General features: G+C 67.5%; 30 protein-coding genes. 9 read left to right on the top strand and 21 right to left on the bottom strand.

Annotated elements, in window-relative coordinates:
- Window positions 1–140: 140 nt before the first annotated feature.
- The gene (locus BST40_RS14535) at window positions 141–575 is read right to left on the bottom strand and encodes a type II toxin-antitoxin system VapC family toxin (protein WP_075545393.1); all 435 of its coding nucleotides are present in this window, start codon (window positions 573–575) and stop codon (window positions 141–143) included.
- Window positions 559–792, bottom strand: a complete 234-nt coding sequence (locus BST40_RS14540; protein ID WP_116526581.1) for an AbrB/MazE/SpoVT family DNA-binding domain-containing protein — start codon at window positions 790–792, stop codon at window positions 559–561. The genes BST40_RS14535 and BST40_RS14540 overlap by 17 nt, the downstream gene beginning before the upstream one ends.
- Window positions 793–894: 102 nt before the next feature.
- Between BST40_RS14540 and wrbA the strand changes: the two genes are divergently transcribed.
- Together wrbA and BST40_RS14550 are read left to right on the top strand one after the other, a co-directional pair.
- The gene (gene wrbA, locus BST40_RS14545) at window positions 895–1,503 is read left to right on the top strand and encodes an NAD(P)H:quinone oxidoreductase (RefSeq protein WP_075545394.1); all 609 of its coding nucleotides are present in this window, start codon (window positions 895–897) and stop codon (window positions 1,501–1,503) included.
- 23 nt (window positions 1,504–1,526) lie between these two features.
- On the top strand, window positions 1,527–1,853 hold the full coding sequence (locus tag BST40_RS14550) for a hypothetical protein (protein WP_075545395.1): 327 nt from the start codon (window positions 1,527–1,529) through the stop codon (window positions 1,851–1,853).
- 210 nt (window positions 1,854–2,063) lie between these two features.
- Here the strand turns inward: BST40_RS14550 and BST40_RS14555 are convergent, their stop codons facing one another.
- The 7 genes from BST40_RS14555 to BST40_RS14585 form a co-directional block, all read right to left on the bottom strand.
- Complete coding sequence (locus BST40_RS14555; RefSeq protein ID WP_176357365.1) at window positions 2,064–2,465, bottom strand: hypothetical protein; 402 nt, start codon at window positions 2,463–2,465, stop codon at window positions 2,064–2,066.
- A gap of 281 nt (window positions 2,466–2,746) precedes the next feature.
- The gene (locus BST40_RS14560) at window positions 2,747–3,088 is read right to left on the bottom strand and encodes a type II toxin-antitoxin system PemK/MazF family toxin (protein WP_075545877.1); all 342 of its coding nucleotides are present in this window, start codon (window positions 3,086–3,088) and stop codon (window positions 2,747–2,749) included.
- Window positions 3,085–3,288: an antitoxin MazE-like protein gene (locus BST40_RS14565; RefSeq protein WP_142276734.1), complete on the bottom strand. Its 204-nt coding sequence runs from the start codon at window positions 3,286–3,288 to the stop codon at window positions 3,085–3,087. The genes BST40_RS14560 and BST40_RS14565 overlap by 4 nt, the downstream gene beginning before the upstream one ends.
- A 101-nt stretch (window positions 3,289–3,389) precedes the next feature.
- Complete coding sequence (locus tag BST40_RS14570; RefSeq protein ID WP_075545876.1) at window positions 3,390–3,620, bottom strand: hypothetical protein; 231 nt, start codon at window positions 3,618–3,620, stop codon at window positions 3,390–3,392.
- 634 nt (window positions 3,621–4,254) lie between these two features.
- Window positions 4,255–5,256, bottom strand: coding sequence for a ketol-acid reductoisomerase (ilvC, locus tag BST40_RS14575; protein WP_089025153.1), 1,002 nt, complete (start codon window positions 5,254–5,256; stop codon window positions 4,255–4,257).
- A 33-nt stretch (window positions 5,257–5,289) separates the two neighbouring features.
- On the bottom strand, window positions 5,290–5,805 hold the full coding sequence (gene ilvN / locus BST40_RS14580; RefSeq protein ID WP_075545874.1) for an acetolactate synthase small subunit: 516 nt from the start codon (window positions 5,803–5,805) through the stop codon (window positions 5,290–5,292).
- Window positions 5,805–7,649 (bottom strand): acetolactate synthase large subunit, encoded by a 1,845-nt coding sequence (locus tag BST40_RS14585; RefSeq protein WP_075545873.1) that lies wholly within the window; start codon window positions 7,647–7,649, stop codon window positions 5,805–5,807. The genes ilvN and BST40_RS14585 overlap by 1 nt, the downstream gene beginning before the upstream one ends.
- Before the next feature lie 301 nt (window positions 7,650–7,950).
- On the opposite strand from BST40_RS14585, the gene BST40_RS14590 reads away from it, so the two are divergent.
- On the top strand, window positions 7,951–8,328 hold the full coding sequence (locus BST40_RS14590; RefSeq protein ID WP_075545872.1) for a PH domain-containing protein: 378 nt from the start codon (window positions 7,951–7,953) through the stop codon (window positions 8,326–8,328).
- Window positions 8,329–8,334: 6 nt separating this feature from the next.
- On the opposite strand, the gene BST40_RS14595 is transcribed toward BST40_RS14590, so the two are convergent.
- Entirely contained in the window at window positions 8,335–9,180 is an 846-nt protein-coding gene (locus BST40_RS14595; protein WP_075545871.1) for a DoxX family protein, read from the bottom strand.
- A 198-nt stretch (window positions 9,181–9,378) separates the two neighbouring features.
- Between BST40_RS14595 and BST40_RS14600 the strand changes: the two genes are divergently transcribed.
- Window positions 9,379–10,500, top strand: a complete 1,122-nt coding sequence (locus BST40_RS14600; protein WP_082275273.1) for a PQQ-dependent sugar dehydrogenase — start codon at window positions 9,379–9,381, stop codon at window positions 10,498–10,500.
- A 159-nt stretch (window positions 10,501–10,659) separates the two neighbouring features.
- Here the strand turns inward: BST40_RS14600 and BST40_RS14605 are convergent, their stop codons facing one another.
- From BST40_RS14605 to gatC, 6 genes are all read right to left on the bottom strand, one after another.
- Window positions 10,660–11,256 (bottom strand): flavin reductase family protein, encoded by a 597-nt coding sequence (locus BST40_RS14605; protein ID WP_075545870.1) that lies wholly within the window; start codon window positions 11,254–11,256, stop codon window positions 10,660–10,662.
- A gap of 39 nt (window positions 11,257–11,295) precedes the next feature.
- Window positions 11,296–12,816, bottom strand: coding sequence for an Asp-tRNA(Asn)/Glu-tRNA(Gln) amidotransferase subunit GatB (gatB, locus tag BST40_RS14610; RefSeq protein ID WP_083154575.1), 1,521 nt, complete (start codon window positions 12,814–12,816; stop codon window positions 11,296–11,298).
- 51 nt (window positions 12,817–12,867) lie between these two features.
- Complete coding sequence (locus tag BST40_RS14615) at window positions 12,868–13,776, bottom strand: MinD/ParA family ATP-binding protein (RefSeq protein ID WP_240316608.1); 909 nt, start codon at window positions 13,774–13,776, stop codon at window positions 12,868–12,870.
- Window positions 13,777–14,178: 402 nt separating this feature from the next.
- Entirely contained in the window at window positions 14,179–15,210 is a 1,032-nt protein-coding gene (locus tag BST40_RS14620) for an ATP-dependent 6-phosphofructokinase (RefSeq protein WP_036411949.1), read from the bottom strand.
- Window positions 15,211–15,304: 94 nt separating this feature from the next.
- Window positions 15,305–16,786: an Asp-tRNA(Asn)/Glu-tRNA(Gln) amidotransferase subunit GatA gene (gatA, locus tag BST40_RS14625; RefSeq protein WP_083154578.1), complete on the bottom strand. Its 1,482-nt coding sequence runs from the start codon at window positions 16,784–16,786 to the stop codon at window positions 15,305–15,307.
- On the bottom strand, window positions 16,783–17,082 hold the full coding sequence (gene gatC / locus BST40_RS14630; RefSeq protein WP_075545866.1) for an Asp-tRNA(Asn)/Glu-tRNA(Gln) amidotransferase subunit GatC: 300 nt from the start codon (window positions 17,080–17,082) through the stop codon (window positions 16,783–16,785). Before gatC ends, gatA begins: the two co-directional genes overlap by 4 nt.
- Window positions 17,083–17,180: 98 nt before the next feature.
- Between gatC and BST40_RS14635 the strand changes: the two genes are divergently transcribed.
- A complete protein-coding gene (locus tag BST40_RS14635; RefSeq protein WP_089025155.1) occupies window positions 17,181–17,837 on the top strand; it encodes an ACT domain-containing protein in 657 nt (218 codons plus the stop codon).
- 14 nt (window positions 17,838–17,851) lie between these two features.
- On the opposite strand, the gene BST40_RS14640 is transcribed toward BST40_RS14635, so the two are convergent.
- The 3 genes from BST40_RS14640 to BST40_RS14650 all read right to left on the bottom strand — a co-directional run bounded on the left by BST40_RS14640 (window position 17,852) and on the right by BST40_RS14650 (window position 22,271).
- A complete protein-coding gene (locus BST40_RS14640; protein WP_083154580.1) occupies window positions 17,852–19,006 on the bottom strand; it encodes an LLM class flavin-dependent oxidoreductase in 1,155 nt (384 codons plus the stop codon).
- A 34-nt stretch (window positions 19,007–19,040) separates the two neighbouring features.
- Window positions 19,041–21,128 (bottom strand): NAD-dependent DNA ligase LigA, encoded by a 2,088-nt coding sequence (ligA, locus tag BST40_RS14645; protein ID WP_083154582.1) that lies wholly within the window; start codon window positions 21,126–21,128, stop codon window positions 19,041–19,043.
- A gap of 105 nt (window positions 21,129–21,233) precedes the next feature.
- Window positions 21,234–22,271: a uroporphyrinogen decarboxylase/cobalamine-independent methonine synthase family protein gene (locus BST40_RS14650; protein ID WP_075545862.1), complete on the bottom strand. Its 1,038-nt coding sequence runs from the start codon at window positions 22,269–22,271 to the stop codon at window positions 21,234–21,236.
- A gap of 71 nt (window positions 22,272–22,342) precedes the next feature.
- Between BST40_RS14650 and BST40_RS14655 the strand changes: the two genes are divergently transcribed.
- The 4 genes from BST40_RS14655 (at window position 22,343) to BST40_RS14675 (ending at window position 41,260) form a co-directional block, all read left to right on the top strand.
- Window positions 22,343–22,972 (top strand): sensor domain-containing protein, encoded by a 630-nt coding sequence (locus BST40_RS14655; RefSeq protein ID WP_075545861.1) that lies wholly within the window; start codon window positions 22,343–22,345, stop codon window positions 22,970–22,972.
- A 450-nt stretch (window positions 22,973–23,422) separates the two neighbouring features.
- Window positions 23,423–31,318, top strand: a complete 7,896-nt coding sequence (locus BST40_RS14665; protein ID WP_142276735.1) for a SpvB/TcaC N-terminal domain-containing protein — start codon at window positions 23,423–23,425, stop codon at window positions 31,316–31,318.
- A 16-nt stretch (window positions 31,319–31,334) separates the two neighbouring features.
- Window positions 31,335–40,919 carry a Tc toxin subunit A-related protein gene (locus BST40_RS14670; RefSeq protein WP_083154585.1) on the top strand — a complete coding sequence of 3,195 codons (9,585 nt, stop codon included), beginning with the start codon at window positions 31,335–31,337 and terminating at the stop codon, window positions 40,917–40,919.
- A complete protein-coding gene (locus BST40_RS14675; RefSeq protein ID WP_075545857.1) occupies window positions 40,916–41,260 on the top strand; it encodes a nucleotidyltransferase domain-containing protein in 345 nt (114 codons plus the stop codon). Before BST40_RS14670 ends, BST40_RS14675 begins: the two co-directional genes overlap by 4 nt.
- A gap of 208 nt (window positions 41,261–41,468) precedes the next feature.
- On the opposite strand, the gene mnmA is transcribed toward BST40_RS14675, so the two are convergent.
- Both mnmA and BST40_RS14685 read right to left on the bottom strand, forming a co-directional pair.
- The gene (mnmA, locus tag BST40_RS14680; protein WP_075545884.1) at window positions 41,469–42,563 is read right to left on the bottom strand and encodes a tRNA 2-thiouridine(34) synthase MnmA; all 1,095 of its coding nucleotides are present in this window, start codon (window positions 42,561–42,563) and stop codon (window positions 41,469–41,471) included.
- Window positions 42,560–43,711, bottom strand: a 1,152-nt coding sequence (locus BST40_RS14685; protein ID WP_083154587.1) for a cysteine desulfurase family protein, incomplete at its 5' end; no start/stop codon positions are given. The genes mnmA and BST40_RS14685, both read right to left, overlap by 4 nt.

Here is a 43,711-nt window from a genome sequence, read left to right on the forward strand (position 1 = left end):
TCAGACCCAAAACACCCAAAACCATCAAAACCCCACGTCAAAGCCCAAATCACCTATCCAGACGGTCGCAACTTCGGGCTAGGAACGCCGTGACTATCGCCGGCGCACCGCTTGCCGCTCGTCGACCGCCGGGTCAGGTGTCACCGCGAAATCGGTGACAACAGTTCATAGTTGACGCCCAGAACGCGATATGTCAGTTCGGCCCGGCGGTCGCAAGTTATCAGTGGCAGCTTGTGCTTGCGCGCGGCAGCGCCGACCAGACCGTCGTAAACCGCGCCGCCGGCCAAGCCCAGTTCGGCAAACTCTCGCAACAGGTCTTTTGTATCCGTCGCCGACAGGAAGCGGGACTCCGGAAAATTCGTCTCCGCTAGGCGCAGTGCCGCTGCAGATTTGAGGCGGTGTGGCGGCGGCAACCGGGTGAGGACCGATAGCAGCTCCACCGCGGCATGCCCCGACATTCCACGCCGACATGCCAGGAGCCGCGCTCGGGAGGCCAGATGAAACGGATTCTCACGCTGCGCCAGCGCAAGCGCTGCGCTGGTGTCGACCAGGACGTGTTCAGCGTTGGTCGGCAAGGCGCAACTTTCTGACCGCCTCGGCGTCGATCTCTGGCCCACCACTGGGCAGCAGCAGAAGTCCGTCCTCTTCGACGAGGTCGTCGGTCGCCACGCTTTCGATCCGGATCGCAGCACCGTCGACGAAAATTTCCACCTCACCAGAGGTAATGCCCGCCTGTTCACGAAGCGACTTCGGAATTACCAAGCGTCCGGCGTTATCGATGGTAGTACGCATCCCATTAGGATGCCATCATTTTGGTAGTGAAGCGATGCGTGGCCTCGATCGCCAAGTCATCGCGGCCGGCGGCGTTACCGTACGGGGACATACGCTGACCCCATGACGAAACTCGCAGTCATCTACTACTCAGCTACCGGCCATGGAACGACGATGGCCACACGGGTCGCCGCGGCGGGCGAGGCCTCCGGCGCCGAAGTCCGCATTCGCCACGTGACCGAGACCCGCGACCCTACCTCGTTTGCGCACAACCCGGCCTGGACGGCGAATTACGAAGCAACGAAAGGTCTTCCGGCCGCCACCGGTGACGACATCGTGTGGGCCGACGCGGTGATCTTCGGCTCCCCCACCCGCTTCGGTTCGGTCGCCTCCCAGCTGCGTGATTTCCTGGACGGACTCGGTGGTCTGTGGGCTGAGGGCAAGCTCGCCGACAAGGTGTATGCGGGCTTCACCTCGTCTAACACCCTGCACGGCGGTCAGGAGAGCACGCTGCTGACCCTGTATGTCACGCTGATGCATTTCGGCGGCATCATCGTGGCACCCGGATACACTCACCCGCTGAAGTTCGTCGACGGCAATCCCTATGGGGCAAGCCTGGTCTCGACTCACGACAATATCAACGAGTTCGACGGGGCGACCGGTGACGCGTTGGAGCACCTGGCGCGCCGGGTAGTCCAGGTCGCCGACCGGCTCACGTCGTTGGGCTCCTGATCATCGCCCCTCAGGAAGCAGTGATGCGCGAAAGCGAATTGATCGGCACAGCGCGGTTAATCGGATCCGTGCCGAACACCGTGGCACCGGTGTTCGGCACAGGCGACATTGAGCTGTACGAAGTGGACCCGCCGCTGTGCGGTTTCCGAGTAATCGCGGCCTCACAAACGCTTTGGGCGATCCGTATTCATACGCCGCCGACGCCACCCGAGGATCCGGTCTCGACGGCGCTGTACGGGGTGACCGGTGGCGAGGGCCTGAACATCCTCGCGGAGCAAAACCTACCGGGAAGTGCCGATGGCAGATCACCAGCCCGAGCTCTCGCCGGGATCGGATACCGGGTGTTGTGATCGCCGACTTACCGGACGTGGACTCAGGACGAAAGATGGGCCGCGCGAATTTGGTCTCGACCCACCAGACAGCAAGGAATTCGACAACGCGACCAGCGACCCACTTGTCCTGTCGTAAACATCGACCCACTCCGGCGCAGTGCCCGAATTCGGCGGCCCCATCCCGCCCACGCCGGCGCTGTAAGGCATATGGCGCTTATCGCCAGGTTTTCACTTAGTCTTAGTTGACGAATCTAACGGCGCCGCCGGCGGGGAGTCCTTGGCGCCACCCGCAAGTGCTTGGTACCCGGCCGCGGTTTGCCGCAAGGTCGCCGACGCAGCCCGGTACTGGGTCTCAGTCGTTTGCAGCTGGCCCTGCATCGCTGAAAGGTGTTGATCCATCGCCGCCATGATCAGATGCGCCCCCGCCGGTGAGCAGCCCAACGCCGCAGTCGAAGCCGCCACCGCGCGGGCCTGATCCCGGATCACCCCCGAAGCCAGCCGGCCCTGCGCGGCGGCTTCCCGCAGCTCCTCGTCCAGACCCGCAGCACCCGCACGGGCCTGCTGATACGAGCCCGCCGCCCTCGTCACACCCGCCTGCAACCCGCCGACAGCTTCAGGTGACCCCGGCACCGACCCACCACCCGAGGCCGGCAACGACTCACCCGCGCCACCAGCCGGATACAGCTCATGCGCACGCGACAAAATGCGGTCCACCCGCCACAAACGCCGCAATACTCACCCAATGAACTAACCCGACCAACCCAGGCCGGGCCACACCCAAAGCACGGTAAGGCGCCACCGGGTCGTCAGCGATGCCCCAGCTGGCCCAGGTCGTAGCGCAGCTCCTTGTCGCCGACCGATGACGACCAGCTCCGCTTGCGCGCCGGGGGCGTGGATGTAGCTCGCGAGCGTCATCCTCCGAAGCCAAGGTAGGCGGTGACGACTTCGCGTACTTTTGCGAGCACGGTTGGGGTTACGTATCCACATCGTTGTTGCAAATTGCGTCGGAGGACTGTGACGATCGTGTCTGCCTGGATCATGGACGGTTCGGTGAGTCCCGTCTGTTGGCTTGCCGGGATGGGGATGCGAGTAAATCCCTCGGTGTGGTCTGTCGTTATTAGCAGTACCGTCACGAAGTCGAAGTCGGAGAAGACGTCACTTGTGATAATGAGTGCGGGCCGCGGTTTGGTGGTCAGCTTGCCGCCGCCTCCGGCGAGCGTCCAGAGGTCACCCCGTTTTGGCTCGACCTTCATTGCTCGGTGATCCTCTCGGCTTGGATGTCGTCAAGGAACTTCGCCGCGTCTTCGCGCTGGTCGGCCTCATTTAGCGCCGCTGCCTCATTGTGAATTCGCTGGATGAATTCAGGGCTGGTGACATCCGGCACCCAGTACCGGACCTCCTTGTATCCGCGCTGCCTCATCCGCGCCCGGTGCTCTGCTACTCGGTTCCTCACACCACGATGTTACACGTAACACTACTGCGTTGCGCGTAACAACTGCGCACAGGAAGGCCGGCCGTCAGCCAAATCATCTGATGTCGAACGGGTTTCGCTCATTAATGGACTGGTAGCCTCAGCGGTGCCCGTATGCCGGCGACCCACGCGGCGTACACCACATTGAGAAGGTCGGCGCCGTGGCGCTCCCAGCACAGCAGCACCTCCAACTGCCGACACCCCACGAATTCCCTTGTGCAGCTGATCGTTTGGTTGGGATTCTCCGGCCCGCTCAACCCCGGCCGCTGACATGCCATCATCACCAGCGCGTCCTCGTGTTCCTCCCCGAGCACTGCCCACTCCTGGGCAGTCCGGCCAACGTTGGGCCACCAACGCCTGCGCAACCGACTGCACAGCCGGCGACAAACCCTTCCCCCGCAACGCCAAACGCCAACTGGCAGAACAACTCACGGCAGTAATCACGCACCACCGATTCATCCGATCCCACCAAATCTGAATACAGCGCCGCATCCACGGCCTGCAGACGGTGCGCCCGTGCCGTCGACAACGTCGCCGCCGCGTTATCAGGCCGTCATTCGGTTTCACACCGGTCGCTACTTCCGGCACCGGCTGCTCGGCTAAATACTCAGACGGCATCGGCCACGACGTCGCCACGGCGCTCACCGTATCCCCGAACTCCCGGGCCGCCCGCACCGCCTTAGCGGCCGGATTCACCCACCCGAACCAACGGGCATCAAACTCCTCACTATGCCCGCCAGCCACCGACATCGTCTTACGCAGAAACACCCCGGCGGAATGTAGGCAGCACCATCATTAGTCGCCACCCAATACGTTAATGCGGGGGCCGGCCGGGCCGCCTCCGGCGTTCGGGTGGTCCAGACCGCCGACCGCCTGCGCCGACACTGAACCTACGCACGCGACACGCCGACGCGCGTGTGCGCAGATTCAGTCTCGACGCGCCGAAAGCTACGCCGTCTCGGTGATCGGCCGGTCCACCCAGCTCATCAGGTCGCGCAGTTTTTTGCCGGTGACCTCGATGGGATGCTCAGCATTCTCCTTGCGCAGCTGCTCGAGCTCCTTGTTGCCGCCCTCGACGTTGGCGACCAGCTTCTTGACGAAGGTGCCGTCCTGGATCTCGCGCAGGATCTCGCGCATCCGCTCCTTGGTGCTCGCGTCGATGACGCGCGGGCCCGACAGGTAGCCGCCGAATTCCGCGGTGTCGGACACCGAGTAGTTCATCCGCGCGATCCCGCCTTCATACATCAGGTCGACGATCAGCTTGAGCTCGTGCAGCACCTCGAAGTACGCCATTTCCGGCGGGTAGCCCGCCTCGACCATCACGTCGAACCCGGCCTTCACCAATTCCTCAGTGCCGCCACACAATACGGCCTGTTCACCGAACAGGTCGGTCTCGGTCTCGTCCTTGAAGGTGGTCTTGATGACGCCGGCGCGGGTGCCGCCGATGGCCTTGGCGTAGGACAGCGCCAGCGCCTCACCGTTTCCGGTCGGGTCCTGGTCGACGGCGATCAGGCAGGGCACACCCTTGCCGTCGACGAATTGGCGGCGCACCAGGTGGCCCGGGCCCTTAGGGGCGACCATCGCGACGGTGACGTCGGCGGGCGGCTTGATCAGGTTGAAGTGAATGTTGAGGCCGTGGCCGAAGAACAACGCGTCGCCGGGCTTCACGTTGGGCTCGATGTCGGCTGCGAAGATCTCCGCCTGGGCGGTGTCGGGGGCCAACAGCATGATCACATCGGCCCACTTGGCAACCTCGGCCGGTATGTCGACCTCCAGGCCTTGCTCTTCGACCTTGGCCCGCGACTTAGAGCCCTCCTTCAGCCCGACGCGCACTTGCACGCCAGAGTCGCGCAGGCTCAACGAGTGCGCATGGCCTTGGCTGCCATAGCCGATGACGCCGACCTTGCGGCCCTGGATGATCGACAGGTCTGCGTCGTCGTCGTAGAACATCTCTAATGCCACTGTTGCGTTTCTCCTTGTTGGTTATTTAACAGTGCCGATACACCGCGGGCCGCGGGACAACGACACCATTCCGGATTGAGCGATTTCGCGGATACCGAAGGGCTCCAATACTCGCAGCAGCGCCTCAAGCTTGCCGCGGTTACCGGTGGCCTCCACGGTCAGGGATTCCGGCGATACGTCAATCACGTTGGCGCGGAAGAGGTTTACCGCTTCGATCACTTGGCTGCGGGTACCGGCGTCGGCACGGACCTTGATCAGCGCCAATTCCCGGGACACCGAATGATCCTCGTCCTGTTCGATGATCTTGATGACGTTGATCAGCTTGTTCAGCTGCTTGGTGACCTGTTCGAGTGGGGTCTCCTCGCAGGCGACCACGATGGTCATCCGCGACATGTCCTTCTGCTCGGTCGCGCCCACCGCCAGCGATTCGATGTTGAAACCGCGCCGGGAGAACAGCGCCGCGACGCGCGCCAGCACGCCGGGTTTGTCTTCGACCAGGACCGAGAGCGTGTGCGTCTTAGGCGACCCGTTCACCATTAGGCGTGCCCTTCACTTTCGTCGTCGAACAGCGGACGGATGCCGCGGGCGGCCTGGATCTCGTCGTTGCTGGTGCCCGCGGCCACCATCGGCCACACCTGTGCGTCGGCGCCCACGATGAAGTCGATCACCACCGGGCAGTCGTTGATCGCCCGAGCCTGGTTGATCACGTCGACAACGTCTTCCTCACGCTCGCAACGCAATCCGACGCAACCCAAGGCCTCGGCCAGCTTGACGAAGTCGGGGATGCGGTGCGAGTGGGTGGCCAGGTCGGTCTGGGAGTAGCGCTCCTCGTAGAACAGGCTCTGCCACTGCCGCACCATGCCCAGGTTGCCGTTGTTGATCAACGCCACCTTGATCGGTATGCCCTCGATCGCGCAGGTGGCCAGTTCCTGGTTGGTCATCTGGAAGCAGCCGTCGCCGTCGATCGCCCACACCTCGGTGTCGGGCAACGCCATCTTGGCTCCCATGGCCGCCGGGATGGCGAACCCCATGGTGCCCAGCCCGCCGGAGTTCAGCCAGGTCCGCGGCTTTTCGTACTTGATGAACTGCGCCGCCCACATCTGGTGCTGGCCGACGCCGGCGACATAGACGGCGTCCGGGCCGGCGATCTCGCCCAGCTTCTCGATCACGTACTCCGGACTGAGGCTGCCATCGCTTTGCGGTCCGTAGCTCAGCGGATAGGTCTTTCGAACCCCGTCGAGATACGCCCACCAATCGCTTAGCTCGAGGGTCCCGGGAATGTCATAGTGGCGCAGCATCGCGATCAGCTCGGCGATGACGGCCTTGACGCAGGCCACGATGGGGACATCGGCGTGCCGGTTCTTGCCGATCTCGGCCGGGTCGATGTCGGCATGGATGACCTTGGCCTCCGGGGCGAAGGAGTCGAGCTTTCCGGTGACCCGGTCGTCGAAACGGGTGCCCAGCGCGATCAGCAGGTCGCTACGCTGCAGTGCTGCCACGGCGGCCACCGTGCCGTGCATGCCCGGCATGCCCAGGTTCTGCCGATGGCTGTCCGGAAACGCTCCGCGGGCCATCAGTGTGGTGACCACCGGGATGCCGGTCAGCTCGGCCAGTTCGCGGAGCTGCTCGGTCGCCTCGCCGCGGATGACACCGCCGCCGACATACAGCACCGGCTTACGCGCGGCGGCGATCAGCTTGGCGGCCGCGCGGATCTGGCGGTTGTGCGGTTTGGTGTTGGGCTTATAGCCGGGCAGATCCATCCGCGGCGGCCAGCTGAACGTGCACTGGCCCTGCAGCACGTCCTTGGGGATGTCGACGAGCACGGCTCCGGGACGACCAGATGCCGCGATGTGGAATGCCTCGGCGATCACCCGGGGAATTTCGTCGCCGGTGCGGACCAGGAAGTTGTGCTTGGTGATCGGCATGGTGATGCCGGAGATGTCGGCCTCCTGGAAGGCGTCGGTGCCGATCAGCCCGCGGCCGACCTGACCGGTGATGGCGACCACCGGGATCGAGTCCATCTGCGCGTCGGCCAGCGGCGTCACCAGGTTGGTCGCACCCGGGCCCGACGTCGCCATGCACACCCCGACCCGGCCAGTGGCGTGCGCGTAGCCGCTGGCGGCGTGGCCCGCGCCCTGCTCGTGGCGGACCAGCACATGGCGCAGCTTCTGGGAGTCGAACAGCGGGTCATACACCGGCAGGACGGCGCCGCCCGGAATCCCGAAGATGACGTCGACGTCGAGTTCCTCCAGGGCCCGGATGACCGCCTGCGCCCCGGTAAGTTGCTGCGGCGCAACATGTCTGGGTTGGGGCACCGACGGTTTGGCGCCGTTTTCCCCGCCTTGCGATGTCGGTGAGTGTGGCTTCGCTGGTGCGCTCACTGTCGTGTTAATCCTTTATTGCGGTGGCGGTCTCGTTGGTGGGCAAGAAAAAACCCCCGCCAGCTCAGCTGCTGCACGAGGGTTGCGCGTTGGTGCTCGGTCGACCTAGTCAGGCACCAACGCGCCGACCAAGTACTACAAGCATTGTGGGGAGCATTCCGGGCTCTCCGGCGGTGTCCATAGCGTCTGACGGTAGCCTTCGCACAGCTCAACCGTCAAATCCGGTGCCATAACACGCCCGCATGGGCGGGCGGGACCGCGCGGCCGCGGCACAGCGCGCGCACGGTGGAATGATACGAGGGTGGTTACTGGCTCACCGGTGGTGATCAAGGTGTCACCGATCGCGCACCTGGCCGTGGGATTTGCGACCCTGGGACTACTCATACCCGTGCTGGCGTGGCCGCCGAGTGCGCTGCTGCTGCTCATCCCGGTGTTGTTGTCGGCATTGATCGTCAGGCTGCGCACCGTCGCCGACGACGACGGGGTGACGGTGCGGACGCTGCTGGGTAGCAGGACAGTGCGCTGGGACGACATCGACGGCCTGCGGTTCCACCGGGGTTCGTGGGCGCGGGCCCGACTCAAGGACGGTACCGACCTGCGATTGCCCGCGGTCACGTTCTCGACCCTGCCGCAATTGACCGAGGCCAGCTCGGGGCGGGTTCCCAACCCCTACCGGTAAGGATGCTCAGGCCAGCGGGTTCACCCCGTTGAGGAACACCCACACGGCGATCCCGGCGGCAATGCCGGCCAGTAACGCCACGAATGACCCGATGAAGGGGCGTTGTGCCCAGCCGCGGCCCGCGTCGAGGCCGTAGCGGCCGGGGCCGCTCAAGATGACCGCAACAGCCATCACCACCAGCGAGATCTGGTATTCGTTCCCGTCGGGCAGGAAGTAGGTGAAGTGCGACTGCGGCCGGGCCGAGACCATCGCGAGCAAACCATTGATCAGGAACGCCAGTGCTCCCGCCGCCGCTAGCGGGGTGAACAGGCCCAGCACCAACAGCACTCCGGCGACGATCTCGCCGCCGGCACCCACATAGGCGAGGATGTCGGCGTGCTGATAGCCGACGTCGGACAGTGAGTTCTTGAATCCGGTGACCCCGGAGCCACCCCACCAGCCGAACAGCTTCTGCAATCCGTGGGCGATCAGGACCGCGCCCAGCCCGACGCGCAACACCAGCAGACCCAGATGCTGCGTGCCGCGCCGGCCGGCGGCGCGTACTCGCTCGTCGTCCTCGTCGATGTCGATCGCGGGTGCTGATGTCATCGGCCGCACGGGCGGCTGCGGCTGGGCGTATGGAAGTGGCTCCTGCGCCTCGACCAGGTGGTATCCCGAGTTGACGACACCGGAATTGGCGGGGTCATAGGGCGGGATGACCGTGGTGGTACCGGTATTTCCAAAGTCGCCCGAGTAGCTGCCGGGGCTCAAATCGTCTTCGGGGTCGACCAGGCTTGCCGAAACGGGGCGTCCCGCGGTTGGCCCCGGGGAACCGTCCGGCCGCTGCCAATGTGAATCATTCGAACTGGTCACTCGTGCCAGGGTAAGGGCATTTAGTCCTGAATTTGGGATTTGAGCGGCGCTTTCGCCTGTTGAGTCGGCAGTTCGTGCGCCGTGAGCCCCGCCGCAGGCCCCAAATCGGGCTCCGGCAGACCACCCATGGTTGATTGAGCCTGCGATGCGGCGGTGGCAGGTGGCGGGGGCGCAGCCAAAGTCCGTAGCCTGTCGGTCATGCGGATACGGCGGTCGGTTCGGTGCGCACTCACCGCGTTGTGTGCGGTGATGCTGGTCGCGAGCGGCTGCGCGCGGTTCAACGATGCCCAGTCGCAGCCTTTCACCACGGATCCCGAACTTCGGCCTCAGCCCAGCTCTACGCCTCCCCCGCCGCCGCCGCTGCCTCCCACGCCATTCCCGAAGGCATGTCCGGCGCCAGGCGTCATGCAGGGCTGTCTGGAGAGCACCAGCGGCCTGATCATGGGGATCGACAGCAAGACCGCCCTGGTCGCCGAACGCATCACCGGCGCCGTCAAGGAAATCTCGATCAGCGCCGAGCCCAAGGTGAAGATGGTCATCCCGGTCGACCCGGCCGGTGACGGCGGCTTGATGGATATCGTGCTGTCGCCCACATACTCGCAGGACCGGCTGATGTATGCCTATATCAGCACGCCTAGCGACAATCGCGTCATCCGGATAGCCGACGGCGACGTCCCGAAGGACATCCTGACCGGCATCCCCAAAGGTGCTACCGGTAACACCGGGGCGCTGATTTTCACCAGTCCCACCACGCTCGTTGTCATGACCGGCGATGCGGGCAACCCGGCGTTGGCCGCCGATCCCAGTTCGTTGGCCGGCAAGGTGCTGCGCATCGAACAGCCCACGACCATCGGGCAGGCGCCGCCGACTACGGCGCTGACCGGGATCGGCTCGGGCGGCGGCATGTGCATCGATCCCGTCGACGGCTCGCTCTACGTCGTCGATCGCACGCCCGGGGCCGACCGGCTACAGCGGATCACCAAGAAGTCGGAGGTCTCGACGGTGTGGACCTGGCCGGACAAGCCCGGTGTGGCCGGGTGTGCGGCCATGGACGGCACCGTGCTGGTCAACCTGATCAATACCAAGCTGACGGTCGCGGTCCGGCTCGCGCCGTCGACCGGCGCGGTGACGGGCGAACCCGATGTGGTCCGTAAGGACACCCACGCACATGCCTGGGCCCTGCGAATGTCGCCGGACGGCAACGTCTGGGGTGCGACGGTCAACAAGACCGCCGGTGACGCGGAGAAGCTCGACGATGTGGTGTTTCCGTTGTTCCCGCAGGGCGGCGGATTCCCACGCAACAACGACGACAAGACCTAGCCCGGTCGGCACAAACTCACGCCTGTCACAGCAACCACACGAGCCTCCAGGAGCCTCTGACGGTGCTGGTGCGCGTCGCACCCGACTATCAGCGACAAATCCCTACCGCCGCAACGTGGCGCGCGACGGCGCTGATGTGATGATGCGCTCAGCAGGTGCTCATGGCACGTCGAGGGTGAACCGCACGCCGTACCGGCGGGACACCTCGGTGGGTCCATAGAACCGCCCTGTGGGTTCCTCGTGGCCGGGGTCGAGGTCGTCGATGTCGGAGAGGTAAAGCAGTTCGTCGGAGCACTCGGGAGCCCAGACGCTCACCGGCTCCAGCAGGTAGCACACGTGGTCTCCGACATCGCTGCGACTCACTGTCCTGCCGACGAACCACGCCACCGCGTCATCGAGAATCGGCATCCCAAACGGGCCGGCGCGCCATGAGCAGCGAGCGAATTTGTCGGTGTCGTCCGCCGTTTGAGTGGCGAACAGTTCGGCCAGTGCTCGATGGTGCTGCGCCAACAAATGCACCGCCACATGGTCAGATCGGCCGGCTACCTCGGCGGTGCGATTACTCCTGGGCATGCCGATCATGAAACTCGGCGGCTGCACGCTCGTTTGCGTGGCGAAGCCGACCAGACAACCCGACGGATGACCATCGGCCTGGGTTGTCACCACGAATACCGGGGAATCCAGCATCGTCATCAGGTCGTCGAACGATTCATCGATCACCCCAACATCATGAATCGCGGCGACCTCTTTCGACACCTTTCGTAGCGAACTCGTAGAGACCAGTCAGCGAACCGGCTAACCCTGACCGCAGGCCGCCAACACCAACTCGCGCACCCGGGCCGCGTCGGCCTGCCCGCGGGTGGCCTTCATCACCGCGCCGACGATCGCTCCCGCCGCAGCCACCTTGCCGCCCCGAATCTTTTCGGCCACATCGGGATTGGCGGCCAGCGCCTGGTCAACAGCGGCCTGGGTCACCGAGTCGTCTCGGACCAGCTCCAAGCCTCGGGCGGTCATCACCTGCTCGGGTTCGCCTTCGCCGGCCAGCACACCTTCGACGACCTCGCGGGCGAGCTTGTTGGACAGCTTGCCGTCCTCGACCAACCGCACGACGGCCGCGACCTGGGCAGGCGTGATGGCCAGTTCGTCCAGCCCGATACCGGCCTCATTGGCCTTCTGCACCAGGAAGTTCCCCCACCACGAGCGCGCCTCCTTGCTGGAGGCTCCGTGCTTGACGGTCTCAGCGACCAATTCGACCGCGCCGGCGTTCACCAAATCCCGCATCACCTCGTCGGAAATGCCCCATTCCTGCTGAATTCGCTTGCGGCTCAGCCACGGTAACTCAGGAATGGTGTGGCGCAGTTGCTCGACCAGCTCACGGCTGGGTGCGACCGGCTCCAGATCGGGCTCAGGAAAATACCGATAGTCCTCTGCGGTCTCCTTGGTACGGCCGGGGCTGGTGTAGCCGGCCTCGTGGAAGTGCCTGGTCTCTTGGGTGATCTGGCCGCCGGCCACCAAGATCGCGGCCTGACGCTGCATCTCGTAGCGCACCGCGACCTCGACGCTCTTGAGCGAGTTGACGTTCTTTGTTTCCGTTCGAGTACCGAATTCCGTTGTACCCCTAGGCTTTAGCGACACATTGGCGTCGCAGCGCATCGATCCCTGGTCCATCCGCACGTCGGATACGTCCAGTGCCCGCAACAAGTCTCGCAACGCGGTCACATAGCCGCGGGCGACGTGCGGCGAACGTGCTCCGGCTCCCTCGATGGGTTTGGTCACGATCTCGATCAGCGGCACACCGGCGCGGTTGTAGTCGATGAGCGACGTCGTCGCCCCGTGGATGCGGCCCGTCTGGCTGCCGATGTGGGTCAGCTTGCCGGTGTCTTCCTCCATGTGAGCGCGCTCGATCTCGTCCCGCCAGGTGGTGCCGTCTTCCAGCGGCGCTTCGAGGTAACCGTTGATGGCGATCGGCTCGTCATACTGCGAAATCTGGTAATTCTTCGGCATGTCCGGGTAGAAGTAGTTTTTCCGGGCGAAGCGGCACCAGGGAACGATCTCGCAGTTCAGCGCCAAGCCGATACGGATCGCCGACTCGACCGCGGCCCGGTTGAGCACGGGCAACGAACCGGGCAGCCCCAGGCACACCGGACATACCTGGGTATTCGGCTCTGCACCGAACGCCGTCGCGCAGCCGCAGAACATCTTGGTCGCGGTGGACAGCTCAACGTGAACTTCCAGTCCGAGAACCGGATCGAAGCGGGCGACGACGTCGTCGAAGTCCAGCAGGTCGGCCCCTGAAGCCCGGGCGGCAGCAGTCATGGGCTCGATCCTAGTGCCGACCGGGAACCCCCCGGAGCCGGACATCTGCCACTACACCCGCTTTGGGACCCGCTTTGGGAACATGTCCGCCAACGCGGCCGCCAGCTCGAGGTAGGCGCGCCGGCTTTCCTTGCTCAACCGGTCCAGACCGATTTCTTTGCCCGCATGGATGTGCCGATCGAACGGCAGGACCACGGTGGCCGCCACGTCGGCCGACAACTGCTCGAGTTCCTTACCGGCCACAGTGCTCGGCCGGCCCGGTTCGGTGTGGTTGATCGCTAACACCGCCGTCGCGAGCATCGTGTGATACCCGTTGTTACGCAACCATTCCAACGTGATTCTGGTCTTTCGTATCGCGTCGATGGAAGTGCTGGTAACGACCACCAGGGCCTGCGATTCCGGCAACACCGCTTCCATTGCGCTGGACTCGAGCGCCTTGACGCAGTCCACGAGTACCACCGAGTAGTGCTTGCGCAGAATGGAAAACACTTTGACGACGTCGCTGCGCTCCACTCGCCAATTGCTCTTCGCATATTCGGGCAGGCCGAGCACTTCCAGCCCGCAGCTGTTCATATAGGTATGCGCCCGCACATCCGGATATCTGGTGACCGAATCGTCCATGAGCAGGTCCACCATATTCAGCCGGCTGCGACGGCCATGCCGATCGGACAAATCGCCGCCGTCGATGTCGACGGCAACCACCCGGTCGTTGCGCACCTGCGCGAAAGTCGAGCCGAGTGCCTCGACCACGGCGGTCTTGCCGACCCCGCCTTTGAGGTTGAGCACCGCAATGGGAAACGCGCTGCCGACCGGGGCGCGGACGCGGTCGCGCAGCTCACGTTCGTAAGCCGGGCCTTTGCCGGGGCCGAAGTCTCCGCGGCTGATGCGCCAGATCAGGTCTCGCCAGCTGAAACCGCTCGTGTCGTCGGTGTGCTGCTCGTCAAGAACGTCAAGTGCCATCCCACCGGGGGCCCGCTCACGAGGAGGCGGCGGGGCGATCGGTGTCGCTGCGGGGGTCCGAGCCGTCGACCAGGGCGCAGACGAACGGTAGGCAGGGGCTTGGCGGCGGTAGACCCGCGGGTCCGTGGTGGACGCCCACTCGGCCGGAGGGCGGCGGCAGGGCGGGGCGGTGTGCCAATTCGGCGCCGATCGCGGCGTCGGTGGGGTGGCCTGAGGCAGGTCTCCGCGAGCGGGATCGCGGTTGCTCATACCCCACGGTATAGCCGGGCTGATTTGCCCGAAAACCGTAAATAAGGGGGATCCTGGAAATGCAAGCAGCAGTCAAGCAAGAATTATCCTGGCGTTCAGCCCGCGCTACCGGATGTTCGACGAATTTCGAGCGATCGGTGCGAAACGCCGGCGTCAGCCGAAGAAAGCGGCGGCGTCGTCGTAGCGGCTCTGCGGCACCAGCTTGAGTTGGCGAACCGCGTCCGCCAGGGGAACACGGCCGATGTCTTGTCCGCGCAGCGACACCATCTGGCCGTATTCGCCCGCGTGTGCCGCGTCGGCGGCGTTGACACCGAAGCGGGTGGCCAACACCCGGTCGTAGGCCGTCGGGGTGCCACCTCGCTGGACGTGCCCGAGCACGGTCACCCGGACATCCTTGTTAATCCGCTTCTCCACCTCGGCGCCCAGCTGCGCGGCGACCCCGGTGAAACGCTCATGGCCGAACTCGTCAATCCCGCCTTCGCGTAACTGGATGGAGCCGGCGACCGGTTTGGCGCCCTCGGCGACCACACAGATGAAGTGCGAATCGCCGCGCTGGAAGCGCTGTTTGACGAGCCGGCACACCTCCTCGACGTCGAAGGGCTGTTCGGGGATCAGCGTCATGTGAGCGCCGGAGGCTAGACCGGAGTTGAGCGCGATCCAGCCGGCGTGGCGGCCCATCACCTCCACCAGCATCACCCGCTGATGGGATTCGGCGGTGCTATGCAGGCGGTCGATGGCTTCGGTCGCGACCGTCAACGCCGTGTCGTGGCCGAAAGTCACGTCGGTGCAGTCGATGTCGTTGTCGATGGTCTTCGGCACGCCGACCACCGGCACGTTCTCCTCCGACAGCCAGTGCGCCGCGGTCAAGGTGCCTTCCCCGCCGATCGGGATCAGCACGTCGATGCCGTTGTCGTCCAGGGTCTGCATGATCTGGTTAAGGCCGGCGCGCAGTTTGTCCGGGTGCACGCGCGCGGTGCCCAGCATCGTTCCGCCTTTGGCCAGCAGCCGGTCGTTGCGGTCGTCGTTGCGCAATTGCATGCGCCGGTTTTCCAGCAATCCGCGCCACCCGTCCTGGAACCCGACCACCGACGAGCCGTACCGGGCATCGCAGGTGCGCACCACGGCTCGGATGACGGCGTTGAGGCCTGGGCAGTCGCCGCCTCCCGTGAGAAGTCCAATCCGCATGCCATCATCTTGCACCGCGGCTGGCTCGGGCCGCGAGCAGACGCAGAATCGCATGCGCGGGGCCCGCGCAGTGCGATTCCGCGTCTGCTCGCGCCTAAATCGGTGAGGGCAGCGGGCCGCGGGCTGCCTCGTAGGCGGCTCCTACTCGGTAGAGCCGGTCATCGGCCAAGGCGGGCGCCATGATCTGCAACCCGACCGGCAGCCCGTCGTCCGGGGACAGCCCCGACGGCACCGACATGCCACAATGTCCCGCCAAATTCAGCGGCAATGTGCACAGGTCGAACAGGTACATCGCCAGCGGGTCGTCGACCTTCTCCCCCAGCGGGAACGCGGTGGTGGGAGTCGCGGGCGAGACCAGCACGTCGACCGATCGATAGGCCTCGTCGAGATCGCGGGCGATCAGCGTGCGCACCTTCTGGGCCTGGTTGTAGTAGGCGTCGTAGTAACCGGCCGACAGCGCGTAGGTACCGATCATGATGCGCCGCTTGACTTCCGGGCCGAAGCCGGCGGCGCGGGTCATGGCCATCACTTCCTCGGCGCTGCGGCTGCCGTCGTCGCCGACCCGCAGTCCGTAGCGCATCGCGTCGAAGCGGGCCAGGTTGCTCGACACCTCCGACGGCAGGATCAGGTAGTAGGCGGCCAGCGCATGATCGAAGTGCGGGCAGTCGACCTCGCTGACCTCGGCGCCCAAAGCGGTCAACTGCTCGACAGCGGCCTGGAACGACGCCAGCACTCCCGGCTGGTAGCCCTCACCGCGGAGTTGCTTGACCACCCCGATGCGCACTCCGCTCAGGTCGCCTTTAGCGCCGGCCTTCGCGGCACCGACCACATCGGGCACCGCCGCATCGACGGAAGTGGAGTCGCGGGGGTCGTGCCCGGCGATCACCTGGTGCAGCAGCGCGGTGTCCAGCACTGTGCGTGCGCAGGGGCCGCCCTGATCCAGCGACGACGCGCAGGCCACCAGCCCGTAGCGCGACACCGTGCCGTAGGTGGGTTTGACACCGACGGTCGCGGTCAGCGCGGCCGGCTGGCGGATCGAGCCCCCGGTGTCGGACCCGATGGCCAGCGGCGCCTGGAATGCGGCCAGCGCCGCGGCGCTGCCACCACCCGAGCCACCGGGCACCCGGTCGACGTTCCATGGGTTGCGGGTGGGGCCGTAGGCGGAGTTCTCGGTCGAGCTGCCCATCGCGCACTCGTCCATGTTGGTCTTGCCCAGGATCGGGATCCCGGCCGCGCGCAACCGCAGCGTCAAGGTGGCGTCGTAGGGCGACCGCCAGCCCTGCAGGATCTTCGAACCGCAGGTGGTGGGCATGTCGACGGTGGTGAACACGTCTTTGAGCGCCAGTGGCACGCCGGCCAGCGCAGATGGCAGCTGTTCGCCGGCGGCCAGCGTCTGGTCGACGGCGGCTGCCGCGCTCAAAGCCTGGTCGGCGGCCACGTACAGGAATGCGTGGTACCGGTCGTCGGTTGCCGCGATCTGGTCCAGGCAGGCCTGAGTGAGTTCGGTGGACGACAGCTCCTTGGCGGCGATCTTGGCACCCAGCGTGGCGGCGTCGGAGCGGATGAGGTCGCTCACTCGGCGTCCCCCAGGATCTGCGGGACGGCGAAGCGGCCGTCCACGGCCTGCGGCGCCGCGGCCAGCGCCTGCTCCTGCGTCAGGCACGGCGCGATCTCGTCGGGGCGCGTGACGTTGACGTCCTTGAGCGGATTGCCGGTGGCTTGCACGCCGGTGACGTCGACGGCCTGGATCTGGCTGACGTGCGCCAAGATGGCGTCGAGTTGACCGGCGAAGTGGTCGAGCTCATAGTCGGTCAGCGCCAGACGGGCCAGCCGGGCCAGGTGGGCCACCTCGTTGCGGGAGATCTGGGACACGAGCGAAAAGCCTAATGGGGAGCGTGCGGCTGGTTCACTCGAGTCGCTCTGCTCTTGCCGACATGCCGCGGGCGCGTGGCTGTGTAACAGTGTTGGCCGTGCCGTCGTATCTGTTGCGCATCGAGCTGGTCGACCGTCCAGGCAGCCTGGGGTCGCTGGCGGTTGCGCTCGGGTCGGTGGGCGCCGACATCTTGTCGCTGGACGTCGTCGAGCGCAGCGCCGGGTACGCGATCGACGACCTGGTGGTCGAGATGCCGCCGGGCGCGATGCCGGATCGGCTGATTACCGCCGCCGAGTCGTTGCCCGGCGTCCGGGTGGACAGTCTGCGTCCCCACACCGGGCTGCTGGAGGCGCACCGCGAGCTGGAGCTGCTCGACCACGTCGCCGCGGCCCGTGACAATGCGTCCCGATTGCAGGTGCTTGCCAACGAGGCGCCCAGGGTGCTGCGGGTGAGCTGGTGCACCGTGTTGCACAGCTCCCAGGGCGCGTTGCACCGGCTTGCCGGGAGCCCGGGCGCCCCGGAAACCCGGGCCGATTCGGCACCGTGGCTGCCGATCGAGCGCGCCGCACCGCTCGACGGTGGCGCCGACTGGGTGCCGCAGGCCTGGCGTGACATGGACACCACGATGGTGGCCGCACCGCTGGGCGACCCGCACATGGCGGTGGTGCTGGGGCGGCCGGGCCCGGAATTTCGGCCCTCGGAGGTGGCCCGACTGGGCTATCTGGCCGGAATCGTGGCCACCATGCTGCGCTGACCCATTGCGGCGTATCAGCCGCCGGGTGCAGGGTCGCCTCGCCGGCTGGTCAGCGAACGGGCGACACGCATGGTGGCCCAGAGCCCGTAGCGAGCCGCACGCCGGGACACCAGACCGGATACGGGTGCCAGAACCACGTGGCGCATCCCCGCGTCGCCGAAGGCCCGCAGCTTGGCCAGCACCTGCCGCGGAGTTCCCCACAGCAACGGCCCCTCGGTCATCACGGCGTCCGGCACCGCGGCGATGGCATGCTCGACCGCCCGGCGACCGTGGCGGTCGGGCACGAAGTCGACGAAGGTGTCGAAGTGCGCCCCGAGCGGGTGTACGGCCCCGGCCTGCCGCCACATATCGGCGGGCGCAACAAGCCCAAGCATCCGGACGGCCCTTGTGTCCAGCATCGCCCGCGCCTCCCGTTCGGTCGCGCCGATCACCGCGAAGCGATGCAGCGCCGGTGTGATCGACTCTGCGTCTCGCCCAGCCTCGGCGGCGGCCGCGCGCACCGCCGCCAACTTGGCCGCGTACTCCTGGGGCGAGACCACCGAGACGGGATACCACCCGTCGCCGTAGCGTCCCGTCAGCCGCAGCATCCGCGGACCATGCCCGCCGACCCAGATCTGCGGTACCCGCCCGGGCGGAGCCTCCAGGTCCATGGTCGCCCGGTCGAGCCGAAAGTGCTTGCCGGAGAACGTGATAGGACCGCGTGCCGACAGGCACAGCCGGATTACCTGCAGGGCCTCCTCCAGTCGGGTGACCGGCTCGGAGAAGTCGAGTCCATACGGGTCGACATTCATCCGCTCGCCCGCGCCGATACCCAGGATGGGCGCGCGGCGGGTGAGATGAGACAGCGTCAGCATCGCCTGGGCGATGAGGACGGGGTGCCGCCGGATCGCCTCGGTCACCCCGACGCCCAAGCGCACTCGCCCGGCCCGGGACGCGAGATATCCCAGCAGAACCTGGTAGTCATAAAACTCGTGTGGGCTCTGATCTTGCGCCGCAAGCCAGGTGAGGTCTTTGTTCCAGATGGCGCGGGGCACACCGCTCTGGAAGTGGTCGATGAGCATCACCGACTCCAGCCGCGCCACCCGCGCCGCAAGCAATAACGCCCGAGCGCCGCTCATTGGCGGCTGCGTCCCGATCTGCAGCCCCACCGAGATCGCCGAGTTTGTCATGATCCTTCGCGCCTCAGGTCAACCCGTGCGCCGCTCACTGCGTTGCAGCTTCGGGGTCGGGAGGGCCTTCGGCCAACAGCTTGCGAAAGCCGTCTTCGTCGAGGATCGGCACGCCGAGTTCGATGGCCTTGTCGTACTTCGATCCCGGCGAGTCGCCGGCGACGACGAACGAGGTCTTCTTCGACACCGAACCGGCAGCCTTGCCGCCGCGCGCGACGATCGCCTCCTTGGCCTCGTCGCGGGAAAAGCCGGCCAGCGAGCCGGTGACGACGACGGTCAACCCGGCCAGCGTGCGCGGCACATTCTCGTCGCGCTCGTCGGCCATCCGCACCCCGGCGGCCCGCCACTTGTCGACGATCTCGCGATGCCAGTCGACGGTAAACCATTCCGCGACCGCCGCGGCGATGGTTGGTCCCACACCCTCGACGGCGGCCAGCTCCTCGGCGGATGCCGCGGCGATCGCATCGAGCGTGCCGAATTCGGTGGCCAGCGCGCGGGCCGCCGTCGGGCCGACATGGCGGATCGACAACGCCACCAGCACTCGCCACAGCGGTGCGGCCTTGGACTTGTCGAGGTTGGCCAGCAGGCGTTTGCCGTTGGCCGAAAGCCCGCCGGCCTTGGTGCGGAACAGCTCGGTGCGCAACAGGTCGTCTTCGGTCAGCGCGAACAGGTCGCCCTCGCTGGTGATCACACCGGATTGCAGCAACGCGACGGCCGCCTCGTAGCCCAGCACCTCGATATCCAGAGCACTGCGGCTGGCGACGTGAAACACCCGCTCCCGCAGTTGCGCCGGGCAACGCTGGGAGTTGGGGCAGCGGATGTCGGCGTCGCCCTCCTTCTCCGGGGCCAGCGGGGTGCCGCATTCGGGACATGTTGTGGGCATGACGAATTCGCGTTCGGACCCGTCGCGCAAATCGACGACGGGCCCGAGCACCTCGGGGATCACGTCGCCGGCTTTGCGGATCACTACCGTGTCGCCGATCAGCACCCCCTTGCGTTTGACTTCCGAGGCGTTGTGCAACGTGGCCTGCGCGACCGTCGACCCGGCGACCTTCACCGGCGTCATGAACGCGAACGGGGTGACCCGCCCGGTGCGCCCGACGTTGACGCGAATGTCGAGCAGTTTGGTCTGCGCCTCCTCGGGCGGGTACTTGTAGGCGATCGCCCAGCGCGGGGCCCGCGACGTGGAGCCCAGCCTGCGCTGCAGCGCCACCTCGTCGACTTTGATCACCACACCGTCGATTTCGTGGTCCACCTCGTGGCGGTGCTCACCCCAGTAGTCGATGCGCTCCCGGACCCCGGCCATGTCGTCGACCAGCGTGGTGTGCTCGGACACCGGCAACCCCCAGGCTTGTAACGCCAGGTACGCCTGGTGCAGGGTGGCCGGGCGGAAACCTTCGGTGTGGCCCAGCCCGTGGCAAATCATCCGCAGGCGCCGCCGGGCCGTGACGGACGGGTCTTTCTGGCGCAGTGAGCCCGCCGCGCTGTTGCGGGGGTTGGCGAACGGCGCCTTGCCCTCCTCGACCAGGCTGGCGTTGAGCGCCTGGAAATCAGCGACCCGGAAGAACACCTCGCCGCGGACTTCGAGGACGTCGGGAATCGGGTAGTCGTCGGTGGTGCGCAGCCGTTCCGGAACGTCGTCGATGGTGCGGGCGTTGAGCGTGACGTCCTCGCCGGTGCGGCCGTCACCTCGCGTCGAGGCACGCGTCAGGCGCCCTCCTTGGTAAACCAACGACAGTGCCACGCCGTCGATCTTGAGCTCAGTGAGGTAGCTGGCGGCGTCACCGATTTCGGCGTGGATGCGGGTGGCCCAGGCGCCGAGTTCCTCGGCACTGAACGCGTTGTCGAGGCTGAGCATTCTTTCCAGGTGGTCAACCGGCTCGAACTCCGTCGCAAAACCGGCGCCGCCGACCAGCTGCGTGGGCGAATCGGGCGTACGCAGCTCCGGATACTGTTCTTCGAGCGCTTCCAGCCGGCGCAGCAGCTCGTCGAATTCGGCGTCGGTGATGATCGGCGCGTCGCGCACGTAGTAGCGGAACTGGTGTTCGCGGACCTCCTCAGCCAGCTCCTGCCATCGATGCAACACGTCGGGCGGCGTGGTGTCGGCTTCGGACGAACTCACCCTGGCAGGCTAGCTGAGGGGTCTGACCCGCCGAGATTGCCGTGATGGTCGGGCTAAGCCGGCCATGCGCGACCGTGACGGCAATCTCGCGAAGGTCAGCCGAAATCAGATGGCGTCCGGGTCCTCGGCGAACGCCTCGGCAGCCCTGCGGGCCAGCTCGATGGCGGCGCGCGCCCAGCCAGGCGTCGCGCTCGCCAGGCCGCAGGCCGGGGACACCCCGACGCGGTCGCGCAGCGCCGAACGACCGAAGCCGAGCCGATCGGTCACCGCGACAACCTCGGCGGCGACTTCCTCGACCGCCGGTCGCCGCTGCGGCGCGCTGGCGGGGACGACGCCCAGTACCACGGTGCGGCCCGACTCGACGAAGGCCGCGATGCCGTCCAGGTCCGCCGCGCGCAGCGTGCCCGCATCCACCGACACCGCACCAATAGCGCTGCGCGCCAACAGCTCCCACGGCAGCTCCGGCGCACAGCTGTGCACCATGACGTCCGCGCCGGCCGCCGCGGCGCAGCTGTCGAGCAACGCGCCGGCCACCGCCTCGTCGAGGGGGGCCACCGGGTTCAGTGCGGTCACGCCGGTCAGCCGGCCGCCCAGGGCCGCCGGCAATGACGGCTCGTCGAACTGCACCACCACCGACGTGTCCAGCCGGCGGGCCAGCATCGCCCGGTGCGCGGCGACGCCTTCGGCCAGCGAGGCGGCCAGGTCACGCACCGCACCCGGGTCGGTGATCGCCCGGTGGCCGTTGGCCAGCTCCAGCCCCGCGCTCAGCGTGATCGGTCCGGGCGCCTGCACCTTGACCACGCGCCCGCCGCCCCGCAGACCGGCGCTCTCCCAGGCCTCTTCGAGGGCGTCCATGTCCTCGTTGAGCATGCTGACGGCTCGGCGGGTCACCGCGCCGGGCCGGGCGACGATGCGGTAGCCGCGCGGCACGGTGTCCACCGCCAAATCGAGCAGCAGGGCGCCGGCCCGGCCGAGCATATCGGCGCCCACTCCCCTGGCGGGCAGCTCGACGAGATGCGCCAGGGCATCGGCCAGCTCGCCGACGACGACCTCGGCGGCCGGCCGCGCCGCCGTGCCGGGCCAGGATCCGATGCCGGTGGCCCTTGCGAACGGCGGCGCGAAAGGCGGCGCGAAATCACTCACTTGTCAACCGTATTCGAGGGCTGTTTAGCGGCCGGGCGCACGGGTAGGTTGCAAACACAGAAGGGTGGCTGATGGCAAGACGGATCCGGCCGCTGCTGTGGTGCTGCGCGATGGCGCTGACGGCGGCGTGCACACGCGTGGTGGATGGCGAAGCACTGCCCCCGTATGGCGCTTACCCGCTGGATGTGCTCAACGTCGACACCGTGCTGTTGGACCAATCGAGGATGCGCGCGATCACCGGTGCCGGTGACGACCTGACGATCGTGCCGTCGACGGACGGCAAACACCCGATCGACATCGACGCCCTCGCAGACACCCTGCCCCGGGAATGCCGGTTCATCTACGCCGAGACGGCAATCTTCGGGCCCGACATCGCAGGTTTCCACAAAATCACCTTCCAGGACCCGCCCGAAGGTGCCCTGATCTCCGAGGGCGCCGCGGTGTATCGGGCGCCCGACATCGCCCGGCACGCCTTCGAGTCGCTGGTGGCGGCCGTGGGGAGTTGCGCAAACAGTTCCAGTGGCGCGCTGCTGGTCAGTACGTGGCATGTCGACGGCGACTCGCTGCACATCCGGCCCGGCGACTGCGGCCGCGACTACCGCGTGCTCTCGGTGACGCTGCTGGAAGTCACCTTCTGCGGTTTTCCGGAGTCGGTGCCCGACATCGTGATGACGAACATGGCCGCCAACGTGCCGCATTAGAGTAGCCGATCACTCTTTTGAGTGGCGCTTCGGAGCGATAGGCTCGTCGCTAATCGCGCGTCATACGTAAACGAGTCGGGTCCGTGGCAGCAGCATCCATACCTCTGGGCCGACGCGCCCGATTTGTTGATCTCAGTGACCGCGCGATAGGTGGTCAATGGCCTTGCCGCTCAAGCGATTACGTGGGATCATCGGCGGGCCGAGGATTTTCTGCTCTGAATCGGTAAGGGACGGGCAGGCAACGATGGTGACGATCGGGGACGACCTTTCCGGCGCCGATTTCCTCGGCACCAGACACCGGGTTGACGGTGGACGCATGGTCGACGGAGACGGCAAGAGGCAGTTTCGGCCCGGAGCCGACCTTTGCAGGCCCCCGGGTGGCGGTGAAATGAAGCGGGATGAATACCACCCGGACACCATCGAACTGCCTTGTGCCGTATCGGAAGCCCCGTGTCGCAGCCGCTGACCGAGCACGGGACCGGCGCCGCGGCGCCGCTGGCGCTTCCCAAGGGCGGCGGGGCGATCCGCGGCATCGGTGAAAAATTCGGGGCCAATCCCGTCACCGGAACCGGCAGTCTATCCATTCCGATCCCCGCCAGCCCTGGGCGCGACGGCTTCGGGCCCAGCTTGACCCTGACCTACGACAGCGGTTCGGGCAACGGCCCGTTCGGCTTCGGCTGGACGCTGCGCCTTGCCTCGATCACCCGGCGCACCGATCGCGGGCTGCCTCGATACCGGGACGCCGAGGAGTCCGACGTGTTCGTCCTGGCCGACACCGAAGACCTTGTTCCGGTGCTCACCGACGCCGGTGCGCGCTGGGAGGACCGCGCCAGCGCCCCCGGCTACGTCATCCATCGCTACCGGCCCCGGTTGGAGGGCCTGTTCGCGCGGATCGAACGCTGGACTCACCGCAGTGACGGCGACGTGCATTGGCGCTCGTTTTCCCGAGACAACGTCCTGACAATCTACGGCCGCGACGACCGGTCACGGATCCGCGACCCGGCCGACAGGCGCCGCATCTTCTCCTGGCTGGTGAGCGAGACCCGCGACGACAGGGGTAACGGCATCCTGTTCGACTACGTCGCCGAGAACGGCGCCGGGGTCCCACTCGAGCGGGTGCACGAGCGCAACCGCGGCGACCGCGCCGACGCGGCCCGCGGCGCCAACCGCTACCTCAAGCGGGTACGGTACGCCAACCGCACGACGCTGCTCGACGAAAATGGCGACCGCCCAACCGATCTCACCCAAGCTGTGATCGATACGACGGTGTGGATGATGGAGGTGGTCTTCGACTACGACGAGGGTCACTTCGAAACGCTGCCGCCCGCCCCCGGCGTACCGGTACGCGAGCAGCACGCCCTGGTTCGCGCCAGCCCGCAGCCGGCGCACGCGTGGGCGCCGCGGCCGGACCCGTTCTCGACGTTTCGGCCCGGATTCGAAATCCGCACCGTCCGGCGCTGCCGGCGCGCACTGGTGTTCCACCACATTCCCGACGTGGCCGGCATGGCCGAACCCGTGCAGCCCGGTTACGACGGCCTCGTCGCCGCCACCCACTTCGACTACAACGACCTGAACCTGCCCGCCTCCGTCGCCGTGGAACACGCGCACGAAGGAAGCACCCGCTACGGCTCCTTTCTGTGCGCGGTCACCCAGTCGGGATATCGCCACGCCGACGCGCCCGGCACCGAACTCGAGCAGTCGCTGCCACCGGTGCAGCTGCGCTACAGCCGCCCGGCGATCCAGGAGGCCGTCCGCCAGCTCGACGCCGCCGACATCGCCGACCTCCCCGCCGGCCTCGACGCGCGGCGCCGACTCGTCGATCTCGACGGGGAAGGACTGCCCGGCATCCTCGCCGACGAGGCGGGCTGGTGGTATTACAAAGCCAACCTCGGCGGGGGCCAATTCGATGCCGCCGCAGCGGTTTCCAGCCAGCCGCGGTCGGGGCGCGACCGGTTGATCGATCTCGACGGGGACGGGCGCCCAGCCCTGGTCTGCCTCGACGGCCCGGTGCCCGGCTACTACGAACGGGCACCGGGTGTCGGCTGGGAAAACCTGCGTGCCTTCGAACAGCTTCCCGCTCTGATGTGGGACGACCCGGCGCTGCGCTTCGTCGACGTGGACGGCGACGGCCGACCTGACGTCCTGGTCACCGAAGACGAAGCGCTGGCATGGTATCCGTTCCTGGGCGACGAAGGATTCGGCGAACGGGTGCGGGTGCCCGCGGCACTGGACGAGGAGCTGGGCCCACGCGTCGTCCTCGCCGATGCGCTGGAATCCATCCAGCTCGCCGACATGAGCGGCGACGGGCTGGCCGACATCGTCCGGATCCGCAACGGCGATGTCTGCTACTGGCCGAACCTGGGTTACGGCCGCTTCGGCGCCAAGATCACCCTCGACGACGTCGCACCCTTCGACGACGCCGAGGCGTTCGATCAGCGTCGCATCCGGCTGGCCGATATCGACGGATCCGGCACCACCGACCTCATCTACCTCGCCGACGACGGTATTCGCCTGTACTTCAACCGCTCCGGCAACAGCCTCAGCGAAGCGCGCCCGCTCCCCCCGCTCCCGCACCTCGACGACGTGGTGAACGTGCTGGCCGCCGACCTGCTCGGCAACGGAACCGCGTGCCTGGTGTGGTCGTCAGCGCTGCCGGCAGACGCCGCCGCACCCATTCGCTACCTCGACCTGATGGGCGGCGCCAAACCGCATCTGCTGGTCGCAACGACCAACAACATGGGCGCCGAAACCCGCGTCGAATACGCGGCGTCGACCCAGTTCTACCTCGCCGACAAGCGGGCCGGCGTGCCGTGGCCGCTCCCGCTGCCGTTCCCCGTACACGTCGTGGAGCGGATCGTCGTCGTCGATCACATCAGCGGCAACCGATACGGCACCCGATTCGCCTACCACTACGGGTATTTCGACGTCGCCGAGCGCGAATTTCGCGGCTTCGCCAAGGTCGAACAATGGGACAGCGAGGCGTTCGCCGCGCTCGATCCCGCCGGCGCGGGCCCAGGCATCACCAACCTCGAGGCGTCCTCGCAGGTGCCGCCGGCACACACCGTGACCTGGTTTCACACCGGCCAGTGGGAGCGACGCGCGGAGTTCGACGCCGCGCTGGCCCGCGACTACTACGGCGATCCGCAGTTGGGTGAGCCGGTGCTGCCGGCCGGGCTTTCCGTTGACGAGGAGCGCGAGGCCCGCAGGGCGCTCAAGGGTTCGCTGCTGCGGCGCGAGGTCTACGGCCTGGACGGAACCCGCCGCCAGCCGCACCCCTATTCGGTGACGGAAAGCATCAGCACCGTGCGCTGTCTGCAGCGCCGGGCCGGCAACCGGCACGCCGTCTTCCATACCACGCAACGTGAGACGGTCACGCTGCACTACGAACGTGAGCCGGACGACCCGCGGGTGCAACACGACCTGACCTTGGAAGTCGATGACCACGGCAATGTCGTGCGCGCGGCGCAGGTGGTGTATGGGCGGGCAATACCCGACGGTGCGTTGCCACCCGAGGAGCAGGCCGCACAGGCCGCGGTGCATGTGCTGCTCGCCGAAAACCGGATGACCGACCCCCTCGACGAGCCGAGCACGTACCGCGAGCCGGTGCCCTGCGAGCAGCGTCGATTCGAGGTGACCGGGATCCCGCCGCCGGCCGCTGCGACCCGATACGGGTTCGACGACCTGGCCCGCCGGACCGCGCAGGCGGCCGAGATCCCGTTCGAGGCAACGCCGACCGGCGCCACGGCGCAGAAGCGTGTGGTCGACCACCGCCGCGCCTACTTCCGCCGCGACGACCTCAACGGCCCCGCCCCGTTGGGCAGTACCGGTCGCCGCGCGCTGCTGCACCAGCGCTACGCGCTGGCGTTGACGCCCGGTCTGGTCGACCAGGTATACGGGACCAAGGTGACCGCCGCGCTGCTCGACGGCACCGGCCGCTATGCGCACCCCGACGGCCACGCCGGCTTCTGGACCTCGTCGACCCGCGAGCTGCTGTCGCCCGGCGCAACCGACAGCCCGGCACAGGAATTCGCTTACGCCCGTGCGCATTTCTTCCGTCCGCTGCGCCTTCGGGACCCGTTCCACACCGCCGTCACCAGCACCGAGTCGTTCACCGTGCTCGACGCGCACGACCTGCTGGTCTTCGAAACCCGCGATGCGCTGGGCAACACCACCCGTGCTGTCGGTCTGGACTACCGGGTGCTCCGCCCGTCGCGCCTGGCCGACCCGAACGGCAACGTCAGCGCCGTGGCCTACGACGCGTTCGGCGTGGTCGCGGGCAGCGCCGTCATGGGCAAACCCGCGCCCGCCCCCGCCGAGGGGGACACTTTGGACGGCTTCGTCGCCGACCCGACACCGGCGCAGGTGCAGGACTTGCTGGCCGATCCGCGCGGGCCGCTGGCGGCCACCCTGCTGGCGGGCGCGACGACACGAACCATCGTGGACCGCAATGCTTTTCTCCGGACACCGGCGGGTCCGCCGGTCACCGTGACCATCGTCAGGGAAGTCCACGTGTCCGAGCTGCCCGCCGGGGCGGCCAGTCCACTGCAGGTCCGCCTGGCCTACTCCGACGGCCTGGGCCGGCAGGTGCAAACCAAGGCGCAGGCACGGGCTGGGCCGGTTGCGCAGCGCGACGCCGCGGGCGCGGTGATCGTCGGCGCCGACGGGCAGCCGGTGCTCACCGCGGCCGACGCGGACCCGAGGTGGGTCGCCAGCGGCTGGACGGTGTACAACAACAAAGGTTTTGCCGTCCGCCAGTACCAACCCTTCTACACCGACCGCCATCAGTTCGAATTCGATGTCCGGGTGGGGGTCAGCCCCATCACGTTCTACGATCCGCTCGGCCGCACGGTCGGGGTGCTGCATCCCGACCACACCTGGCAGAAGACCGTCGTCGGCGCGTGGCGTTCGGAATCCTGGGACGCCAACGACACGGTGGCGCTGGTGGGCGCCGCCGACGACGACGTCGGTGGGTTCTTCGAACGCCTGCCCGCGGCGGCGCACGTCCCGACCTGGGCCGCGCTGCGCACCGATCCCGCGCTGTCGGCCGCGCGCTGGCCGGATCCCGGTGACCGGGCGGCGCACCGCCGCGCCGCCGAGCAGGCGATGGTACACGCCGCGACACCGACTGTCGCGCATAGCGATTCGCTCGGACGCGCGGTTCTGACGGTGGTGACCAACCGCTACAAATACTCCGACGCCACACCGGCCGACCCGCCGACCGAGCGCAGCTACCGCAACCGGGACGTGCTCGACATCCTCGGCCGGCGCCGCGCGGTGATCGACGCGCGCGGGCGGACCGTGCTGCGCGCCGCATTCGACCTGCAGGGCAACCGGATCCACGAAGCCAGCATGGAAGCCGGGGCCCGCTGGAGTCTGACCGACGCCATCGGCGGCGCGCTGGTCTCCTGGGACGACAAGGGGCGGCGCTTCACCACACGCTACGACGTGCTGCGCCGGCCCACCGGCACCGTGCTGACCGACGGCGGCGCCGACATCCTGGTCGCCGACACCATCTACGGCGAATCGCGGCCCGACCCGCAGGCGGCCAACCTGCGTGGGCGTGCCGTCGAACTGCGGGACCAGTCCGGCTCGGTGACCACCGACCGCTTCGACTTCACCGGCAATCCGCTGCGGGTGCAACGCGCGTTGGTGGCCGACTACCGCAGCGTCATCGACTGGTCCGGTCCGGTCGACCTGGAAAACGAGCGCTACCTCAGCGCCACCCGGTTCGACGCGCTGAACCGGCCGATTCAGGTCATCGCGCCGCACAGCAGCCAGCCCGGCGCCGCGGTCAAGGTGCTGCAGCAGCAGTACGACCAGGGCTCGCTGCTGCGCCGCCTCGACGTGTGGATCGACGAATCCGATGAGCCCACAACGCTTCTCGACCCGGCCAGCGCCGACGTCCCCGCACTGGCCGACGTCCGCTACGACGCCCAGGGGCGCCGTATCCAGGTCGACTGCGGCAACGGTGTGCGCACCACCGCCCGCTACCACCCGCTGACCCAGCGGCTCGCCGAGCTACAGACCCGTCGCACCTCAGCAGCTTTCGCCGACTGCCCGGACCCGCCGCCGGCGGGATGGCCCGGATGCCAGGTGCAGAACCAGCGGTTCGTCCATGATCCCAGCGGCAACATCGCCGCGGTGCGCGACCTCGCCCAGCAGGCCATCTTCTTCCGCAACAGGCGCGTCACCGCGGACAGCGACTACACCTACGATGCCTTTTACCGGCTGATCGAGGCGACCGGCCGCGAGCACATCGGCCAGGCGGCGCCCTCCCCGGCCACGTACAACGATGTTGCGCGCCTTCGTATCCCGCACCCAGCCGACGGCAACGCGATGGCACGCTACCTCGAGCGCTACACCTACGACGACGTCGGCAACCTCCAAGCGGTGGCGCATGTCGGCACCGATCCCGCCAATCCGGGATGGACCCGTACCTATGCTTACGCCGAGGCCAGCCTGCTGGAGCCGGCCCAGCACAGCAACCGGCTCACCAGCACGACAGCGGACGCCGTGACCGACGTCTACGAATACGACGAGCACGGCAACACGCTGAAAATGCCGCAGCTGCAAGCGATTCAGTGGGACTTCGCCGACCGGATGCGGATGACGCGGCGTCAGGCAGTGAACGCCGGCGACGCCGACGGCACCGCCCACGCCGGCGAGCGGACCTATTACGTCTACGGCGCCGGCGGCGAACGGCTGCGCAAGGTCACCGTGACGGCCGCCGGCGTCGTCGTCCAGGACCGCATCCAGCTCGGCGGCGTGGAGATCCTGCGCCGCGCCGGCCCGTCACCGCTGACCCAGGAGATCCTGCACATCCCCGACGGTTCGGCCACCCTGGCCATCGTCGAGACGACGCTGTCCGGCGGGCCGCCAGGGGCGCCGAAACACCTTGTGCGACATCAGGTCCGCGACCAACTCGGTTCGGCGGCGGTCGAGCTCGACGACCAGGCGCGGATCCTCAGCTTCGAGGAATACACACCCTACGGCGCCACCACCTACCAGGCGGTGCGCAGCCAGACCGAGACACCCAAGCGATTCCGCTTCCTGGGCGCCGAGCGCGACGAGGAATCGGGCCTGCAGCACCTGGGCGCCCGTTACTACGCGCCCTGGCTGGGCCGGTTCGTCTCGTGCGATCCGATGGGCATCGAGGGCGGCACCTGTCTGTACGCATACAGCCGCGCCAATCCGGTTACCCGCAAAGACCCGGGCGGCATGGGCGACGAGCCGACGGCCGCCGGCGGTATCACGATCACCAGCGGCGGCAAGGTCAGCGCGGGACCCTTTGTGGTCAACCGGGATCCGTCAAAATACGTCGTCGCGTTCGGACCGGGAATGGGCTACATGGATCGCGCCGAGCACAACACCGGGCTCATTCCGCTCAACATTCAAGACAAATACAACTGGGGGCGGCCGGGCACGGGACCGCCGGCGTTCTTCCCGTCCGGTCCGGAGCTGGAGAAGCAATTTCAGGTACCCAACTCCCAGGGCCAGCGACGCGACCTCTACCCCATGTTCTCGGCGCTGATGACCGAGGAGGCGCTCGAGGGCAAAGTCGCCAGCACGGTCCACTTCGACATGCGCAAGGTCAACCCGACACCGAAGATGCCGCCGCTGGTGCCCGGTGACCCGGAGGCTTCCACGCCCGGGTACTCGTGGGCCGACTTTCACTCTTCCGCCGAAGCTCGCCGGGTGCTGGCGCACCTGGCCGACACCGCCCCCGGCGACCGCAAGGTCGACATCTTCATCGAACACGAAGACGGAATCTCGATCATTCGCAAGGGCTCCGGCGCGGTCGAAGGCGCGCCGCTGCCGCAGCGGCTGGCCAAATTCGTGCCCAACCTCAACAACGGCGGCACCCGCGGCAGCGGCGGCGGAACAGGGACGGCGCCGACCGGCGGCGGTGCGCCGGGCGGGGGCTCCAAGGGCGGCGGTTCGCGCGGCGGGCCCAGCCTGGGTCAGCGGGTCGGCGGTGCGGTCGCCGGTGCGGCCAAGGTGGCGATCCCGGGCGTCGTCGAAACGGAGGCCATCGTGGGCAGTAGCGCCCTGCTGGCCTACGGCCTCGGATATCACACCGCGGCCGCGACATTGCTGACCGTGGCCGAGGCGGTACCCGTGGTGGCGGCTGCGGGCGCGGGCGGCGCGCTCGCCGGACTGGCGGCACGCAACGCCGCCAAGGAATACCTGGGCGCCACCCAGCAAGAGGCCGACACGATCGGCTTGCTGGCCGCGGTCGGCGTGGGCGCCGCCATCGGATCCGTCATTCCCGGCGTGGGCACCGCCGTCGGCGCGGCAATCGGCGCCGCGGTGGCGGGCATCGCCTACCTGTTCAGCATCTGGTGACCGAAGGGACCCGGACATGCCGCTCGACAGCAAACTCAAACTCGACGACATCGCGCGCCTGCAGACCCCGGGGGCCGCGCCGACCAAACACCGCGTCGAACTGTTGCATCAAGCGCTCGGCACGCTCGGCTTGCCGGTCGACCCCGGCGAGGTGGACGAGGCCAAGCTGGGGAAAACCACCACCGCCGCGGTCAAGGTGCTGCAGGAGCGCGCCGGCCTCGACCAGACAGGCAAGTTCAATAAGTCCACCGTCGACGCGCTCAAGGTCCACGTCGAAGACCAGCTGCTGACCGCAACCAGCTACCGCGCCGGCCGAATCCAGCAGCTGTTGACCGACGCCGGGGTGACGGTCGAGGCGGGCGAGCTGAAAACGCGTACCTTCGGCCCCTCGACCCGCGACCAGCTGAAGGAGTTCGCCACCCAGGCGGGGCTGCGCGATGACGGCCTGGTGACCCAGGACGTCATCACCGCGCTGCGCGCGCACGCGTTGACCCGCAAGCTCAGCAGCAAGACGCAGACCAGCAAGCTGCAGAAGACGATGCTGCGCGCCGCCCGGGCCCGCAACATCGACCTGCACATCGACGGCACCGAGATGCGGACCAAGGAATTGGGGCCGTCGACGCAGGCCGCGATCCGCACCCTGCAAGCGCGGTTCGGCCTACCGGCCACCGGCACCATGGACCCCGAAACCTTCGACCGGGTGCACGCCGCCGCCGCCAGCAAACCGCGCAAGCCGGTGCTGGTGTCCGCGCCGGACCCGACCGCGCTGAAGCCGATCCCGCGGGCGTTGCGCCTCAACGCGACCAACAAGGACGTGCCGGTGCTGCAGCGCACGCTTGCATTCCTCGGCCACGGCGTCAACGAGACCGAGTTCAAAGAGACCCGCTTCGGGGCGTCCACCCGCGGCGCGGTGCTCGCCTTCCAGAAGTCGGCGGGCCTGCCGGAGACCGGCCACGTCGACAAGGTCACCCTCGCCGCGCTCAACCAGGCGGTCATCCGCGCCAATCCCGCCGCCGCAGCCACCACGGCCCGCATCCGCGGAACCGTCCGCGACACCGCGTGGGCCGGCATCAAAGGCGCGAGCGTCGAACTGCGCACCCGCGCCATCGGTGACGCCGGCGTCGTTCTGGGGCAACGCACCACGCTGGCCAATGGCTTCTTCGATCTGCCGTACACCCCACCGGTCGACGCCGCCACCGGCAAGTCGGTTTCCCCGCTGTTGCTGACGGTCATCTACCGCGACCCCGCCGGCGCCGAGATCGGGCGTAAGAACTTGGTGAACCCCTCGCCCATGGCGTGGGCCAACTTCACTCAGGGCGACCGGCCGTACGCCGGGCCGTCCGATTACGAGGTGCGGCTCGCGGCCATCAGCGCCGCGGCCAAGGGCGCCCCGCTGATCCTGCTCACCGAAACCGCCGATCATCCCGATATCAGCCACGTCGCGCTGGCCTGTGGCCTGGCGCAGGACGACGTGATGCGGATGGTGCTGGCCGCCCGGGTGTCGTCCAAGCTCGCCGGCGGTGCGCTGGACATCGCGGTGGTGTACGCCTTTCTCGAGCAGAGCCTGCCGCCGAGCCTGCCCGCCGAGCTGTTGGCCAGCACCAACGAGTGGGAGCTCATCGACCAACTGGTGGAAAACACCGCCAACGGCATCGTGTTCATGGAAAGCCCGTTGCAGGAGGCGGCGCTGGACAGCGCGCTGGCGGAAAACCTCATCCCCGTCACCGTCGGCGCCCGCCGCGCCGCCATCACCGCGGCGCTGGCCGCCAACCGCACCGCCTTCGCGCTGCACAAGCCGTTGCTCGTCGGCAACGGCAACTTGGCGTCGGTGCTGGGGACCAGCAGCATCCCCGCGGACCAGTTCGACACGGTCGCCGAGGTGTTCGTGACCTCCCGCGGTTTCGGCGCCCAGTTCTGGGCCGACGTGAACGCCGCACTGCCGGGCCTGGACACCCAGGTCCAGGACTTCAAGCAATCCGTGGACGTCGGGTTGGTCGTCAAGAACCACCTGCCGACGATGACCTTCATGAAAGAAAAGATCGCCGATCCAGCCGACACCCGGGTCAACTCGGCGCGTGACCTGGCCAAGCTCACCCCCCAGGAATGGAGCGACTACATCTCGGCCAACGGGAACGCGATCCCGGACGGCACCGACGGTGCCTCGCTGCCGGCGCGGCGCGAGACGTTCGCGCGCACCCTGGCCGCCCAGAGTGAGCGCATCTTCCCCACGGTCGCGTTCGTCGCCGAGGTCGGCCGCAGCACTCAGACCGCGCTGACCAAGGTCGACCAGGTCGCGGCGTTGGTGGACGCACACGAGGAGCTGAACCTTCGCACCGACAACGTGGACGGGTTCGTGGCCAGCAACGCTATCGCCGTCGACGACGACGTACGGGCCGATCTGCGCGTCCTGCAGCGCGCCCACCGGCTGGCGCCCACCGCGGCCACCGGCCGGGCACTGCTGGACAACCACCTGCACAGCTCGATGCAGATCCTGTCGGTGGGTAAGGCCGAACTGGTGACCAAGCTGGGCGCCAGCGGCGTCGACCAGCCGACCGCCCTGTCGATCCACGGCTACGCCATGTTCCAGTACGCCAACGTCCTACAGCGCCTCGGCGACTTCCGCGCCGAGATCCACCAGAGCGATCCGGCCGCGGTGGTTCCGCAGGCGGTCACCGCCGCGGAACGTGCCGATCTGCTGGGCCAAATCCCGGACCTGGAGCTGCTTTTCGGCCCGCTCGACGTGTGCGATTGTGCGCACTGCGCCTCGGTGTACGGCCCGGCCGCCTACCTCGCCGACCTGTTGCGTTTCCTGGACGCGCATCCGTCGCAGGTCGCGGGGCGCACCGTACGCGAAATCCTCACCGATCGCCGTCCCGACCTGGTGACGACAAAGCTCAACTGCCCCAACACCGAGACCGCGGTGCCCTACATCGACCTGGTCTGCGAAATCCTCGAGGCCGCCGTAACCGGAGCGGACCCGGACGGGCAGACCACCCGCCCGGCCGAGGAGCTGCGCGCGGTCCCCGAGCATCAACGGGACGGCGCCTACGACACGCTGCGCACCGCCGACTTCCCGATGACGGGTGTCTTCGATCTGTGGCAGGAAGACACCCGCATGCTGCTCGAGCACCTGGGTGTCCCGCGCTGGCGGTTGATGGGGGTGTTCGGCGACCCCGACGCCGACGCCGCGTCGATCGCGGCCGAGCAGCTCGGCATCTCCTCGCACGAGACGTCGATCATCACCACCGCCGCGGCCACATCGGTTGCCCAGCAGAAGTTCTGGGGCCTGGACCCCGACCGGGCAGAGATCCCGGTCCTGGATGTGATGGGCCACGCCCACCTGCGCTACCAGCAGATCCTGGTATTGCGGACGCTGACCTGGATCAACCCGCCGGGGGCGCCGGCGCCCCGGCAACTCGCGCGTCCGGTCGGCAGCGCATCCCTCGACGACCAGCGGTTGACCGGGATCACCGTCGACACGCTGGACCGCATCCACCGGCTGCTGCGGCTATGGCGCCACGTGCCGTGGGATCTGTGGGAACTCGACCTGCTGGTGCGCACCGCACGCATCGGCGGCGGCGCCGTCAACGGACCGGCGCTGGTCGCATTGCGCGACGCCGCGCAACTGCAGAGCCACCTCAATGTGCCCGTCGAGACGCTGGTCAGCTGGTTCGGCGATTTGCCCCGGCAAGGGCGTCCCGACCCCGCCGACCCCACGGAAGCGGCGATGTCGGCCTACGCCGCGCTGTTCTGCAACCCCGCGGTGCTCAACCCGCCGGACCCCGCCTTCGCGGCGCCGGGGGGCGGCGCGCTCGCCGCCGATCGTCACCCGGCCCTGCTGGCGGCGCTGTCGGTGACCGAAAGCGAGCTCACCCAACTGCTGGCCAAGGTGGGCGCGACCTTCGATGTCGAGCACCTGAGCGCACTGGTGCGCTGGAGCACGCTGGCCCGCGGCCTGGGCATGCGGGTGACCGAGCTGCTGGCGCTGGCCACGCTCGTCGAGTCCGTGGTCGCGGACCCGTTCGCCGCCCCCGCGGCGCTGCTGGAATTCCTCGACGTCCGCGACGTCATCCGAACGGTCGGCATCGCGCCCGCCGAACTCGACGCGCTGCTGCACGCCCGGCCGGACTCGCCGTATCTGCCCGGTGACGACGCCACCACCGACGCGGTGCGCACCCTGCGGGAAAGCCTGCGCACCGCGGCGCCGGACAGCCGCGCCGGAGCGGCCATCAGCCACGTCGCCACCACCTTCGGGGTGCCCGCCGAGCACGCCGCGCTGCTGATGAACGGCCTCACCGTGACCGGCGAGCCGCTGGCCACCCGGTTCACCGACGCGGCGATCGACGCGCACGACGACGCCGGCAACTATGTCACCGAGCTGAGCGCCGCGGCCCAGCCCGCGTTGTATACCTCATATGCGTTGCTGCACAAGGTGGTTCGTCTGATGCACGTGCATGGCGTCACCGCGCTGGACGACCTGCGGTGGCTGCTCGACAACGCCGCCGACGTCGGTGTGCTGGCGTTCGGCGATCTGCCGGTATCCGCCGAGCCACCGGCCGATCGCTTCGGCGACTGGCTTGCCCTGGCGCGGCTGCGGCTGCTGCGCGCGACGGTGCCGTCGGCGCCCGAGGTGCTGCGCCTGGGCAGCAAGCCCGCCTCGACACTGGCACAGTTGCGCACGGCCGCCGCCGGCTTCGGCCTCAGCGCGGACGATCTCGCCAAGCTCGATGGCGGTCGCCGCGCGCCCTACCGCGACCTGAGCTTCCTCAACCGGCTGTGCGCGGCCGCGGCACAGATCAAACGCCTCGGTGTCTCTGCCACAACATGTTTCGCCTGGGCGGACCGCGACACCGACGCCGTCCAGGCGGACATCGCGCGGCAGGTACGTCAGGCGGCCAAGTCGAAATACGAAGCCGCCGCGTGGCTTTCGACCGTGACGCCGATGCAGGACAACCTTCGTGAGCGCAAACGCGACGGCCTGCTGGCCCATCTGATCGAGAAGTCGCTGCGCGCCGAATCCCCGTCGGTCACCGTCGACGGCAAGGTGTACGTCAACCGCAAGTACTGGCGCAACTCCGAGGATGTCTTCAACTACTTCCTGATCGACGTCGACATGTCGGCCTGCCAACTGACGTCGCGCATTCAGGAGGCCATCAGCGCGGTGCAGACGTTCGTGCAGCGCTGCTTGCTCAACGTGGAGAAGCCCGAGGTGCTGATCTCCGGGGCCGAGCGGGCCGATCAGGTCTCGCTGGACGCCTGGAGCCAGTGGAAGTGGATGAAGAACTACCGGATCTGGGAAGCCAACCGCAAGATCTTCCTCTACCCGGAGAACTGGATCGAACCCGCACTGCGCGACGACAAGTCGCCGTTCTTCGTCGAACTGGAAAACGAACTGCTGCAAGGCGACATCACCGACGCCCGCGCCGAGACCGCGCTGCGCCACTACCTGGAGAAGGTGCACGAGGTGCACGACCTCGAGGTGGTTGGCATGTACCACGACGTCGACGACGACTCGCCGTTCGACAACCTGCCGCCGTCGATTAACCGGGTACATGTCGTCGGGCGCACCAGAACCGATACCCCGTCGTACTTCTACCGAAGCTTCGACCTCAACACCGGGGCGTGGGCGGCCTGGGAGCGCATCGACCTCGATATCACCGGCGAGCACGTCGTGCCGGTGGTGTATAACCGTGCGCTGCACCTGTTTTGGCTGGTGATCACCGACAAGCCGCAGAAGGTGCGGCGCCAGCCCGCCGCGCAGCAGACCACGTCGACCAGTGACGCCCCCGAGCCGCCCAAGCAACTCGAGATCAAACTCGCCTGGTCGGTGCGCCGCGAAGACGGATGGAGCCCGCGGCGGGTCACGCCGAACCCGCTGGTGCATCCGTGGCAGCGGCCCGCCGGCAGCTACACGCTCAAACCGCGCTACAAGAGCCGCGAAAACCAGCTGTGGCTGGACCTTTACGTGTCCACCAGCCTCGAATTCAACAACACCAAGTTCTACGACCCCTACACCGGTCAGTTCGCCTACCTGACCGGGACACGGTTCGACGAGACGGCACGGCCGTGGCACTCGTCGTCATTCGTGTTCGACGGCAATGTCGTTGCGACCAAGCTGAAACCGCTGCGCGGCCACTACCACGTGCTGGACGCCGCCGGGCTGGCCTCGCCGACCCTCACCCAGACGACGTCGTATCAGTACGTCCACGACGCCGCCGACGACCGCGGCCGCATGGTGCTTGCCCTCACCGGCGGCTATGAGATCGCGCCGCGGATGGCCCTGCCCGAGGGCATGCACTTCCAGACCAACCGTCTGGTCAACAACACCTACAAGATGAACAGCGGCCGGTTGTCGGTGCTCGAGTCCGGGGCCTCGGTCGCGCTGCTCAACGCCGCACGCACGCCGTTCTCGCTGTCGTTTTCGACGCATCACGTGCAGCTGGACACCGCCGCCTACGAACGCAGCCCGTTCTTCTACTCCGACACCGGCCGAACATATTTCGTGGAATCGGAGTGGGTGACGGTCCAGCAAAGCTCCACCGAGGCGGTGCAGCGGCTGCGCTACCGGTTCGCGCCGTTCTCGCACCAGTACACCGCGCTGTTTCTGCGTGAGTTGAACCGCGGCGGCGTCCCCGGCCTGCTGAGGCGGGCCATCCAGCGCTTCCCGCAGACGTTCTACCCCACCAATTCCTTCAACTTCGGGAGCTACCAGCCCACCAGCGCCGCCATCGCCGAACCGACCGCCCAAACCGACATCGTGGATTTCAGCCCGCGCGGGGCGACGTCAATCTACAACTGGGAGCTGTTCTTTCACGCGCCGTTCCTGATCGCCTGCAAGCTCACGGCCAACCAGCGCTTCGAAGAGGCCATGAAGTGGTTCCACTACGTGTTCGACCCGACCGACACCGAGCAGCTGTCCGCGCCGCAGCGTTTCTGGGTGACCAAGCCGTTCTTCGACATGGGCGACGCCGAGATACGCAAGCAACGGATCCAAAGCATCTTGGACAACGTCGAAAGTCATGCCCCGGAGGTACGGGCCTGGAAGAACGATCCGTTCAAGCCGTTCCTGGTGGCGCGGACCCGGCCCGTCGCCTTCCAGAAGGCGGTCGTCATGAAGTACATCGACAACCTGATCGCCTGGGGTGACCAGCTCTACCGGATGGACACGCTGGAGTCGATCAACGAGGCGCGAATGCTGTACGTGCTGGCCCACGAGCTGCTCGGCCGCCGGCCCGAACACGTCCCGGCCGCGCCGCGCGCCGACCAGTCCTATGCCGAGCTCACGGCGAGCTCGCCGCTGGATCCGTTCGGGAACAAGCGGGTGGACGTGCTGCTGGAGAACTTCGTGGCGCGCCCGGCCACCGTGGTCGATGCTCCGCCGGGGACACCGCCGCTGCCCGAGCTGCCGCTGCTGTATTTCGGCATCCCGGCCAATGATCAGCTCGAGCAGTACTGGACGACGGTCGAGGGCAGGCTGTTCCAGATTCGCCATTGCATGAATCTGGCCGGCCAGGTGCGTCAGCTGCCGCCGTTCGCGCCGCCGATCGACCCGGCGGTGCTGGTGCGCGCGGTGGCGGCCGGCGTCGACCTGGACAGCGTGCTGGCCCCGTCCGGGGCCGCCGCCAGCCCGTACCGCTTCCGCACGCTGGTGGGTAAGGCGCTCGAAGTCTGCGCCGAGGTGCGGGTGCTGGGCCAACAGATGATCGGCGCCCTGGAGAAGCGTGATGCCGAGGCGTTGGCCTTGCTGACCGCGGGAAACGACGTTGCCTTGCAGGACGCGATCACCCTGATCCGCAAACAGCAGATCACCGAGGCCAACCTGGCGGCCGCCGCGATGGAGAAAGGGTTCGACGCGATCGACGAACGCATCGCCTACTTCGGCGGCATACCGCGGATGAACGACTGGGAGACGGCCGGTGTGGTGGTGCACGGCCTGGGCCTCATCTCGGAAATCCTGGCCACCGTGCTCAGCGCGGTCGCCGGACCCTCCCACCTGATTCCGCAGATCGAAGCCGGCGCAGCGGGTTTCGGCGGCTCCCCGACGCTGACGGTGAAGTTCGGCGGCACCAACGTCGGCAGCGCGGCCAGCAGCTTCGCGGCATTGTTCAACGGCCTGGCCGGCATCCTGCACCAGGGCGGCCACATGCTGGAAACGCAAGGCATGTACACCCGTCAACACGACCGCAACCAGCACGAATTCACCGTGGCCCAGAAGGATCGCGCGCACCTGAGCGCGCAGCTGGAGGCGTCGAAGGTGCGCATCACCATCGCCGAGAAGGAGCTGGAAGCTCACGAGCTGCACATCGACCATGTCGGCGCCACCGCCGAATACCTCAAGTCGAAATACACCAATCAGCAGCTCTACGACTGGATGGTCGGGCAGCTGGCCACCGTGTACTTCCGTGCCTACCAACTTGCCTTTGACCTGGGCAAGCAGGCCGAACGAGCGTTCGAGTACGAGCTGGGCGCCGACCCTTCCCGGCCCACGTTCGTCCAGTTCGGGTACTGGGACAGCCTGAAGAAGGGTCTGCTGGCCGGTGAGCGCCTGACCGCCGACCTGCGCCGGATGGAGGCCGCCTATTTAGACACCAACCGGCGCCGGTTGGAGCTGACCCGGTCCTTCTCGCTGGCGGCGATCGACCCGATGGCCCTGGTTGCGCTGCGCAGCAGCGGCAGCTGCAACGTCACTTTCGGCGAGTGGCTCTACGACCTCGACCATCCCGGCCACTTCCAGCGTCGGCTGCGTTCGGTCGCGATATCGGTGCCGTGTGTGACCGGGCCCTACACCAATGTCAACGCGACGCTGACGCTGACCGGCAACGGTGTCCGGCTGATCGACGATCCCGGCGGGGACTACGGCGATCCGTTGGTGACCGAGGACGCCCGGCGATTTGCCGCGGAGAACGTGCCGGTGACGATGATCGCCACCAGCCATGGGCGCGCGGACAGCGGCATGTTCGACGTCCGTGGCGACGACGACCGCTACCTGCCCTTTGAAGGTGCCGGCGCGGTGAGCAAGTGGGCCATCGCGTTGAAGAAGGAGCACAACCAGTTCGACCTCGCGACGGTCACCGACGTCATCCTGCATATCGAGTACACCGCACTGCCGGGAAGCGCCGCGCTGGCGGCCGCGGCCACCACCGCGTTGAATACGAAATTGCCCAAGAATGGCGCCCGGCTGCTTGCTCTTGACGCTGAATTCGCCGGCGCATGGTACCGATTCGAACACCCCGATGCCGGTGCGGAGCAGATCTTTGCCATTGACGTCGGCATGCAGCAGGTGCCATTTGCCATTCGGCGCGCGGCGGGATCAACCGGCCTGGTCGTCACGCGGGCCGACCTGGTGGTGGAAAGCGCCGCTACCCAGCCGTTCGACGTTCGCGTCGCCGGGCCGGGAAACGATTTGGGTGACAGCGTGCCGCTGACCGTCGACGGTAGCTTCGGTGACTTGTTCCATGCGGTGGTCACCCCCGGCCCCGGCACCCCGGTGCTGGGCGCCTGGCAACTGTCGATCAAACGTCAGGCCGACGACGACTTCACCTCTCTGCCCGCCGGCCTGGTCACTCACGCCTATCTCGTCCTGCAGTTCGGTACGCCATGATCCGCGCGGCAGCCGCGATGGCCGAACTCATTGTCCGAGCGTGCGATCCGGAGGAAGTCCTGCTCTTCGGATCGTTCGCGAAAGGCCGGCAGCGCGAGCACAGCGACATCGATCTGCTCGTCATCACCGCCAAGCGCGCCTCCGACGCGCTGCGCCACGAGTTGCGGGATCTGCTGCTGTCCTTCCCGGTCTCGGTGGACGTGCGGTTGCTAACCCCGGACGAGGCCCGGGCCGCATGGGCCGACCGCGGGTGTTTCCTACAGTCGATCCTGTCCAGCGCGGTGCCACTGTACGTGCGCGGTGAGCGATCAATCGTGCGGGAATTGGCCGCGAATCCTTGACCCGATGACTTTCCGCGTTGTACTTTGAAGGTCCGGAGGAACTTAAAGTCATTGTATTGGGGTGTTGAATTAGTCGCAGGACAAATTGCACTGTCATAAAAAGCCTTCGTTACTAGATTGAGACCTCGCTCGCCGGGGCTCTTTCGCTTTTAGGGCCAAAATCGAGCGCGGCCCGCGGCTCTTCGGCACCCGAAACGGCGCTCGGCGCCTAGTTCAGCTTGCGGTTTGCCGCCGACGTTGCCGTGATGGTGGCGCTGCCGAGCACCTCGTCACCGGCGGGATCCGGCCGATAGAGCACCACCGTCTGGCCGCGGGCCACGCCGCGCAGCGGCGCATGCAATCGCACCATCAGCTCATCACCAACCAATTCGACTGTCGCACTTACCGTTTCACCGTGGGCACGCACCTGCACCGCGCACTCGAGCGGACCTGTCGGTGCGGCTCCGGCGGTGAACACCGGCGCTCGTCCGCTCAGCGCGTGCACGTCGAGCTCGGACACGTCCCCCACGCGAACGGTCGCGGTGTCGGCGTCGATCGCGGTGACGTAGCGCGGGCGGCCATCGGGACCGGGTCCCGGAATACCGAGGCCTTTGCGCTGGCCGATGGTGAACCCGTGCACTCCGTCATGGGTGGCCAGCACGGAGCCGTCCGCATCGACGACGACGCCGCGGCGAACGCCGATGCGCGCACCGAGGAACGCCCGGGTGTCGCCGGAGGGAATGAAGCAGATGTCGTGGCTGTCGGGTTTGTCGGCTACCGCCAGGCCGCGGCGGGCCGCCTCCGCCCGAATCTGCGACTTGGGAGTGTCCCCGATCGGGAACAGCGCATGGCGCAGCTGCCGCGCGGTCAGCACGGCCAGCACATAGGACTGGTCCTTGTCGCGGTCGACGGCGCGCCGCAGCCGCCCATCCGACAGCCGGGCATAGTGGCCGGTGGCCACCGCATCGAAGCCCAGCGCCAGCGCCCGGGTCAGCAGTGCCGAGAACTTGATCCGCTGATTGCATCGGACGCAGGGATTGGGTGTTTCGCCGCGGGCGTAGGACGACACGAAGTCGTCGATCACGTCTGCGCTGAACTTCTCGGCGAAATCCCAGACATAGAACGGTATTCCGAGTACATCGGCGACCCGGCGGGCGTCCGCTGCGTCCTCTTTGGAGCAACAGCCCCGCGATCCGGTGCGCAGCGTTCCGGGCGCCGTCGACAGCGCCAGGTGCACACCGACCACGTCGTGTCCGGCATCGACCATGCGGGCGGTGGCGACCGACGAGTCGACACCGCCGCTCATCGCGGCGAGAACCTTCACCACGAGGCTCCCGCGGCTGCCAGGGCGGCGCCGCGAGCGCGGGCCACCGCACCGGGCAGGACCCGCAATGCCGCATCGACATCCGCGTCGACACTGGTGTGCCCCAGGGAGAGACGCAGCGACCCACGAGCACTGGCGGGATCGGCGCCCATCGCGACCAACACGTGCGAGGGCTGGGCCACACCGGCGGTGCAAGCCGAACCGGTCGAACACTCGATCCCGTTGGCGTCCAACAACATCAGCAGCGCATCACCCTCACATCCGCCAAAGGTGAAGTGCGCGTTGCCCGGAAGCCGCAACGGGTCGCGAGCACCGTTGAGACACACGTCGTCGATTTGGGCGAGCACCCCCTCGACCAGGCGGTCGCGCAGCAGCCGCAGCCGCGCGCTGTTGGCCTCCAGGCCGTCCACGGCGAGTTGCGCGGCGGTGGCCATTCCCGCCGCTCCGGCGACGTCGGGAGTGCCGGAGCGGATATCGCGTTCCTGGCCCCCGCCGTGCAGCAACGGCACACAGGCGACGTTGCGGCGCAGCAACAGCGCGCCGACGCCGGGCGGACCGCCGAACTTGTGCGCCGCCACACTCATCGCCGACAATGTGCTCGCACCGAAGTCGACCGATACCTGTCCCACGGCCTGAATCGCGTCGCTGTGCATGGGCACGCCGAACTCGGCGGCGACGGCGGCCAGTTCGGCCGTCGGCATGATGGTGCCGACCTCGTTGTTGGCCCACATCACCGACACCAGCGCGACGTCGTCATGGCTACGCAGCACCTCACGCAGCGCGGATGCCGACACCGAGCCGTCGTGCGCGGTAGGCAGCCAGGTCACGTCGGCGCCCTCGTGCTCGACGAGCCAGTCCACCGCGTCGAGTACGGCGTGGTGCTCCACCCGCGAGGTGACGATGCGCCGACGGCCCGGCTGCTCGTCACGGCGCGCCCAATAGATCCCCTTGACGGCCAGGTTGTCGCTCTCGGTACCGCCGGCGGTGAAGATCACCTCCGAGGGGCGGGCGCCGAGCTTGTCCGCGATCAGCTCCCGGGATTCCTCGATCCGCCGGCGCGCCGTCCGCCCCGTGGTGTGCAGCGACGAAGCATTGCCGACGGTGCCGAGCGCGGCCGTCATCGCCTCGATGGCGGCGGGGTGCATCGG

The organism is Mycobacterium persicum (assembly GCF_002086675.1).
In the GTDB taxonomy this organism is placed as follows: Bacteria; Actinomycetota; Actinomycetes; order Mycobacteriales; family Mycobacteriaceae; genus Mycobacterium; species Mycobacterium persicum.

Excerpts from the sequence above, each read along its gene's own strand:
- BST40_RS14540 (WP_116526581.1), bottom strand. The coding sequence starts at position 792 with ATGCGTACTACCATCGATAACGCCGGACGCTTGGTAATTCCGAAGTCG.
- wrbA (WP_075545394.1), top strand. The coding sequence starts at position 895 with ATGACGAAACTCGCAGTCATCTACTACTCAGCTACCGGCCATGGAACG.
- BST40_RS14550 (WP_075545395.1), top strand. The coding sequence starts at position 1,527 with ATGCGCGAAAGCGAATTGATCGGCACAGCGCGGTTAATCGGATCCGTG.
- BST40_RS14560 (WP_075545877.1), bottom strand. The coding sequence starts at position 3,088 with ATGAAGGTCGAGCCAAAACGGGGTGACCTCTGGACGCTCGCCGGAGGC.
- ilvC (WP_089025153.1), bottom strand. The coding sequence starts at position 5,256 with ATGTTCTACGACGACGACGCAGACCTGTCGATCATCCAGGGCCGCAAG.
- ilvN (WP_075545874.1), bottom strand. The coding sequence starts at position 5,805 with ATGGTGAACGGGTCGCCTAAGACGCACACGCTCTCGGTCCTGGTCGAA.
- BST40_RS14600 (WP_082275273.1), top strand. The coding sequence starts at position 9,379 with ATGCGGATACGGCGGTCGGTTCGGTGCGCACTCACCGCGTTGTGTGCG.
- gatB (WP_083154575.1), bottom strand. The coding sequence starts at position 12,816 with ATGACTGCTGCCGCCCGGGCTTCAGGGGCCGACCTGCTGGACTTCGAC.
- BST40_RS14615 (WP_240316608.1), bottom strand. The coding sequence starts at position 13,776 with ATGGCACTTGACGTTCTTGACGAGCAGCACACCGACGACACGAGCGGT.
- BST40_RS14620 (WP_036411949.1), bottom strand. The coding sequence starts at position 15,210 with ATGCGGATTGGACTTCTCACGGGAGGCGGCGACTGCCCAGGCCTCAAC.
- BST40_RS14640 (WP_083154580.1), bottom strand. The coding sequence starts at position 19,006 with ATGACAAACTCGGCGATCTCGGTGGGGCTGCAGATCGGGACGCAGCCG.
- BST40_RS14655 (WP_075545861.1), top strand. The coding sequence starts at position 22,343 with ATGGCAAGACGGATCCGGCCGCTGCTGTGGTGCTGCGCGATGGCGCTG.
- BST40_RS14670 (WP_083154585.1), top strand. The coding sequence starts at position 31,335 with ATGCCGCTCGACAGCAAACTCAAACTCGACGACATCGCGCGCCTGCAG.
- BST40_RS14675 (WP_075545857.1), top strand. The coding sequence starts at position 40,916 with ATGATCCGCGCGGCAGCCGCGATGGCCGAACTCATTGTCCGAGCGTGC.